Raw genomic sequence first — 57,366 nt, 5'->3', positions numbered from 1 at the left:
CTTACCCATGGCCGGACGGGCGGCGATGACGATCATCTGCCCCGGGTGCAGGCCGTTGGTCAGGGAGTCCAGGTCGGTGAAGCCGGTGGGGACACCCGACATCTGCCCGCTGCGCGAGCCGATGGCCTCGATCTCGTCGAGGGCGCCCTCCATGATGTCGCCCAGCGGCAGGTAGTCCTCGGAGGTCCGCTGCTCCGTGACGGCGTAGATCTCGGCCTGGGCGCTGTTGACGATCTCGTCGACGTCGCCGTCGGCCGCGTATCCCATCTGCGTGATCTTCGTACCTGCGGCGACCAGGCGGCGCAGGACGGCCCTCTCGTGGACGATCTCCGCGTAGTACTCCGCGTTCGCCGCCGTCGGCACGGACTGGACCAGCGTGTGCAGGTACGAGGCCCCGCCGACCTTGCTGATCTCGCCGCGTCGCGTCAGCTCGGCGCCGACGGTGATCGGGTCGGCCGGCTCGCCCTTGGCGTACAGATCGAGGATGGCCTGGTAGATCGTCTCGTGCGACGGCCGGTAGAAGTCGTGGCCCTTGATGACCTCGACGACATCGGCGATGGCGTCCTTGGAGAGCAGCATGCCGCCGAGCACCGACTGCTCGGCATCGAGGTCCTGCGGAGGAACGCGCTCGAAGCCGCCGCCCCCGTCCCAGGAGCCGCCCTCGCGACCCCGGTCGTGCTGCTCGTCGCCGCGGCCCCGGCCCTCGCCGTTACGGCGCGGACGGGCGGGCAGACGGTCACTCGGACCGCTGTCGGCCCAGGGGTCGTCCATGGGCTCGGGCATGCTCACCGGGCCGCCTCCTCCCGTCCGCAACGCGGACCTCGCCGTGCGGCTCTTTCTACGACACGGCTCTGACATTTGGGGCACCCGAATCGGCTCTCGGCGAGTCGGGCAACGCCCCACGGTAGGGCCGGGAGCGGCGTCAGCCAATCTTGTTATCCACAGGCCCTGTGGATGAGATGTGGATGACGGCGCCAATGCTGTGGGTAACTCCCCGGAAGCTGTGCACGGACCGGGGGACGACGCTGTGGACAAAATCACCCGAGACCCCCCACCACCCCATCTGACCTGCGGTTTCCTCGTCCACCGACGGTGGGCGCGAAAATTGTTCGGCGCGCTCTCGAGAACGCCTCCAACGAGGCGTGGAGAACCCGCAAGTCAGCGCGTCGGTAAGGCGCCAGGTATGGTTGCATCCATTACCTGTGGAAGATTGGACGGGGCGCATGACACAGGCCCTCACAGCACCCGCGGCGGGGCCGAGACGGCACGACCGAGAGATCTTCACTCTCGCTGTTCCCGCCTTCGGCGCCCTCGTCGCCGAGCCCCTCTTCGTGATGGCCGACAGCGCCATCGTGGGACACCTCGGGACCCCGCAGCTGGCCGGCCTCGGCATCGCCGCCGCCCTGCTCACCACTGCCGTAAGCGTCTTCGTCTTCCTCGCCTACGCCACCACCGCGGCTGTCGCCCGCCGGGTCGGCGCAGGAGACCTGCCGGCCGCCATCCGGCAGGGCATGGACGGAATCTGGCTGGCCCTGCTGCTCGGCGTGGCCGTCATCGCCGTGGTGCTGCCCGCCGCACCCTCGCTGATCTCCCTCTTCGGCGCCTCCGACAGCGTCGCCCCGCACGCGATCACCTATCTGCGCATCTCCGCCCTCGGCATCCCAGCGATGCTCGTGGTCTTGGCGGCCACCGGCGTAATCCGGGGCCTCCAGGACACCCGTACACCGCTCTACGTCGCGATCGGCGGCTTCGCCCTCAACGCGGGCCTGAACGTCGCGCTCGTCTACGGTGCGGGCCTCGGCATCGCCGGCTCCGCCTGGGGCACGGTCCTCGCGCAGTGCGCCATGGCCGCCGCCTACCTCTCCGTGGTCGTGCGCGGGGCCCGACGGCACGGCGCCTCCCTGCGTCCCGATACCGCCGGGATACGCGCCTGTGCCCGGGCCGGGGGTCCGTTGCTGGTCCGCACCCTGTCCCTGCGCGCCATTCTGATGATCGCGACCGCCGTGGCCGCCCGGCTCGGCGACGCCGACATCGCGGCCCACCAGATCCTGCTCTCCCTGTGGAGCCTGCTCGCCTTCGCTCTGGACGCCATCGCGATCGCCGGGCAGGCGATCATCGGCCGCTACCTGGGCTCGGGCGACACGGACGGCGCGAAGGCCGTCTGCCGCAGGATGGTGCGGTGGGGCATCACGACGGGCATCGCGCTCGGCCTGTTGGTGGTCCTGGCCCGCCCGGTCTTCATCCCGCTGTTCACGAGCGACCCGGCTGTCGAGAACGCCCTGCTGCCCGCCCTGCTCGTGGTGGCTCTCTCCCAGCCCGTGTCCGGCATCGTCTTCGTACTGGACGGGGTCCTCATGGGCGCGGGCGACGGCCGCTACCTCGCCAGGGCCATGCTCGTGACGCTTGCCGCCTTCAGCCCGGTCGCCCTGCTCGTCCCGGCCCTGGGCGGCGGGCTGACGATGCTCTGGTGGGCCATGACCCTGATGATGCTGGTCCGGATGGTCACCCTTCAGCTGCGTGCCCGTTCCGGCCGATGGGCGATCGCGGGAGCCACCCGGTAGGTGTTTCACGTGAAACATGCCTCGGTGCCGGGGTGTTTCACGTGAAACACCCCGGCGCCCCTGCCCGGAAAGCCCGGGAAACGGCGAAGGGCCGCACCCCATCGGGTGCGGCCCTTCACGTGCAGCCCTTAGGCGGCGACGACCTCGACGCCCACGTTCGCGGCCACGTCGGCGTGCAGACGCACGGAGACCTGGTACGAACCGAGGGTCTTGATCGGGGAGCCCAGCTCAACGCGGCGCTTGTCGACCTTCGGGCCACCGGAAGCCTCGATCGCCGTGGCGATGTCGGCCGGGGTCACGGAGCCGAAGAGACGACCGGCGTCACCCGCGCGGGTGGCCAGACGGACCTTCACACCCTCGAGCTTGGCCTTGACCTCGTTGGCCTGCTCGATGGTCGCAATCTCGTGGATCTTGCGGGCGCGGCGGATCTGCGCCACGTCCTTCTCGCCACCCTTGGTCCAGCGGATCGCGAAACCACGCGGGACCAGGTAGTTGCGAGCGTAACCGTCCTTGACGTCGACGACATCGCCGGCGGCACCGAGGCCAGAGACCTCGTGGGTCAGGATGATCTTCATTAGTCGGTCACCCTTTCCTTATCGCGCGGTGGACGTGTAGGGCAGCAGCGCCATCTCACGGCTGTTCTTCACGGCCGTGGCGACGTCACGCTGGTGCTGCGTGCAGTTGCCGGTTACGCGGCGGGCACGGATCTTGCCACGGTCGGAAATGAACTTCCGCAGCATGTTCGTGTCCTTGTAGTCCACGTACGCGGTCTTGTCCTTGCAGAACGCGCAGACCTTCTTCTTAGGCTTGCGCACAGGCGGCTTCGCCATTGTGTCTCTCCTGTGTGATCAAGAAGTTTGGATGGAGCTGCCCTAGAAGGGCGGCTCGTCCGAGTAGCCACCGCCGGAGCCGCTGGAGCTTCCGCCCCAACCGCCCCCGCCGCCGCCCTGCTGCTGGCCACCGGCCGGCGCGCTGGACGCCCACGGGTCGTCGGAGGGAGCTCCGCCGCCCTGCTGGCCGCCGCCGCTGGGGGCTCCGCCCCAGCCACCGCCGCCACCCTGCTGCTGACCGCCGCCGCCGTATCCGCCCTGGCCACCGCGACCGGTGGTCTTGGTGACCTTGGCCGTGGCGTTCTTCAGGCTGGGGCCGACTTCCTCGACGTCCAGCTCGTAGACCGTGCGCTTGACACCCTCACGGTCCTCGTACGACCGCTGCCTCAGTCGGCCCTGCACGATGACGCGCATGCCTCGCTGGAGGGACTCGGCGACGTTCTCCGCCGCCTGCCGCCACACCGAGCAGGTCAGGAACAGGCTTTCGCCGTCCTTCCACTCATTGGTCTGACGGTCGAAGGTGCGGGGGGTGGACGCGACACGGAACTTCGCGACCGCCGCACCCGAGGGGGTGAAGCGCAGCTCGGGGTCGTCGACGAGATTGCCGACGACCGTGATGACGGTCTCGCCTGCCATGGATGAACCTCTCGGCGGGGATTGCTGCTGGGCTGCTGTGCTACTCGATCCCGATTACCGCTGAACCGAAGTTCAGTGGGTCTCGGGGCGAAGGACCTTGGTCCGGAGAACCGACTCGTTCAGGTTCATCTGTCGGTCAAGCTCCTTGACGACCGCAGGCTCGGCCTGGAGGTCGATGACCGAGTAGATGCCCTCGGGCTTCTTCTTGATCTCGTAAGCGAGACGACGACGGCCCCAGGTGTCGACCTTCTCGACCTTTCCGTTGCCCTCACGGACGACGGAGAGGAAGTTCTCGATCAGCGGGGAGACAGCGCGCTCCTCGAGATCGGGGTCGAGGATGACCATCACTTCGTAGTGACGCATGTGGAACCCACCTCCTTTGGACTCAGCGGCCACGGTCGTTCCGTGGCAGGAGGGTCGTGATGCGTGAGCACGGCGTCCCAAGAGCAGACACCGCGCAGCTGTACAGACTACCTGCTCGCGTCCTTCCGGTTGAAATCCGGCAGGAGAGGGCCACAATCTGTATCCATCGGGTGTGCTCGGTGCTATGCCCCGGCCCCCTGCCGGAGGCAGCCCGCAGCACCGCCAGCTTCAGCCAGGAGGTGCCTTCCGATGGCACAGGCAATGCGGCCCCCTCAGATCTCCCTGCTCTCCACCGACGGAAAGCCCCACCCGCTGCAGGACGCCCTGATGGCGGTCACTCTGACCCTCGGCGCCGTGGCGTTCATCACGGCCTTCTTCCACAGCCTCCACCTGATCAGCTCGTGGGCCGGGCTGATCGGAATCCTGACGGGCGCGTACGGACAGTTCGTCTCCGTCACGACACGCGAGCGCTTCGCGCTGATCATCGGCCTTGGCGCGTCTGCCATCGGCTTCTACCTCGGCATGTTCCACGGCGGCCTCTTCGGGGGCTGACGGGGCTGCCCGGGACACCTCCTCGGCAGGGCGCCGGCCACACTCCGGCCCGGACCCACGGCCCGTCCCCCAGAAGGGTGGCGCCCCTGTCGCAGTAGGCTTCGCGCCATAGCCAGCGAAGCCGCCGAGGAGACGCCCCGCATGAGCCTGTCCCTGAGGACCATCAGCCGAGAGCAGCATCTGGGTTACCTCCAGAGCCTGCCCTCGGCGAGCCACTGCCAGGTCCCGGCGTGGGCCGACGTGAAGAACGAGTGGCGTTCCGAGAACCTCGGTTGGTTCAACGAGTCCGAGGAACTCGTCGGAGCGGCACTCGTGTTGTACCGGCAGCTGCCCAAGGTGAAGCGCTACCTCGCGTACCTCCCCGAGGGGCCGGTCATCAACTGGTACGCCCCGAACCTGGAGGAGTGGCTCCAGCCGATGCTGGCCCACCTCAAGCAGCAGGGCGCCTTCACCGTGAAGATGGGCCCGCCCGTCGTCATCCGCCGCTGGAACTCGGCCGCCATCAAGGCCGGCATCCAGGACCCGAACGTGAAGCGTCTGCGCGACGTGGAGGCCTCGGTCATCGAGCCGCGCGCCTTCGAGGTCTCCGACAAGCTGCGCCGCATGGGCTGGCAGCAGGCGGAGGACGGCGGCGCCGGCTTCGGCGACGTCCAGCCCCGCTACGTCTTCCAGGTCCCGCTCGCCAACCGCTCGCTGGACGATGTCCTCAAGGGCTTCAACCAGCTGTGGCGCCGCAACATCAAGAAGGCGGAGAAGGCCGGCGTCGAGGTCGTCCAGGGCGGCTACGACGACCTGCCGACCTGGCAGCACCTCTACGAGATCACCGCCGAGCGCGACAAGTTCCGCCCGCGCCCCCTCAGCTACTTCCAGCGCCAGTGGACGGCCCTCAACTCCGAGGACCCCAACCGGATGCGCCTCTACATCGCCACGCACGAGGGCGAGCCGCTGGCCGCCGCGACGATGCTCACCGTCGGCCAGCACGTCTGGTACTCCTACGGCGCCTCCGCCAACCACAAGCGCGAGGTCCGGCCTTCGAACGCGATGCAGTGGCGCATGCTGCGCGACGCGTACGCACTCGGTGCGAGCGTCTACGACCTGCGCGGAATTTCTGACACGCTGGACGAGAACGACCACCTGTTCGGTTTGATCCAGTTCAAGGTCGGTACGGGCGGCGAAGCCGTCGAGTACGTCGGCGAATGGGACTTCCCGCTGAACAAGGTGCTGCACAAGGCGCTCGACATCTACATGTCGCGGCGCTGACCCGGATCCACCCGCTTTCCCCCACACAGTCCCGCTGCACCGCGCAGCTTCCCAGGAGAGGTCCCGGACGGGCATGGCGCTCACGCTCTACGTCGACACCGCGCGCTGGCGTGCGCACCAGAAGCAGGTCCAGGACCAGTTCCCCGGGATGGTCCCGGTCTGCAAGGGCAACGGTTACGGCTTCGGCCACGAGCGGCTGTGCGAGGAGGCGACCCGGATGGGCGCCGATGTACTCGCCGTCGGAACGACGTACGAGGCCGCCGGCATCAAGGACCTGTTCGGCGGCGACCTTCTCGTCCTCACCCCGTTCCGCCGGGGCGAGGAGCCTGTACCGCTGCCGGACCGGGTCATCCGCTCGGTGTCCTCGCTGGACGGGGTCCGCAGCCTGGTCGGCGCCCGTGTGGTCATCGAGTGCATGAGCTCGATGCGCCGCCACGGAATCTCCGAGCAGGACCTGGGCCAGCTGCACGGCGCGATCGAGGACGTACGGCTGGAGGGCTTCGCCCTGCACCTGCCCCTGGACCGCCCCGACGGCTCGGACGCCGTGGAGGAGGTCATCGGCTGGATGGACCGGCTGCGCGCTGCCCGGCTGCCGCTGCACACCATGTTCGTCAGCCACCTGCGGGCCGAGGAGCTGGCACGGCTCCAGCAGCAGTTCCCGCAGACCCGCTTCCGGGCCCGGATCGGCACCCGGCTGTGGCTGGGCGACCACGAGGCGACCCAGTACCGCGGCTCGGTGCTCGACGTGACCCGCGTGGCCAAGGGAGACCGCTTCGGGTACCGCCAGCAGAAGGCCGCGTCCGACGGCTGGCTGGTCGTGGTCGCCGGCGGTACCTCGCACGGTGTGGGTCTGGAGGCCCCGAAGGCGCTGCACGGTGTGATGCCGCGCGCCAAGGGGGTCGCCCGGGCGGGTCTGGCCACGGTCAACAGGAACCTGTCGCCATTCGTGTGGGCGGGCAAGCAGCGCTGGTTCGCCGAACCGCCGCACATGCAGGTGTCGATCCTGTTCGTGCCCGCCGACGCGACCGAGCCGAAGGTCGGCGACGAGCTGGTGGCGCACCTGCGCCACACCACCACGCAGTTCGACCGGGTGCTCGACGCCTGAGCCGTCCCGCTCAGTCCCTGGGGCCGGTGCCCCAGTCGACCCGCTGTCCCTCCGAGGGCGTCGCGTACCGCGGCGCCCTCGCTGCGTCCGACAGCACGAACACGTCCTCGGCCCCGTCCAGTACGCCCCCGGAGGGGTCGTCCGAGCCGCCCTGGCGGACGGCGTCGCGCTCCGGGAGGAGGATGTCGCGGACGATGACGGCGCACAGGTAGAGCGTGGTCAGCAGGTGGGCGGCGATCGCCAGCTGGTAGCCCTCCACGGGCAGGCCCTGGTGCTTGTCCCCGCTGTTGATGTACGCGAGGTAGGACCAGATCCCGAGGAAGTAGGCGACCTCGCCGGCCTGCCAGATCAGGAAGTCCCTCCAGCGCGGCCGGGCCAGCGCGGCGAGCGGGATGAGCCACAGCACGTACTGCGGTGAGTAGACCTTGTTGCAGAGGATGAAGGCGGCGACGACGAGGAAGGCCAGCTGGGCGAAGCGGGGGCGGCGGGGGGCGGTCAGGGTGAGCAGTCCGATGGCCCCGCAGAGCAGGAGCGTCAGCCCGGTCGCGTAGGTGTTGGCGTCATGCAGGGGGTTGCCCGAGCGCTGGGAGATCAGCAGCCATACGGAGCCGAAGTCGATGGGCCGCTCCTGGCTGAAGGTGTAGAACTTCGTCCAGCCCTCCCAGGCGAGGAGCATGACGGGGAGGTTCACCGTGATCCAGGCCAGGGCCGCTCCCAGGGCGGCCAGGCCGAACTCGCGCCACTTGCCGGCCCGCCAGCACAGCACGAACAGGACGCCGAGCAGCAGTACGGGATACAGCTTGGCGGCGGTGGCCAGGCCGATGAGGACGCCGAAGAGGACCGTTCGCCCCCGGGACCACATCAGCATCCCGGCCGCGGTCAGGGCGATGGCCAGCAGGTCCCAGTTGATCGTCGCCGTCAGCGCGAAGGCGGGCGCGAGGGCGAAGAGCAGGGCGTCCCAGGGCCGGCGGCGGTGTGTCCGGGCGACGCAGACGGCGATGACCGCCGCGCAGGCCATCAGCATGCCCGCGTTGACCATCCAGTACATCTGCTCGCGGTGCTGCATGGAGCCGCTGCCGGGGGTCAGCCAGGAGGCGATCTCCATGAAGAGCCCGGTGAGCACCGGGTACTCCAGGTACTCCATGTCGCCGGGCAGCCGGTCGAAGTAGGGCGTCAGGTTGTCGGCGAAGCCGCGGACCGCGTACAGGTGCGGGATGTCGGAGTAGCAGGCGTGGGTGTACTGCGAGGTGGCCCCGCGGAACCACGCCCAGTCGTAGCAGGGCAGCTTCTGCACCATGCCGAGGGCGAACATTCCGATGGCGATGAGGGCCACGACGCGCACCGGTCCCAGCCAGTGTCCGCCGAGCCGGGCGTAGCGGCCGAGCGGGCCGCCGATGAGCTCACTGCCGGCTGCGGCGACCTCGTCCTGCTGCGTGGGCAGTACGGGGCGGTCCTCGTGCACCTTCGTCATGGGGCTCATCCTGCCGTACGGGGCCGGGCACCGGGGAAGGCCGCCGCACGGTGTGTGCGACGGCCTTCCCGGGCTCACGGGGGCGGTGGGCGGATCAGTCAGGCACGGTGGTGCCGGTGGTCGATCCGGTCAGGCCTCCCGGGCGGCCCGGCCTGCCGCTGGGCGACGGGGACGGCGATGTGCTGGGCCCGCCGATGACGCCGGAGTCGGTGCCGGTGGACGTGCCCTCGTTGGTGCCGCCCCGCGTGGTGTCCGGGTCGCAGTAAAGCTCCCACGGCTTGCACGGCCGGGCGCTGCCCTTGGAAGGCTTCGGGGACGGCGGCGGGGAGCTCGGCGGGATCGACGACGGCGGCGCGGACGGCGTCGCGGGTGCCACGGGGGTGGGGGAGGGGGCGCCGGCGGAGTCAGCCGTGACGCCGATGTCCTCGGCCTCGGGGAACTTTGTGACGGGCTTGCCCTTGAGGGCCTCGCTCATGTACTCGGTCCAGATCTCGGCCGGGATGTCACCGCCGTGGAGGGAGGGGATGTCGCCCACGCCCTTCATGGAGATGAGCTCCTTCTCCGCCGAGTTGGGATCGGTGCGGAAGAGGACCACGGAGGTGGACAGCTCCGGGGTATAGCCGACGAACCACGCCGACTTGTTCTCGTCCGTGGTACCGGTCTTGCCCGCGGCGGGCCGGCCCAGCTTCTTGGCCTTCTTGCCGGTGCCGTTCTCGACGACGTTCTCCAGCACCTTGGTGACGTTGTCCGCGACCGCGTTGTCCATGGCCCGCTGGTCCTTGGGGGCCTCGAAGCCGGTCAGCTTCTCGCCGTTCTTCTCGACCGCGATCACGGAGTACGGCTCGCGGTGCATGCCGGAGGCGGCGAAGGTCGCGTACGAGTCGGCCATGCGGATGGCGCTGGGGGTCGAGGTGCCCAGGGCGAAGGAGGCGTCGGTGTTCGGGTTGATCGACTCCTCGAGGATGCCCGTGGCCTTCGCCACGTTCTTGACCTTGTCGTGGCCGACGTCGAAGACGAGCTGGGCGAACGGGACGTTGATGGACTTCTCCATCGCCTCGTTGAGGGTCACGTACCCGAAGGCGGTGGGGCTCTCGTTCTTCTGCCGGAACGGGTTGCCCGACGCGTCGCGCAGGGGCCTGCCCTCACGGTTGTTGATCACGGTGAGGTCGTTGGCCTGGTACTTGCTGTTGACCGAGATGCCCTTGCCGTTGGAGTTCTGGGTGCCGTACTCCATGGCCGCCGCCAGCACGTACGGCTTCCAGGTCGAACCGACGGGGACGCCGCTGGTGTTGGCGTTGTTGCTGAAGTACTTCTGGTCCCAGCCCGGGCCGCCGTACAGGGCGACGAGCGCGCCGGTCTTGACGTCGACGGAGGCGGCGCCGAACTGTACGAAGGTGTCGGTCTCGGGGCGCTTCTTCTCGTCGATCAGGCCGGCGCGGATGTCCTCGACCGCCTTGACCATGGCGTCCACCTTGGGCTTCTCGAAGGTGGTCTTGATCCGGTAGCCGCCCAGGGCCATCTGCTCGGCGGTGATGCCCTTGGTCTTCATCACGTACGCCTTGGCCGTGTCGACCAGATAGCCGATCTGGCCGGTCATGCCGCGGGCCTGCTCGGACTCGACGCGCGCGGGGAATTCCGTGTACTTCGCCCGCTCCGCCGCCTCCATGCGGCCCACCTCGACCTCGCGGTCCAGCACCCAGGCCCAGCGCTTCCTCGCGCGGTCCTCGTTGAGGGCGGGGGTGGCGGCGGCGCCGATGCCGCCGTCCGGGTTGTAGAGGTTGGGGCCCTTCAGCACGGCGGCCAGGAACGCGCACTCGGAGGGGTTCAGGTCCTGGCTGTCCTTGCCGAAGTAGGCGCGGGCCGCGGCCTGGATGCCGTAGGCGTCCCGGCCGTAGTAGGCGGTGTTCAGGTACCCGGCGAGGACGGTGTCCTTCTCCTCGGAGACACCGAGCCTTATCGCGATGAAGAGCTCGGTGACCTTTCGCTTGAGCGTCTGGTCGGAGTCCAGGTAGGTGTTCTTCACGTACTGCTGGGTGATGGTCGAGCCGCCCTGGGTGGAGCCGCCCGTGCCCATGTTCCAGACGGCGCGGGCGATACCCATCGGGTCCACGCCCTTGTCCGTCTCGAATGACTCGTTCTCCGCCGCGATCACGGCGTCCCTCATGGACCGGGGGATGCTCGAGATGGGGACGATCTGCCGGTTCATCGAACCGCCCGTCGCCACCATCTGGGATCCGTCGGCCCAATAGAAGACGTTGTTCTGCGCCTTGGCCGCCTTGTTCGGGTCCGGGGTGCTCACCATGGCGATGCCGATGCCGGCACCGGCGATGATGACCGCGAAGAAGCCGAGGGCGGTACCGGAGACCAGCTTCCATGAAGGCAGGAAGCGCTTCCAGCCGTCCCGGTCGGACCGCGGGTAGTTGATGAGCCGCTTGTCCGGGCGGCCGGCGCCGCGTCCGCTCCCCGCAGCGCCTCTGCCACGGCCCGAGGACCCTCTCTGCGCCGCTCGGCGGGCGTCGGCGCGACTGCCCTGGGCGGGCTGCTGTGCGTACGGGCCGCTGTGTGACGCCGTGGGGACGTCACGTCCGGCCGGGGCACCCCTGCCGGGGCGCTGCTGGGCGGCGCGGCGGGCAGAGGCCCGCCCCCCGCCCTGGGGCTGCGGCGGTTTGCGGCGGTGCTCGCTCATCGAACGACTACTCCTCGGGCAGGCGAGTGGCCTGGAAGCGGCAGGTGAATTCCGGTTCCCCCCGGTGTCATGGCGCACAGACTACGCACGGTCAAAACCCGACCAGTGCCGAAGTTCACCCCAAATCAGGCAACCTGCCTGGTGCGAAACGGTGATGTGATGCCGGTCACCACGCCTCCCCTTGTCGATGAAGGCGGGCCGTTCTATCGTCTGGATGTATCGAGTCGATACATCAGCTCGACATAATGACTCAGGGGTGGAGGAGAGGGCAGGCGGATGAGCAGACGCTCCGGCATCCTCGAGTTCGCCGTCCTCGGCCTGCTCCGCGAATCCCCCATGCACGGCTATGAGCTGCGCAAGCGGCTCAACACCTCGCTGGGAGTGTTCAGAGCCTTCAGCTACGGGACGCTCTACCCCTGCCTCAAGACACTCGTCGCCAACGGCTGGTTGATCGAAGAACCGGGCAACGCCCCGGAAGACGCTCTCGCCGCTTCACTCGCAGGGCGCCGCGCCAAGATCGTCTACCGGTTGACGGCCGCGGGTAAGGAGCACTTCGAGGAGCTCCTCTCCCACACGGGCCCCGAGACCTGGGAGGACGAGTCCTTCGCCGCCCGCTTCGCCTTCTTCGGCCAGACCGAACGAGACGTGCGGATGCGGGTACTGGAGGGCCGTCGCAGTCGGCTGGAGGAGCGCCTGGAGAAGATGCGCGCCTCACTCGCCCGGACGCGGGAGCGCCTCGACGACTACACGCTTGAGCTGCAGCGGCACGGCATGGAGTCCGTGGAGCGCGAAGTGCGCTGGCTGAACGAGCTCATCGAGAGTGAGCGGGCGGGACGGGATCGGAGACGATCAGGTCCGTCCGACGAAACCGAAAAATGAGGTCTGCATCTTGCAGGCCTTGTCCGAGAACAAACAGGGAGCAACCGGAATGGGTTCGGTTCGCGTAGCCATCGTCGGCGTGGGCAACTGCGCCGCCTCGCTGGTGCAGGGCGTCGAGTACTACAAGGACGCCGACCCGGCGTCCAAGGTCCCCGGGCTGATGCACGTCCAGTTCGGCGACTACCACGTGCGTGACATCGAGTTCGTCGCCGCGTTCGACGTCGACGCGAAGAAGGTCGGCCTCGACCTTTCGGACGCCATCGGCGCCAGCGAGAACAACACCATCAAGATCTGCGACGTCCCGAACACCGGTGTCACCGTTCAGCGCGGTCACACCCTGGACGGCCTGGGCAAGTACTACCGCCTGACGATCGAGGAGTCCGCCGAGGCTCCGGTCGACGTGGTCCAGATCCTCAAGGACCGCCAGGTCGACGTCCTGATCTGCTACCTGCCCGTCGGCTCCGAGGACGCGGCGAAGTTCTACGCGCAGTGCGCCATCGACGCCAAGGTCGCCTTCGTCAACGCCCTCCCGGTCTTCATCGCCGGCACCAAGGAGTGGGCCGACAAGTTCACCGAGGCCGGTGTCCCGATCGTCGGCGACGACATCAAGTCGCAGGTCGGCGCCACCATCACGCACCGCGTGATGGCGAAGCTGTTCGAGGACCGCGGTGTCCGTCTTGAGCGCACCATGCAGCTCAACGTCGGCGGCAACATGGACTTCAAGAACATGCTCGAGCGCGACCGCCTCGAGTCGAAGAAGATCTCCAAGACGCAGGCCGTCACCTCGCAGATCCCGGACCGTGAGATGGGCGAGAAGAACGTCCACATCGGCCCGTCCGACTACGTCGCGTGGCTCGACGACCGCAAGTGGGCCTACGTCCGTCTTGAGGGCCGCGCCTTCGGCGACGTCCCGCTGAACCTCGAGTACAAGCTCGAGGTGTGGGACTCCCCGAACTCCGCCGGTGTCATCATCGACGCCCTGCGCGCTGCGAAGATCGCCAAGGACCGCGGTATCGGCGGCCCGATCCTGTCGGCGTCCAGCTACTTCATGAAGTCCCCGCCGGTCCAGTACTTCGACGACGAGGCCCTGGCCAACGTCGAGAAGTTCATCAAGGGCGAGGTCGAGCGCTAGTCGAAGCCTGCCGGTCCGGTCGACACCTGGGCTTCGGCTGTTCTTCCGCGGAGGGTCCCCGGGCAAAGTGCCCGGGGACCCTCCGCGTATGTGACCCTTTCCCTCATGCCTGTCGTACGTGATCTGCGCGTACTCCTGCGCCTGAGGGACTTCCGCAACCTGCTCGCCGTACGGCTGCTCTCCCAGGCGGCGGACGGCGTGTACCAGGTCGCGCTCGCCACCTACGTCGTCTTCTCCCCCGAGAAACAGACCTCCCCGGCGGCCATCGCCTCGGCCATGGCGGTACTGCTGCTGCCCTACTCGGTGATCGGCCCCTTCGCCGGGGTACTGCTCGACCGCTGGCGCCGCCGCCAGGTCTTCCTCTACGGCAACCTGTTGCGGGCCTTCCTCGCCTGCATCACCGCCGTGCTGATCGTCGCGCACGTGCCCGACTGGCTGTTCTACGCCTCGGCGCTGTCCGTGACCGCGGTCAACCGCTTCGTACTGGCCGGTCTGGCCGCCGCACTGCCCCGCGTCGTCGGAGCCGACCAGTTGGTCACGGCGAACGCGCTCTCCCCCACCGCGGGAACCCTCGCGGCCGTGGCCGGCGGAGGGCTGGCCTTCCTCGTCCGGCTGCTCGCCTCCGGCTCCAATGCGCTCGTCGTGCTGCTCGGAGCCTGTCTCTATCTCTGTGCTGCCCTGGTTGCCCTGCGCCTCGCCATCGGACTCCTCGGCCCCGACCATTCCGCCGGGCAGGCCCATCCCTCGCTGGCCGAAGGCATCGCCCTCACGGTGCGGGGCATGGCCGAAGGCCTCCGGCACCTCGCCGCCCGGCGCCGGGCGGCCCGGGCGCTCACCGCGATGACCATGATGAGGTTCTGCTACGGGGCCCTGTTCGTCATGCTGCTGATGCTCTGCCGCTACGCCTGGTCCGGCAGCGAAGCCGAGGGACTCGCGCTCCTGGGCATCGCGGTCGGCGCCTCGGGGGCCGGATTCTTCGCGGCCGCCGTCGTGACCCCGTGGATGGTGGGCCGGCTGGGCACCCTCGGCTGGATCACCGCCTGCGCCGCGGGCTCCGCCGTCCTGGTGCCGGCCCTGGGCCTGTTCTTCACCCCGGGGCCGATGCTGGCCGCCGCGTTCGTCCTCGGCCTGGCCACCCAGGGCGCCAAGATCTCCACCGATACCGAAGTGCAGTCCCAGGTGGACGACGACTACCGCGGCCGGGTGTTCTCCGTCTACGACGTGCTGTTCAACGTCGCTTTCGTCGGGGCGGCAGCGGTGGCCGCCCTCATGCTCCCCGCCGACGGGCAGTCCGTGGTCCTGCTCGTCTGCGTGTCCGTCCTCTACGCCCTGACCGCAGTGCTGCTCGGCCGACGCAGCCGATGTTTCACGTGAAACATCCCCCATCCCCGTCCACGGGCGCCGATGTTTCACGTGAAACATCGGCGCCCGCACCCGCAGATCAGGCCTGGGCCGCCCACCACTCCTTGAGGGCCATCACGGCGGCGTCATGCCCCATCGGGCCGTTCTCGAGCCGCATCTCCAGCAGGAAGGCGTAGGCCTTGCCGATCACCGGCCCCGGGCCCACGTCCAGGACGCGCATGATCTCGTTGCCGTCCAGGTCGGGCCGGATCGCGTCCAGCTCCTCCTGCTCCTGCAGCTGCGCGATGCGCTGCTCGAGCCCGTCGTAGGTGCGGGAGAGCGCGTTGGCCTTGCGCTTGTTGCGGGTGGTGCAGTCGGACCGGGTCAGCTTGTGCAGACGGTCCAGCAACGGCCCGGCGTCACGCACGTAGCGCCGCACCGCGGAGTCCGTCCATTCCCCGTCCCCGTAGCCGTGGAAGCGCAGGTGCAGCTCGACCAGCCGGGACACGTCCTTGATCATGTCGTTGGAGTACTTCAGCGCGGTCAGCCGCTTCTTGGTCATCTTCGCGCCGACCACCTCGTGGTGGTGGAAGGAGACCCGGCCGTCGCTCTCGAAACGGCGGGTGCGGGGCTTGCCGATGTCGTGCAGCAGGGCGGCGAGCCGCAGCACGAGGTCCGGGCCGTCCTCCTCCAGCGCGATCGCCTGCTCCAGCACGATCAGCGAGTGGTCGTAGACGTCCTTGTGCCGGTGGTGCTCGTCACTCTCCAGTCGCAGCGCGGGCAGCTCGGGCAGCACCTGGTCGGCCAGGCCGGTGTCCACCAGCAGTCCCAGACCCCGACGCGGGTTGGAGGAAAGGATCAGCTTGTTCAGCTCGCCCTGGACCCGCTCCGCGGAAACGATCTCGATCCGCTCGGACATCGCCTTCATCGCCGCCACGACCTCCGGGGCGACCTCGAAGTCCAGCTGCGCCGAGAAGCGCGCCGCCCGCAGCATCCGCAGGGGATCGTCGGAGAAGGAGTCCTCGGGGGTTCCGGGGGTCCGCAGGACGCCGGCGGCCAGATCTTCCAGGCCACCGTGCGGGTCGATGAACTCCTGCTCGGGCAGGGCCAGCGCCATGGCGTTGACCGTGAAATCACGGCGCACGAGGTCCTCGGCGATCGAGTCGCCGTACGAGACCTCCGGCTTGCGCGACGTGCGGTCGTAGGCCTCCGAGCGGTAGGTCGTCACCTCGATCTGGAAGTTCCGGACAGCGTCTCCGACGCGCGCGTTCTTATGGGCCCCGACGGTGCCGAAGGCGATGCCGACGTCCCAGACCGAGTCGGCCCACGGCCGGACGATCTTCAAAACGTCCTCGGGGCGGGCGTCGGTGGTGAAGTCGAGATCGTTACCGAGACGCCCGAGCAGCGCATCACGGACGGACCCGCCGACCAGGGCGAGGCGGAAGCCCGCCTCCTGGAACCGGCGGCCGAGCTCGTCGGCGACAGGAGCGACCTCCAGCAGTTCACTGACCGCGCGGCGCTGCACCTGACTCAGGGCACTGGGGTTGTCTTCGTTGGCGTTCGGCACAACTGAAAAGGGTACGTGCCCGGCCCCCCGGGCACCGCCCCGTTTATCGGCGACCCCGGTACGCGGCCACCGCGGGGCTGAACCGATCATGTGGAGCAAGGTGCGGCACTCGCACACAGCGCACCTCGTTACCATTCGTGGACGCACAAAAGACGACCACTGACACTTCTAGGGACGGGCTAGCGCGTGGCCGAGGCGGCAGACATCCAAGGGGCGTCCCCCGCCCCTGTCCGGCGCCGATGGCTGCGGCGCGCGATCGTCCTGCTCGCCGGGACCCCCGTGCTGGCCGGTCTCGTCTATGGCCCCGCCCCCCAGGCCGAGGCCGTCCAGGCCTCCTCAGTCGATGTCCAGCTGGTCTCCATGGCGCCCAGCGCCCCGGTGAAGGGTGACACCCTCACCATCCAGGGCACCGTGATCAACACCGGATCCGAGACGATCACCGACGCCCACGTCGGCCTGCGGGTCGGGCCGGCGCTCACGGACCGGTCGTCCATCGACGAGACGGCCGACCGCAACGGCTTCCGCGCCGGCACCGATCCCGGCGAGATCGACCCGGCGTACGCGGTGAAGATCGCCTCGCTGCCGTCGAAGGTCACCCACAACTTCACCCTCACCGTCCCGGTCAACAAGCTCGAACTCGACAAGGACGGCGTCTACCAGCTCGGTGTCTCGCTGTCCGGGGTCACCGACAGCCGGCCCTCCGAGCAGGTGCTGGGCATCAAGCGGACCTTCCTGCCCTGGCAGCCGGAGGCCGCCGCCAAGCGCTCCCAGCTCACCTACGCCTGGCCGCTGATCTCCACCACCCGTGTCACGGCGGAGACCGGCTCCGACGAGCTCCAGACGCCGGTCTTCCTCGACGACTCCCTCGCCGAAGAACTCCGGTCGGGCGGCCGCCTGGAACAGATGGTCACCCTCGGCAAGGACCTGCCGATCACCTGGGTCATCGATCCCGACCTGCTTTACACGGTCGACGCGATGACCAAGGGATACCGGGTCCGCGGCGCCAACGGGAAGGCCGTCCAGGGCAAGAACAAGGCCGTCGCCGAGCAGTGGCTGAGCTCCCTGGAAGCGGCCGTACAGGGCAAGAAGGTCGTCGCCCTGCCCTTCGCCGACCCCGACCTCGCCTCCCTCGCCCACCACGGCAAGGACGTCTCGGGCACCCTGGGACAGCTGCGCCCGGCCACCGACAAGGCGAAGCAGGCCGTCGAGACGGTCCTGCACGTCCCCGCGTCCACCGACTTCTCCTGGCCCGTGAACGGTGCCATCGATCCTTCGATCGTGAACGTCGCCACCTCGGCCGGTGCCCACAACGTCCTCACCCGCAGCGACAGCCTCGTCGAGAGCGGCGCCCTCGGTTACACGCCGTCGGCCGCCCGGCCCATCGGCGCCGGCACCACTGCTGTCGTTGCGGACGCCGAGCTGTCCACCGCGTTCGAGGGCGACATGCTGAACGCCGGGAGCTCCACGCTCGCCGTGCAGCGGTTCCTCGCCCACAGCCTCGCCCTGAACCTGCAGAAGAGCGACGAACCGCGCAGCTTCGTCGTGGCTCCGCAGCGGACGCCCACGGTCAGCCAGGCCCAGACGATGGCCGCCGCCATACGCGGCCTCCAGGGGGGCCGCTGGACGCAGCCCGCGGACCTGGAAGCGGCGGCCGTCGCCAAGCCCGACCCGGGCGCCACCACCCAGGTGCCGGGCGCCGGCCAGTACCCGGAGGACCTGCGCAAGCAGGAGCTGCCGGTGTCGGCCTTCGAAAAGATCCGCACGACGCAGAACACGCTGGACCATTTCAAGGTGATCCTCGCCGCGCCCGACCGCGTGGAAATCCCCTTCGGCAACACCGTCAACCGGGAGATGTCGACTTCCTGGCGAGGGCGTCCCGATGAGGCCCGCCTCTACCGGGACCAGGTGCAGGAGTATCTGATCGGTCTCACCGAGAAGGTCAAGGTCATCCCCAAGTCCGACGCCACCCTGTCCGGACACAGCGCCACCATCCCGGTCAGCGTCCAGAACAGCCTCGTGCAGGACGTGCACGACCTGGTCCTACGGGTGAAGTCCGCCAACCCGTCCCGCCTGATGTTCAACGGCAGCGGTCAGGCGGAGCAGCAGGTCACCGTCCAGGGCGACCACACCCAGACGGTGAAGTTCCCCGCCAACGCCACCGCGAGCGGGCCCGTCGAAGTCACCGCTCAGCTCTTCACCAAGGACGGCATCCCCTACGGCAAGGAACGCCGGTTCACCGTCGAGGCCACCGAGATCACTCCCACCGTGATGCTCGTGATCGCCGGCGGTGTGCTCCTCCTGGTCCTGGCAGGCATCAAGATGTACGCCAGCCGCAAGCGTGTCGCGGCCCGTGCTGCCGCCGAGGAGAGCACGCAGCCGAGTGACGAGTCCCCGGACACCGAACCGCAAAGCACCGAGGGGTCCGGCACGAGTGAGACAGTGGACCGTTGAGCGACGCCGTGGCCGGTCGGCCTGGGGACGATGAGGTGGGGTTTCGATGAACGCGCCGTACGACGGTGACCGCGCGCAGGGCACTGGCGGGCCTGCGCCCTCCCAGGGCACTGCCCCCGGCACCCCGGTGCCCGGGCAGGTTCCCGCGCCTGCGCCCGCGCCGGACCACGACCCGTATGTCCAGGATGCCTACGACTACGACCCGTACCGGTCCCAGGACCTGTCCGCCCAGGACCCCGTCGGTGAGGTCCTGTACGACCGTGCCGCGCACCCGCCGCCGCCCCCCGGTACCTTCCAGGAGCCCGGTCCGCTGTACGCGGCGCCGGCCGCGCCCATGTACTCCCCCGACCCGCGCGTCTGGGCCCAGACCCCGCCGCCCGAGCCGGACGGCCCCTCCCGACACCTGCCGTACGGCGACCGCGCCACCACCACCGAATTCGTGGGCGTGGACTCCCTCGTCACGCGCGCCGCGGAGGAACAGCCCGCGCCGGACGCCTTCGCGCACCTCTACCGGGACCAGGAGGCGGCCCCCCGCACGCCCGTCGAGGACACCCCCGTCGCCGTCCCGGCACCGGCCAAGCCCGCCGGACGGGCCGCGAGCCTGCTCAAGTCCAGTGCGCTCATGGCCGCGGGAACGATCGTCTCCCGCATCACCGGCTTCCTGAGAACCCTCGTCATCGCCGCGGCGATCGGCGTCGGCACCTTCAACGACACGTACCAGATCGCCAACACGCTGCCCACGATGATCTACGTGCTGGTCGGCGGTGGCGCCCTCAACGCCGTCTTCATCCCGCAGCTGGTCCGGGCGATGAAGAACGACGACGACGGGGGCGAGGCGTACGCCAACCGGCTGCTGACCCTCGTTGTCGTCCTGCTGGCCGGCATCACCACCATCTGCGTCCTGGCCGCACCGGTGTTCATCACGATGATGTCGCCGAAGATCGCCTCCGACCCTCAGCAGATGGACGTGGCCGTCGCCTTCGCGCGGTACTGCCTGCCCACCATGTTCTTCATGGGCGTCCACGTGGTGCTCGGTCAGATCCTGAACGCCCGGGGCCGCTTCGGCGCGATGATGTGGACCCCGGTCCTCAACAACATCGTGGTCATCGCCACCTTCGGCGCCTTCATCTGGGCGTTCGGCGGCTTCACCACCTCCGGGGTCAACGCCACCACCGTCACCCCGGAAGGCGTCCGCCTGCTGGGTCTGGGCACCCTGCTCGGCCTGACCGTCCAGGCCCTCGCGATGCTGCCGTACCTGCGCGACGCCGGCTTCAAGCCGCGCCTGCGCTTCGACTGGAAGGGCCACGGCCTCGGCAAGGCGGCCCGCCTGGCCAAGTGGACGTTCTTCTTCGTCCTCGCCAACCAGGTCGGCCTCGTCATCGTCACCCAGCTCGCCACCTGGGCCGGTTCGGTCGCCGAGAAGCAGGGCCACCCCGGCACCGGCATCACCGCCTACAACTACGCGCTGCTGCTGTGGCAGATGCCGCAGGCGATCATCACCGTCTCCGTCATGACCGCCGTCCTGCCCCGCATCTCCCGCTCCGCCCACGACGGGGACGCCGCCGCGGTCCGCGACGACATCTCGTACGGCCTGCGCACGTCGGCCGTCGCGATCGTGCCCTGCGCCTTCGCGTTCCTCGCGCTCGGCGTCCCGATGGCCACCCTGCTCTACGCGGGCTCCGGCTCCGGCGCCCAGAACATCGGCTACGTCCTGATGGCCTTCGGCCTCGGGCTGATCCCGTACTCCGTCCAGTACGTCGTCCTGCGCGGCTTCTACGCGTACGAGGACACCCGCACGCCCTTCTACAACACCGTCATCGTCGCCGCCGTCAACGCGGCGGGCTCGGCGATCTCCTTCTTCGTACTCCCCGCCCGCTGGGCGGTCGTCGGCATGGCGGCCTCCTACGGTCTCGGCTACGCCGTGGGCGTCGGCGTGGCCTGGCGCCGCCTGCGCACCCGGCTCGGTGGCGACCTCGACGGCGCCCACGTGATGCGCACCTACGCCCGCCTCACCGGGGCCTGCGTCCCGGCCGCCGCCGTGGCCGGTGCGGCCGCGTTCGGAGTCACTCAGTGGCTTGGCAGCGGAGTCCTCGGTTCCGCCACCGCCCTGATCGCCGGCGGCATCACCCTCGCAGCGGTGTTCCTCATCGCCGCCAAGCGGATGCGGATCGAAGAGCTCAACGCGATGGTCGGGATGGTCCGAGGACGTTTGGGGCGCTGATGCGCACAACCGTCGCCCCCTTTCGTGTGTCGTGCATAGCGTCGGACTGTGGGCACAATTGGCATGGCTTCGCAGACTGGCCTACAGCGCGCAACGGATGGGGAGGCAGGAACGACGGTGGCGGAACGTAGCACGGCTGCCGTCGACGTGGCCGACAACGACGGCGACGAGCCGTCTGCCGCTCAGGCGGCAAGGGCCACGTCCGACGGGGTGGACACCCAGAACGGACGAGCCGCGGACGGACCCATGCCCGAAAAGGACGGCGAACGCAAGCACACGGCCTCCACGGCCGCACCCGAACTCCACAGCGGTCACAAGCTCGCCAGACGCTATCGGCTGGAAGAGTGCGTCACCCGTGTGGACGGATTCAGCAGTTGGCGCGCGATGGACGAGAAGCTGCGCCGTGCCGTGGGCGTGCACCTGATGCCCGCCGACCACTCACGGGCACGCTCCGTCCTGGCCGCCGCCCGCTCGTCCGCCCTCCTCGGCGACCCGCGGTTCGTCCAGGTGCTCGATGCCGTGGAGGAGAACGACCTCGTCTACGTCGTCCATGAGTGGCTGCCCGACGCCACCGAACTCACCGCCTTGCTCGCTGTGGGCCCGCTGGAGGCCCATGAGGCGTACCAGCTCGTCAGCCAGGTCTCCCAGGCGATGGCCGCCGCACACCGCGAGGGGCTCGCTCACCTGCGACTTACGCCCAGCGCGATACTGCGCACGTCCACGGGCCAGTGGCGCATCCGCGGCCTCGCAGTGAACGCCGCCCTGCGCGGCATCACCAGCGAGACCCCGCAGCGCGCCGACACCGAAGCCATCGGCGCCCTGCTGTACGCCGCCCTGACGCAGCGCTGGCCGTACGAGAGCGACGCGTACGGCCTCGCCGGTCTGCCCAAGGGGGTCGGCCTGATCGCCCCCGACCAGGTTCGGGCCGGCGTCCACCGGGGCCTGGGGGAGCTCGCCATGCGTGCGCTCGCCAACGACGGGGCCACCGCCTCCCGTCAGGAACCGGCCTGCACCACCCCGGAGGAGCTGTCCAAGGCCGTGGCCGCGATGCCCCGCATCCGGCCGCCGGAGCCCGCCTTCACGGCGCCGCCGGAGTACCAGCACACCACTTACCAACAGGGCAGTTACGGCCGCACCACGCCTCCGGGCGTGACCGCCGTCCAGAGCCTGCCCGTGGCGCCTCCGCCGCCGCCCCTGCAGAGCCGTACCGGCCGCGCGCTCAAGTGGGGTGTCGCCGCCCTGCTCATCGCCGCCCTCGGCCTGGGCAGCTGGCAGCTGGCCGACACCCTGCTGGAACGCGGCACCCAGAAGGGCAACGGCGGCACCAGCAACACCACCAAGCCCGGCACCGACGACAACCCGAAGCAGGCAGGGCCCGGCGAGTCCCTGAAGATCCAAGGCGTTTCCGTCCTCGGGGGCTCGGTGAAGCCTGCGTTGGCCCCGAAGACCATCGATGGTGATCACGAATCCGCCTGGATCACTCCCGAGTACTACAACTACGCCAACTTCGGCCGCCTGGAACAGGAGAACGACGGCAGCGGGATCATCGTGGACCTGGGCGAGGTCAGGGATGTGTCCGCGCTTGAGGTCGACATGTACGTGGCGGGGCAGACGGTCGAGGTGCTGGCCGCAGCCCCCGAGGCCGGGAGCCCGGGCTCCGTCGCTGCCTTCGCCCAGCGGATCACCAAGCTGGAGCGTACGGACAAAAAGCTCCAGCCCACGCTCGAGACCCCGATCCGCACTCGCTATGTGCTGATCCACGTCACCGAGTTGCCCCCTTCCGGTGGGGGATACCGAGGCGGAATCAGCGAAATCAAGGTGCTCGGCCCCGCGTCATGAGCACACGCGCCTCGGCTGCGCGCAAGCCGGTCCGCGGCCGGATCGCGTGATTCTTTACGCGCCCGGCCGACGCACCTAGTCTCCGTCCGGGGAGGAAGCAGGGTGTGATGCGAGAAGGAACCACGGAGGGGCGCAGCGACCAGGAGCTTCTGGCGCAGCACGTGGCCGGTGATCCCGATGCCTTCGGGGAGCTCGTGCGGCGGCACCGGGACCGGTTGTGGGCCGTGGCGCTGCGGACGCTCGGGGACCGGGAGGAGGCCGCGGACGCTGTGCAGGACGCCCTGGTCTCCGCCTACCGGGCCGCGCACACCTTCCGCGGTGACTCCGCCGTCACCACCTGGCTGCACCGGATCACCGTCAACGCCTGCCTCGACCGCGCCCGCAAGGCCGCCTCGCGCAGGACGGCGCCCCTGGACGACACGGAGCGCCTGGAGCGCCTTCTGGAGCCCCACGAGTCCGCCGAGGCGCCCGCGGAACGCCAGGACCTCCACCGCCAGCTCCTGGCCGCTCTCAGGACCCTCCCGGACGAGCAGCGGGCCGCGCTCGTCCTCGTCGACATGCAGGGATACCCAGTCGCCGAAGCCGCCGACATCCTCGACGTGCCCGCCGGCACGGTGAAGAGCCGGTGCGCCCGCGGCCGGGCGAAACTCCTGCCGCTCCTCACTCATCTGCGCACGAATGCCGGGGATAACACCACCGCCGAGCGGGGAAGGAACCGGACGCCGGGCACGCCCGTCCCACCAGCGGCAGGACCCAGGCAACCAGACCCAGATGCTGTGAAGGGCGGAGGTGGACGACCGTGAGCCCTGCGACTGGCACGCCCGGCACGACCGGCACGATCCGGCACCCGGACGTCTCGGAGATCTCCGACCTGACAGAAGGACTACTCTCCCCGTCCCGAACCGCGGAGATCCGCCGTCACCTCGACGACTGCGCCTTGTGCGCCGACGTCCACTCCTCCCTGGAGGAGATCCGCAGCCTCCTCGGCACCCTCCCCGGGCCTGCCCGTATGCCCGGCGACATCGCCGGGCGGATCGATGCGGCACTCGCCGCCGAGGCCCTCCTCGACGCGACCCAGCCACGGAACCAGGCCGCACCGGCGCCCCACCCCCGCGCGACGGTCCGAGACGTTTCACGTGAAACATCGCCGACCGGTCACCCGAGCGGCCCAACCGGTCCCGGGCGACGCCGCGCACGCCGTCGGATCGCCGTCCTCGGCGGCCTGGCCGGCGCAGCCGTCTGTGCTCTCGGCCTCTTCCTCTTCGTCGACTCCTCGGGAACCCCGCACCCCAACACCGCGGCTTCGGACTCAGCCGCCCACCCGCCCGTCAGCGCGGCCGCCGGCGGCACCTACACCGCGAAGGGCCTCCAGGACAGCGTCCAGCGGCTCGTCTCTCCCGGAGCGGCTGCCAAGACCGCCCCCGGCGAGCAGAACAACACCTTGGGGGTGGACGACACCACCAGCGCTCCCGGTATCGCTCCCGAGGGCAAGCGGGCGGCGCCGGCGGTCCCCTCCTGCGTTCAGGACGCGACCGGCCGATCCGATGCTCCGCTCGCCGCCGAACGGGGCACCTACCAGGGCTCCGCCGTCTACCTCCTCGTCCTGCCGCACCCCGAGGACCCCTCGCGCGTGGACGCCTACCTCGTCGACACCACGTGCGAGAGCACCAGCTCGGCCACCGCGGGAAAGGTCCTGCTGAAGAGCAGCTATCCCCGAAGCTGACACGTTCGAGTCGGCACTGCGACGGGTGGGGAATGCGGGCGCCGTAGGATCCGTTGGGTGGGGTGAGAGTCCGCACCGGCCCCCGGTAGGCAGCACGCAGTCCGCAGAGACGAGGAAGAAACCCGTGAGCGACGTTCGAAACGTGATCATCATCGGCTCCGGGCCGGCCGGTTACACCGCCGCCCTGTACACCGCACGCGCTTCGCTCAAGCCACTGGTCTTCGAAGGCGCCGTCACTGCCGGTGGCGCCCTGATGAACACCACCGACGTGGAGAACTTCCCGGGCTTCCAGGACGGCATCATGGGCCCGGACCTCATGGACAACATGCGTGCCCAGGCCGAGCGTTTCGGCGCCGAGCTGGTTCCGGACGACATCGTGTCCGTGGACCTCACCGGTGAGATCAAGACCGTCACCGACACCGCCGGCACCGTGCACCGCGCCAAGGCCGTCATCGTGACCACGGGCTCGCAGCACCGCAAGCTCGGCCTGCCCAACGAGGACGCACTCTCCGGCCGCGGCGTCTCCTGGTGCGCCACCTGCGACGGGTTCTTCTTCAAGGACCACGACATCGCCGTCGTCGGCGGCGGCGACACCGCGATCGAGGAGGCCACCTTCCTCTCCCGGTTCGCCAAGTCCGTCACGATCGTCCACCGCCGTGACAGCCTGCGTGCTTCGAAGGCCATGCAGGACCGCGCCTTCGCCGACCCGAAGATCAAGTTCGCCTGGGACAGCGAGGTAGCCGAGATCCACGGCGAGCAGAAGCTCTCCGGCCTCACCCTGCGCAACACCAAGACCGGTGAGACCTCCGAGCTGCCCGTGACCGGCCTCTTCATCGCCGTCGGCCACGACCCGCGCACCGAGCTGTTCAAGGACCAGTTGGACCTCGACGAGGAGGGCTACCTCAAGGTCGACGCTCCCTCGACCCGGACCAGCGTCACCGGTGTCTTCGGTGCCGGCGACGTCGTGGACCACACCTACCGTCAGGCCATCACCGCCGCCGGCACCGGCTGCTCGGCCGCCCTCGACGCCGAGCGCTTCCTCGCCGCCCTCGCAGACGCCGAGAAGGCGGCCCACGCGGCGGTCTGAACGGTCTGACATCGCACGCCCCACACCCCACCCCGCAGGAAGAACAAGGAGGCCGCTGTGGCCGGCACCCTCAAGAACGTGACCGACGAAGACTTCGACGCCGAGGTCCTCAGGAGCGACAAGCCCGTACTGGTGGACTTCTGGGCCGCCTGGTGCGGACCGTGCCGCCAGATCGCGCCGTCCCTCGAGGCCATCGCCGCCGAGTACGGCGACCAGATCGAGATCGTCAAGCTGAACATCGACGAGAACCCGGCCACCGCCGCCAAGTACGGCGTCATGTCCATCCCGACGCTGAACGTCTACCAGGGCGGCGAGGTCGCCAAGACGATCGTCGGTGCGAAGCCGAAGGCTGCCATCCTCCGCGACCTCTCTGACTTCGTCGAGGTCAAGACCGCCTGACGGCGGCCGTTGTTTCACGTGAAACGGGCCCGCCCCTTGGAGGGGGCGGGCCCGTTTTCCGTTCGGCGCTCAGAGCGGTCGCAGGGCCGGTTCTTTGCGCGCCGCGCCCAGCAGCCGGTCCAGTGCGAGCTCGACGTCTTCCTTCCAGGACAGCGTGGAGCGCAGTTCCAGTCGCAGCCGGGGATGGGCCGGATGTGGACGTACGGTCTTGAAGCCCACCGCCAGGAGATGGTCCGCGGGCAGCAGGCAGGCAGGCCCCTCCCACCGTGCGTCCCCGAACGCCTCGATCGCCCGGAACCCCCTGCGCAGGAGGTCCTTGGCCACTGTCTGCACCATGACCCGGCCCAGCCCCTGCCCCTGGTATCCGGGCATGATCCACGCGGTGATCAACTGGACGGCGTCGGGCGAGACCGGACTCGTCGGGAAGGCAGTGGATCGAGGTACGTAGGCCGGCGGTGCGTACAGAACGAAACCCACCGGAACGTCGTCCACATAGACCACGCGGCCGCAGGACCCCCACTCCAGCAGGACAGCGGAGATCCACGACTCCTTCTCCGTCGCCGAAGTGCCCGCCTTCACGGCGGCCTCACCGCTGACCGGATCCAGTTCCCAGAAGACGCAGGACCGGCAACGTCGGGGCAGATCCTGGAGGTTGTCCAGCGTGAGCGGTACCAGCCGACGACCCATGACGGCATCGTATCCACTGGTCCATCGTTCTTCGACAGCAAAGCGAAGGGGCGGACCGCCGGTTCACACCGACACGATCCGCCCCTCGGCCAACCCGGAGATCACTCCTCGGCGAGACCCTGATCCAGCACCCGGCCCTCGCCCGGCGCCAACGTCCCCAGAATCCGCTCCAGATCCTCCATCGAGGCGAACTCGACGGTGATCTTCCCCTTCTTCTGGCCCAGATCCACCTTCACCCGGGTATCGAACCGGTCCGACAGCCGCGTCGCCAGCTCGCTGAGCGCCGGCGACACCCGGGCTCCGGCACGCGGACCCTTCGGCTTGACCGCACTCGACGGCTCCGAGGCCATCAGCGTCACGATCTCCTCCACCGCACGCACCGACAGGCCCTCGGCCACGATGCGATGGGCCAGCCGGTCCTGCTCCGCGGAGTCCTCCACAGAGAGCAGCGCCCGCGCGTGCCCCGCGGACAGCACCCCGGCGGCCACCCGGCGCTGCACCGGCGGCGACAGCTTCAGCAGGCGCAGGGTGTTCGACACCTGGGGGCGGGAACGACCGATCCGGTCAGCCAGCTGGTCATGCGTGCAGTTGAAGTCCTGGAGCAGCTGGTCGTAGGCCGCTGCCTCTTCCAGCGGGTTGAGCTGTGCCCGGTGCAGGTTCTCCAGCAGCGCGTCCAGCAGGAGCTTCTCGTCATCCGTCGCACGGATGATCGCCGGAATGGCATCCAGCCCGGCTTCCCGGCAGGCACGCCAGCGCCGCTCACCCATGATCAGCTCATAGCGGCCGGGTGCCGACTGGCGCACCACCACCGGCTGGAGCAGACCCACCTCCTGGATGGAGGTAACCAGCTCGGCGAGAGCGTCCTCGTCGAACACCTCGCGCGGCTGCCGCGGGTTCGGCGTGATCGTGTCCATCGGAAGCTCCGCGAACATCGCTCCCGCCACCACGTTCGCCTCAGGCTCCGGCTTCAGCTCAGCCGCCGCCGTCGGCTCGTCCACCGGGACGACCGCCAGCGATGTTTCACGTGAAACATCGGCCTGCGCCAGCGCCGCGAGCTTCGCCGCCGCAATCCCGCGCTCGGACGTCAGCTCCGGTACCGCCGTCGGCGAGGCGGAACCGGCAGCACTGCTCGTCGGCAGCGTCTTCTCCTGCGGCGCCTGCGGGATCAGTGCAGCGAGCCCCCGTCCCAGCCCTCTACGTCGCTCACTCACTGGATCCCCTCCGACACACTCTGCGTGCTGTTCATTCCCGCGCCCGGATGGGCGTGCTGGGACTCGTACTGCATACCGACCCCGCGATACGCGATCTCTCGCGCCGCCTCCAGATAGGAGAGCGAACCGCTGGAACCCGGGTCATACGTGAGCACCGTCTGCCCATAGCTCGGCGCCTCGGAAATGCGCACCGACCGGGGGATGCTCGTCCGCAGCACCTCCTTGCCGAAGTGGCTGCGCACCTCCTCCGCCACCTGCGATGCCAGCCGGGTCCTGCCGTCGTACATCGTCAGCAGGATCGTCGACACATGCAGGGTCGGATTCAGGTGAGCCCGCACCAGATCAACGTTGCGCAGCAGCTGGCCCAGGCCCTCCAGCGCGTAGTACTCGCACTGGATGGGGATCAGCACCTCGGCACCCGCCACCAGGGCGTTCACCGTCAGCAGTCCGAGGGAGGGCGGGCAGTCGATCAGGATGTAGTCGAGAGGCTGGTCGTACGCCTGGATGGCCCGCTGGAGCCGGCTTTCCCTCGCCACCAACGACACCAGCTCGATCTCGGCGCCTGCCAGATCGATCGTGGCGGGAGCGCAGAAGAGCCCCTCGACGTCCACGACCGGCTGGACGACCTCCAGGAGAGGCCGGCTGTCCACGAGCACGTGGTAGATGGACGGCACGTCGGCGTGGTGGTCGATTCCCAGAGCGGTGGACGCGTTCCCCTGCGGGTCGAGGTCGACCACGAGAACCCGCGCCCCGTTCAGAGCCAGCGAGGCCGCCAGATTAACGGTCGTCGTGGTCTTGCCCACGCCGCCCTTCTGGTTGGCGACCACGATGACGCGGGTCTGATCCGGGCGCGGCATGGCCGCACCGGAGCGCCCCATGGCCTCGACCGCCAGCTGGGCGGCTCGACCGATGGGGGTCTCGTTGTCTACAAGGGGCGGGGGTGATGTTTCACGTGAAACATCCTCACCCACCGGTTCTGAGCGGGGACCGGGGACCGGGTCGGCCATCGGCCCCGCGAGGTTGGCGTCGGACCGCACGGTGTCACTCTCCTCGACATCAGGCTCGCGATGAACAGAGCCTGCCATGTCACCGGGGTCGCGAACCAGCGGGGCCCTTACTCCTGTGGATGAATCCACCGATGTGGACAACTCCGTCCCCCTTGCGTCCTTGCGCTGGAGGGGGGACGCAGCCACACGACCGCGGCTGATGATTCCGTGCAGCAGAGAGCGACGTTTCACGTGAAACACGATGCCCGGACGGAGTCTTCAGGCCTCTACGACACTCCGAAATGCATACCTATAGGGCCCAACACAGACGAAATCTCCGCATGGGCCCCCCATCGGCCAGAAATCAACGACGCCGACGAGACCGGCCGACCCGGGCAGCCTTGGCCCGCTTGGCCGCGAACCTCACCCCGCCCGGGCTTTCTCCGACCTCGACTCGGACCACCGTCGACAGCGGGTCCACCAGGCCCTCGCCCACCTGCAGCACCGAGGTCTTCACCACACCGAGCTTCGTCAGCGCCGTCTTGGCCGACACCAGCTCCTCCTCGGCGGTGTCGCCCTTGAGCGCCAGCATCTCCCCGTACGGGCGCAGCAGGGGAACGCCCCAGCCGGCCAGCCGGTCCAACGGAGCCACTGCGCGCGCCGTCACGACATGCACCGGCTGGAGCTTGCCGAGGACCTCCTCGGCCCGCCCGCGCACCACCGTGACGTGGTCGAGCCCCAGCAGCTCCACGGCCTCCTGGAGGAAGGTCGTCCGCCGCAAGAGCGGTTCGAGCAGTGTGATCTTGAGATCACGACGCACCAGCGCCAGCGGAATGCCGGGCAGGCCTGCACCGGAGCCCACGTCGCACACGGTGACGCCCTGGGGCACCACCTCCGACAGCACTGCGCAGTTCAGCAGGTGCCGCTCCCACAGCCGCGGCACCTCACGCGGGCCGATCAGGCCGCGCTTGACCCCCGCGTCCGCGAGCAGCTCCGCATACCGCACAGCTTCCGGGAAAAACTCACCGAACACCGCGCGCGCCTCTTCGGGCGCCTCGGGAAGCTCAGCTGCCTCCGTCACGGGGACCGTCCTTCCTACCTCGTGGTCCTGAGTACCACGTATTCAAGATGCCGCGTCGTTCACATGCCAGGCTGACAAACATCGGCCCCGCCTGCGACACAGACGGGGCCGAACACTCATGCCGGCGATCAGGCCGGGAGCACAACGACGAAGCGCTGCGGCTCCTCGCCCTCGGACTCGCTCCGCAGGCCGGCGGCCGCCACGGCGTCGTGGACGACCTTCCGCTCGAACGGGGTCATCGGAGCCAGCTTCAGCGGCTCACCCGACGCCTTCACGTCCGCCGCCGCCTTCGCGCCCAGGGCCGCGAGCTCCTCACGCTTCTTCGCCCGGAACCCGGCGATGTCGAGCATCAGTCGGCTGCGGTCCCCGGTCTCCCGGTGAACGGCCAGGCGGGTCAGCTCCTGCAGGGCCTCCAGGACCTCACCGTCGCGGCCCACGAGCTTCTGCAGGTCGCGGCTGGCGGAGTCACTGACGATCGACACCGCGGCACGGTCGGCCTCGACGTCCATGTCGATGTCACCGTCAAGGTCTGCGATGTCCAGCAGACCCTCGAGGTAGTCGGCCGCGATCTCACCCTCCTGCTCGAGGCGGGTCAGGGTGTCGCCACTCTCAGCGGCGGCGGTGGTGGTGCCTTCCGTCACGGGAGGGACTCCTTCTTACTTCTTGGGAGAGGGCTTGCTGGGCGTCTGGCGCTGCGACTTCGTCTGTCGCTTCGGCTGCTGTCGCTTCGCGGCACCGCCGCTGGCCGCATCCGAGTCCGCCGTGGTCTCGGAACTCTTGATCACGGAACCGTCCGCCTGAGCGGCCAGGCCCTGCTTCGACAGAGCCGTGATGAACTTCCGCTCGATGTCGTTGCGGTCCGGACCCTTGGCCACGATGGCAGCGACGATCTTCTTCTTGCCCCGGCCCTTGACCTCACCGTGCGAGGTGGCGTGCTTGAGCAGCCGCGTCAGGTACTGGTCCTGCGCCTTGCTGCCCGGCGTCGGGTTCTGGTTGATCACGTACATCTGCTGACCCATGGTCCAGACGTTGGTGGTCAGCCAGTAGACGAGGACACCGACGGGGAAGTTGATACCCATGACCGCGAAGATCACCGGGAAGATGTACATCAGCATCTTCTGCTGCTGCATGAAGGGCGTCTTGACCGAGAGGTCGACGTTCTTCTGCATCAGCTGACGCTGGGTGTAGAACTGCGACAGCGACATCATGATGATCATGACCGCGGTCACGATCCGGACGTCCGTCAGCGTGGCCCCCAGGGCCGCGACCTTCTCCGGGCTGTCCATGAACTTCGCGGCGATCGGCGCACCGAAGATCTTGGCCGCACGGGCACTGTCGACCAGCTGCTGGTCCATCGCGCCGACCGCCTTGCCATCGGCGATGTTCGACAGCACGTGGTAGAGCGCGAAGAAGAACGGGGACTGCGCCAGGATGGGCAGGCACGAGGAGAGCGGGTTGGTACCCGTCTCCTTGTACAGCTTCATCATCTCTTCGGACTGACGCTGCTTGTCGTTCTTGTAGCGCTCCTGGATCGCCTTCATCTTCGGCTGGAGCGCCTGCATGCCACGCGTGGCCTTGATCTGCTTCACGAAGAGCGGGATCAGGCAGATACGGATCAAGATCACCAGGGACACGATGGACAGGCCCCAGGCCCACCCACTGGACTCACCGAAGATCGCCCCGTACATCGAGTGGAACTGGACGATGATCCACGAGACGGGGTAAGTGATAAAGCTGAACAGACTGGCAATCGTGTCCACTAATCAGGCTCCTTGAGCATTGCGAGATCTACGCAACGCACTGCGCAGCTGCTCGTGCCAACGCGGGCGTTTACGGGGTGGGACATGGTCCACACCACCCGGGGACCACGGATTGCACCGCAGGATCCGCCAGGCGGTCAGCGCTGTCCCCTTCACCGCACCATGCCGGTCGATGGCCGTGTACCCGTAGTGCGAACACGACGGGTAATACCGGCACACCGGCCCGAGCAGCGGACTGATCGTCCACTGGTACAGCTTGATCAAAGCGAGCAGCGGGTACTTCATCGAGCCAGGCCTCCCAGGAGCCGCACCAGAGCGGCATCCAGGTCCCGGGCCAGTTCGTCGGGGCCGGCATCGCCCGCTCCGGGCAACGCTCGTACCACCACCAGGCTACCGGCGGGCAGCTGTGAGAGCCGCTCGCGGACCAGATGGCGAAGGCGGCGCTTGACCCGGTTCCGTACGACGGCGTTGCCGACGGCCTTGCTGACGACGAAACCCGCACGCGACGAGGGATCGATCTCCCCCGACTCGTGCGGGTCCGTTGCACCGCTTGTACGTAGGTGGACGACGAGGAGTGGGCGACCGGCCCGGCGTCCTCGGCGTACCGCGCTCGCGAAGTCCTCGCGCCGCCTCAGCCGATTCTCGGGAGACAGCACGACGTCACGACCTGCGTGTTGTTACGCGGAAAGGGCGGCGCGGCCCTTGGAACGGCGGTTCGCGAGGATCGCGCGACCGGCGCGGGTACGCATCCGCAGGCGGAAGCCGTGGGTCTTGGCACGACGGCGGTTGTTCGGCTGGAAGGTGCGCTTGCTCACTCGGGGGCTCCAGAGAATGAATCGTTGTGGCGGGACATCGCCTGGCTGTCACCGTGCGCCCACGAGGAAACTCGCGTGTTCGCCCGAGTGGCACCGCTAAATGATCACTATCAGTGACCTTCGCCCATCGGTAGGCAGGCGGCAGCAGCCATCGACAACTCGACCTCGTTACGGTACGCGCGGCTACGCCATCCGGTCAAACCGAGCCCGCCCGGCCGCACACTGTGCACAGGCTGTGGACAACGACTTGAACCGCAGCCTCCGGCCTGACTACCGTTGCCTGACCCCGGATTTTTTGTCCCGACCGTCCCAAAGAACCACACATTCGTGGGACCTGTGAGAGAGCGTGCTCTGTGGCTGACGTACCTGCCGATCTTGCCGCAGTGTGGCCAAGGGTGCTCGAAAAGCTCCTCGGGGAGGGACAGCCGGGCATCGAGCCCAAGGACAAGCAGTGGGTCGAGCGGTGCCAGCCCCTGGCACTCGTCGCCGACACCGCCCTCCTGGCCGTCCCCAACGAATGGGGCAAGCGCGTCCTCGAAGGCCGCCTCGCGCCGCTGATCAGCGACGCGCTCAGCCGCGAGTGCGGCCGCCCCATCCGGATCGCCATCACCGTGGACGACTCCGCCGGCGAGCCCGCCGCCCCGCCCGTGCAGCAGCCCGGCGGCTACGAGCCGTACGGCGGCCAGCGCCCGGGCGGCGGCGGCCCCTCGGACGACCAGCTCCCCACGGCCCGCCCGGCCTATCCGGACTACCAGCAGCCGCGCTCCGAGCCCGGTGCGTGGCCCCGCGGCGGCCAGCAGGACGACTACGGCTGGCAGCAGCCGCGCCTGGGCGGCTTCCCCGAGCGCGACCCCTACGCCTCTCCCCAGCCTGGCTACCTCCAGCAGTCCGAGCCCTCGGGCTACGACCAGCAGCAGTACGACCAGGGCTCCTTCGACCAGCAGAAGTACGAGCAGTCGCCGTACGAGCAGCAGCAGTCGCACCAGCCCCATCAGTCCCATCAGTACGAGCAGCAGTCCTACGACCAGCCGGCGCCCCGCCAGGCTCCCGGACGGCCCGCAGCTCCGCCCGCGCCGTCCGGCGGCTCCACCTCGGGCCCGCTGGAGCCGACCGCCCGGCTGAATCCCAAGTACCTCTTCGACACCTTCGTCATCGGCGCGTCCAACCGCTTCGCGCACGCCGCCGCGGTGGCCGTGGCCGAAGCGCCTGCGAAGGCCTACAACCCCCTCTTCATCTACGGGGAGTCGGGCCTCGGCAAGACGCACCTGCTGCACGCCATCGGGCACTACGCGCGCAGCCTCTACCCCGGCACCCGCGTGCGATACGTGAGCTCCGAGGAGTTCACGAACGAGTTCATCAACTCGATCCGCGACGGCAAGGGCGACGCGTTCCGCAAGCGCTACCGCGAGATGGACATCCTGCTCGTCGACGACATCCAGTTCCTCGCGAGCAAGGAGTCGACGCAGGAGGAGTTCTTCCACACCTTCAACACGCTCCACAACGCCAACAAGCAGATCGTCCTGTCCTCCGACCGGCCGCCCAAGCAGCTCGTCACCCTCGAGGACCGGCTCCGCAACCGCTTCGAGTGGGGCCTGATCACGGACGTCCAGCCCCCCGAGCTGGAGACCCGCATCGCGATCCTGCGCAAGAAGGCGGTCCAGGAGCAGCTCAACGCCCCGCCGGAGGTACTGGAGTTCATCGCCTCCCGGATCTCGCGCAACATCCGCGAGCTGGAGGGGGCGCTGATCCGGGTCACGGCCTTCGCGAGCCTCAACCGCCAGCCCGTCGACCTGGGCCTCACCGAGGACGTCCTCAAGAACCTGATCCCCGGCGGCGAGGACAGCGCGCCGGAGATCACGGCCACCGACATCATGGCGGCCACCGCGGACTACTTCGGCCTGACCGTGGACGACCTGTGCGGCTCCTCGCGCAGCCGGGTCCTGGTCACCGCCCGGCAGATCGCCATGTACCTGTGCCGGGAGCTCACCGACCTGTCGCTGCCCAAGATCGGGGCGCAGTTCGGCGGGCGCGACCACACCACGGTCATGCACGCGGACCGCAAGATCCGCGCTCTGATGGCCGAGCGGCGCTCCATCTACAACCAGGTAACCGAGCTCACCAACCGCATCAAGAACGCCTGACAGCCCCCTTCAAACGCATTCAGAGGGCGCTCCCGGTCCACAACGGGGGCGCCCTTCTTCGTGCGTGCGCCCCTGACCTGTTCGAATACGCCCCCCGCGGGGCAACTCATCCACAGATTCGGCGACTTTCTTCCGTCCACAGCCTGGGGACCGCCCGCGTCGCCCACAATCTGTCCACAGGGCGGGCACTTGAGGACCCATCAGCCCTGGTCAGACCCCTGTGGATTTGTGCGCAAGCGTCATCCACAGGCTGTGGACGAAAATCCCGTCCACAGGCCTGTCCACGCCGTTGTCCACCGCCACCCCACAGGTTCCCCCATGCTGTGCACAGGTTCTGCAGGGTTCTCCACACCCTTGTCCACTGTTCGGCAACCCGCCACCCCTTCTCACCGCCCGGAGTGAAAGCCGTCACACGGATGTAGACGTTTGGCTTGTGGAGTACCGGGGGAAAGCTGGGGACACACCTGTGGAGTAACAGGGGGTACCTGGGGACAGCCTGTGCAGAACTTTTCGTTCTCCACAGGGACACCGGGTTTTCCACCGGTGTCGCCCACAGGGCCGGTGGATAAAAAACGCACTCTGACCTGCACAGACGGGCTTATCCACCGTTTCCACAGGCCCTACTACTACCCCCATAGAGAGTTAGCCCGGTTTCGGTTTTCAAGCAGGTCCTGTGCACAACTCGTCGGTCGCCCGTCCCGACGCCTCGCTCCCGACTTGACCGCCGGCCGCACCGAGTGTCGGCGCCGTACGTCAGACTGGTCCCCGGCATCGGTCGAGGCATCGACGAGCCGACGACGAAGGCCGGCAGACGAGCGAGCAACAGCAGGAGGCGGTTCCGGTGAAGATCCGGGTGGAGCGCGACGTACTCGCGGAGGCGGTGGCCTGGGCGGCCCGCAGCCTCCCGGCCCGGCCGCCGGTGCCCGTCCTCGCGGGCCTGCTGCTCAAGGCCGAGGAAGGCACCCTGAGCCTCTCCGGCTTCGACTACGAGGTCTCGGCCCGGGTCTCCGTCGAGGCGGACGTGGAGGAGGACGGCACCGTCCTGGTCTCCGGCCGCCTGCTCGCCGACATCTGCCGCGCCCTCCCCAACCGCCCGGTGGAGATTTCCACAGACGGTGTACGGGCGACCGTGGTCTGCGGCTCCTCGCGGTTCACACTCCACACCCTGCCTGTGGAGGAGTACCCGGCACTGCCGCAGATGCCGACCGCGACCGGCACCGTGCCCGGCGAGGTCTTCGCCGCCGCCGCCAAGCAGGTCGCCACGGCCGCGGGCCGCGACGACACGCTGCCGGTGCTGACCGGTGTCCGCATCGAGATCGAGGGCGACCGCGTCACCCTGGCCTCCACCGACCGCTACCGCTTCGCGGTCCGCGAGTTCCTGTGGAAGCCGGAGAACCCGGACGCGTCGGCCGTGGCCCTGGTGCCCGCCAAGACGCTCCAGGAGATTGCCAACTCGCTGACCAGCGGTGACACCGTCACTCTGGCGCTTTCCGGCTCCGGTGCGGGCGAAGGCCTGATCGGTTTCGAGGGCGCCGGCCGCCGCACCACGACCCGGCTCCTCGAGGGCGACCTGCCCAAGTACCGGACGCTCTTCCCGACCGAGTTCAACTCCGTCGCAGTGATCGAGACCGCGCCCTTCGTCGAGGCCGTCAAGCGCGTGGCCCTGGTGGCCGAGCGCAACACCCCGGTCCGCCTGAGCTTCGAGCAGGGCGTGCTGATCCTGGAGGCCGGGTCCTCCGACGACGCACAGGCTGTGGAAAGGGTCGACGCTCAGCTGGACGGCGACGACATCTCGATCGCCTTCAACCCGACCTTCCTGCTGGACGGCCTCAGCGCGATCGCGTCCCCGGTGGCCCAGCTCAGCTTCACCACCTCCACCAAGCCCGCGCTGCTCAGCGGCCGCCCGGCGGTCGACGCGGAGGCCGACGAGGCCTACAAGTACCTGATCATGCCGGTGCGCCTGTCCGGCTGACGCTCCGCCCGTCGACGCCGGGCCCGGTACCGCACGCTGCTGCGGACCGGGCCCGGCGTCGTCCACAGGCTGGGGACGGCGCCGGGGAAACCGGACGCCCGACCGGCCGCCATGGAGCGCCCGCGGGGCCCGTCGCCACGGCCCGGCGTAGGCTCGGATCCGGTGGGCGGCCCCGCCCGTCCCGCGCGGACACGGCCCGGGCAGCCCCGGCAAAGACGGCCACAACGCTTAAGGAACCACCTGATGGAGCTTGGTCTCGTCGGTCTCGGCAAGATGGGCGGCAACATGCGCGAGCGCATCCGCCGCGCAGGCCACACCGTCATCGGATACGACCGCAACCCGGACCTCGCGGATGTCCACAGCCTCCGGGAACTTGTGGACAGCCTGCAGGCCCCCCGCGTCGTGTGGGTGATGGTCCCCGCCGGTGCGGCGACGCAGTCCACCGTCGACGAGCTGTCCGAGCTGCTCTCGATCGGCGACATCGTCGTCGACGGCGGCAACTCCCGCTGGACGGACGACGAGAAGCACGCCGAGGAGCTGGCGGCCAAGGGCATCGGCTTCGTCGACTGCGGTGTCTCCGGCGGCGTATGGGGCCTGGAGAACGGCTACGCCCTGATGTACGGCGGCGCCAAGGACCACGTCGCACGGGTCCAGCCGATCTTCGACGCCCTCAAGCCGGAGGGTGACTTCGGCGCCGTGCACGCCGGCAAGGTCGGTGCGGGCCACTTCGCGAAGATGGTCCACAACGGCATCGAGTACGCCATGATGCAGGCCTACGCCGAGGGCTGGGAGCTCCTGGAGAAGGTGGACTCGGTCACCGACGTACGCGAGGTCTTCCGCTCCTGGCAGGAAGGCACCGTCATCCGCTCCTGGCTGCTGGACCTGGCCGTGAACGCCCTCGACGAGGACGAGCACCTGGAGCAGCTGCGCGGCTTCGCGCAGGACTCGGGCGAGGGCCGGTGGACGGTGGAGGCGGCGATCGACAACGCCGTACCGCTGCCCGCGATCACGGCGTCGCTGTTCGCGCGGTTCGCCTCGCGGCAGGACGACTCCCCGCAGATGAAGATGATCGCCGCCCTGCGCAACCAGTTCGGCGGCCACGCGGTCGAGAAGAAGTAGCAGCTCAGCAGCACAGCACCAAAGAGCAGTGGAAAGCCGGGGGAGGTCGGCGCCGTATGCATGTCTCGCATCTCTCGTTGGCCGACTTCCGCTCGTACGCCCGGGCCGAGGTTCCCCTCGACCCGGGCGTCACCGCTTTCGTGGGCCCCAACGGCCAGGGCAAGACCAATCTCGTCGAGGCGGTCGGCTACCTGGCGACCCTGGGCAGCCACCGCGTCTCCTCGGACGCCCCGCTCGTACGGATGGGCGCGGAACGGGCCGTGATCCGCGCGGCCGTCACCCAGGGGGAGCGCCGGCAGCTGGTCGAGCTGGAGCTGAACCCGGGCCGCGCCAACCGGGCCCGGATCAACCGGTCCTCGCAGGTCAGGCCGCGGGACGTGCTGGGGATCGTCCGGACGGTGCTGTTCGCTCCGGAGGACCTGGCCCTGGTCAAGGGCGACCCGGGCGAGCGGCGCAAGTTCCTCGACGAGCTGGTCACGGCGCGCTCGCCGCGCATGGCCGGGGTCCGCTCGGACTACGAGCGTGTGCTCAAGCAGCGCAACACCCTGCTGAAGTCGGCGGCGATGGCCCGCCGGCACGGCGGCCGCTCCATGGACCTGTCCACCCTCGACGTGTGGGACCAGCACCTCGCGCGCGCGGGCGCGGAGCTGCTGGCGCAGCGCCTCGACCTGATCGCCACGCTGCTGCCGCTGGCGGACAAGGCGTACGAGCAGCTCGCGCCCGGCGGCGGCCCGCTGGGGCTGGCGTACAAGTGCTCGGCCGGCGAGCCCGTCGACAGCGGTGCCGCCCGCACCCGCGAAGCCCTGTACGAGGTGCTCCTGGCCGCTCTCGGCGAGGTGCGCAAGCAGGAGATCGAGCGCGGCGTGACCCTGGTCGGCCCGCACCGCGACGACATGGCCCTGCGGCTGGGGGAGCTGCCCGCCAAGGGCTACGCCAGCCACGGCGAGTCCTGGTCGTACGCGCTCGCGCTGCGGCTGGCCTCCTACGAGCTGCTGCGCTCGGAGGGGAGCGAGCCGGTGCTGATCCTGGACGACGTCTTCGCGGAACTGGACGCGCGGCGTCGGGAGCGGCTGGCGGAGCTGGTGGCGCCGGGCGAGCAGGTGCTGGTGACGGCGGCCGTGGACGACGACGTCCCGGGGGTGCTGGTGGGAGCCCGGTTCGGGGTGTCCGGCGGTGAGGTGACCCGGTTGTGAACGAGCACGGCAAAGATCCGCAGCAGGGCCGTAAGGCTCCGGAGGCCTCCGGGGTGGACCTGGCCCGTCAGGCCCTCGCGGCGGCGCGCGAGCAGGCGCGGGCCCGGGGCAACGCGGCGGGCGGCAGGAAGCGCCAGCAGCAGCCGGGACTGCGCTCGGGCGCACGCGCGGACGGCCGGGACCCCATGCCGCTGATGGCGGCGCTGGACCGGCTGCGCACCGAACGCGGCTGGGAGATGCCGATGGCGGTGGCGGGGGTCATGGAGCGGTGGCCGGAGATCGTCGGCCCGGACATCGCGGCGCACTGTGAACCGCAGCGGTACGAGAACCGTGAGCTGGTCGTGAGGTGTGACTCCTCGGCGTGGGCGGCGCAGTTGAAGCTGCTGGCCCCGCAGCTGGTGGCACGGCTGAACGCGGATCTGGGCCAGGGCACGGTCCGCCTGATCAAGGTGCAGGGGCCGGGCGGACGCCCGAAGGGGTACGGGCCCTGGAGGGCTCCGGGGAGCACCGGACCCGGCGACACCTACGGGTGAGTAGCCCCTGCGGGACGCTGTCGTGACCGCGTCGGCGGGTGGCGTCCCTCACGGTAGCCGGAGGTTGACAGGCCGAAGCGCTGGGTGCCCGCGTGAGCCTCTTTGAGCCCCTCCCCGGATGTGGGGAGTCGGAGAGAGGAGGTTCAGGGCGGCACATGCGGACTCAGGTACCGGCAAACCCCCATTCATGTCCGTGGTACCGGTAGACTGAACGAAATCCCGCCCATTTGCGGGATCACGCAGACAACGCAGATCGACGCGGCCGCTCCGCTGGCGCACTCGCTGGGTCCGGAGTAGGGGCTGCGCTGTGCCAGAAAGGGCGCTTCGTGGCCGATTCCGGCGACTCCAACGAGAAGAATTACGACGCCAGTGCGATCCAGGTCCTCGAGGGCCTGGACGCGGTCCGCAAGCGGCCGGGTATGTACATCGGCTCGACGGGTGAGCGTGGTCTGCACCACCTCGTCTACGAGGTCGTCGACAACTCGGTCGACGAGGCGCTGGCCGGGCACGCGGACACCATCGACGTGACGATCCTCGCCGACGGCGGGGTGCGCGTGGTGGACAACGGCCGCGGTATCCCGGTCGGCATCGTGCCGTCCGAGGGGAAGCCGGCCCTGGAGGTCGTCCTGACCGTCCTGCACGCGGGTGGCAAGTTCGGCGGCGGCGGCTACGCCGTGTCCGGCGGTCTGCACGGCGTCGGCGTGTCCGTCGTGAACGCCCTGTCGACCAAGGTCGCGGTCGAGGTCAAGACGGACGGCCACCGCTGGACCCAGGACTACAAGCTGGGCGTCCCGACGGCCCCGCTGGCCAAGAACGAGGAGACGGCGGAGACCGGCACCTCGGTCACCTTCTGGGCCGACGGCGACATCTTCGAGACGACCGAGTACTCCTTCGAGACGCTGTCACGGCGCTTCCAGGAGATGGCCTTCCTCAACAAGGGCCTGACCCTGTCGCTGACGGACGAGCGCGAGTCGGCGAAGGCGACCGTCGGCGCGGACGACCCGGACGCGGACGCGACGGAGCCCCCGGCGCGCACGGTGAAGTACTACTACGAGGGCGGCATCGTCGACTTCGTGAAGTACCTCAACTCGCGCAAGGGCGAGCTGATCCACCCCACCGTCATCGACGTCGAGGCCGAGGACAAGGAGCGCATGCTCTCGGTCGAGATCGCGATGCAGTGGAACTCGCAGTACACCGAGGGTGTCTACTCCTTCGCGAACACGATCCACACGCACGAGGGCGGCACCCACGAGGAGGGCTTCCGCGCGGCGCTGACCGGTCTGGTCAACCGCTACGCACGCGACAAGAAGCTGCTCCGGGAGAAGGACGACAACCTCGCCGGTGAGGACATCCGCGAGGGTCTGACGGCGATCATCTCGGTCAAGCTGGGCGAGCCGCAGTTCGAGGGCCAGACGAAGACCAAGCTGGGCAACACGGAGGCCAAGACCTTCGTGCAGAAGGTCGTCCACGAGCACCTGAACGACTGGTTCGACCGCAACCCGGTCGAGGCCGCGGACATCGTCCGCAAGTCGATCCAGGCGGCCACGGCGCGCGTCGCGGCCCGCAAGGCCCGTGACCTGACCCGCCGCAAGGGTCTGCTGGAGAGCGCCTCGCTGCCGGGCAAGCTGTCCGACTGCCAGTCGAACGACCCCACCAAGTGCGAGATCTTCATCGTCGAGGGCGACTCCGCCGGCGGTTCGGCGAAGTCCGGCCGCAACCCGATGTACCAGGCCATCCTGCCGATCCGCGGCAAGATCCTGAACGTCGAGAAGGCGCGCATCGACAAGATCCTGCAGAACACCGAGGTCCAGGCGCTGATCAGCGCTTTCGGCACCGGTGTGCACGAGGACTTCGACATCGAGAAGCTCCGCTATCACAAGATCATCCTGATGGCGGACGCCGACGTCGACGGCCAGCACATCAACACCCTGCTGCTGACCTTCCTCTTCCGCTTCATGCGGCCGCTGGTCGAGGCCGGTCACGTGTACCTGTCCCGTCCGCCGCTCTACAAGATCAAGTGGGGCCGCGACGACTTCGAGTACGCGTACTCGGACCGCGAGCGCGACGCGCTGGTGGAGCTCGGCAAGCAGAACGGCAAGCGGATCAAGGAAGACTCGATCCAGCGCTTCAAGGGTCTGGGCGAGATGAACGCCGAGGAACTGCGCGTCACCACCATGGACGTGGACCACCGAGTCCTCGGCCAGGTCACCCTCGACGACGCGGCGCAGGCCGACGACCTGTTCTCGGTGCTGATGGGTGAGGACGTCGAGGCGCGGCGCTCCTTCATCCAGCGCAACGCCAAGGACGTCCGCTTCCTCGACATCTGAGTCGGCTCCGCTGACCGCCGCCTGAAAGGACTTCTGACCAGCAATGGCCGACGAAACCACCCCCACCGCAGAGAACGCCGAGAACGCCGCGGAGGAGCAGCCCGTGCTGCGCATCGAGCCCGTCGGGCTCGAGACGGAGATGCAGCGCTCCTACCTCGACTACGCGATGTCCGTCATCGTCTCGCGCGCCCTGCCGGACGTGCGCGACGGTCTCAAGCCGGTGCACCGCCGCGTGCTGTACGCGATGTACGACGGCGGCTACCGGCCCGAGAAGGGCTTCTACAAGTGCGCCCGCGTCGTCGGCGACGTCATGGGCACCTACCACCCGCACGGTGACAGCTCGATCTACGACGCCCTGGTCCGCCTGGCCCAGCCGTGGTCGATGCGCATGCCGCTGGTGGACAGCAACGGCAACTTCGGCTCCCCGGGCAACGACCCGGCGGCCGCGATGCGCTACACCGAGTGCAAGCTCATGCCGCAGGCCATGGAGATGCTCCGGGACATCGACGAGGAGACCGTCGACTTCCAGGACAACTACGACGGCCGCAACCAGGAGCCGACGGTCCTGCCGGCGCGCTTCCCGAACCTCCTGGTCAACGGCAGCGCCGGCATCGCGGTCGGCATGGCGACCAACATCCCGCCGCACAACCTCCGCGAGGTCGCGGCCGGTGCGCAGTGGGCGCTGGAGCACCCGGAGGCCACGCACGAGGAGCTCCAGGACGCGCTGATCGAGCGGATCAAGGGCCCGGACTTCCCGTCGGGCGCCCTGGTCGTGGGCCGCAAGGGCATCGAGGAGGCGTACCGGACCGGTCGCGGCTCCATCACGATGCGCGCGGTGGTGGAGGTCGAGGAGATCCAGAACCGCCAGTGCCTGGTGGTCACGGAGCTCCCGTACCAGACCAACCCCGACAACCTCGCGCAGAAGATCGCGGACCTGGTCAAGGACGGCAAGGTCGGCGGCATCGCCGACGTCCGCGACGAGACCTCCTCGCGGACCGGCCAGCGCCTGGTGATCGTCCTCAAGCGCGACGCCGTCGCGAAGGTCGTTCTCAACAACCTCTACAAGCACACCGATCTGCAGACGAACTTCGGCGCGAACATGCTGGCGCTGGTGGACGGCGTGCCGCGCACGCTGTCGATCGACGCCTTCATCCGCCACTGGGTGACGCACCAGATCGAGGTCATCGTCCGGCGCACGAAGTTCCGCCTGCGCAAGGCGGAGGAGCGCGCCCACATCCTGCGCGGTCTGCTCAAGGCGCTGGACGCGATCGACGAGGTCATCGCGCTGATCCGGCGCAGCAACACCGTCGAGATCGCGCGCGAGGGCCTGATGGGCCTGCTGGAGATCGACGAGATCCAGGCGAACGCGATCCTGGAGATGCAGCTCCGCCGCCTCGCGGCCCTGGAGCGCCAGAAGATCGTCGCCGAGCACGACGAACTCCAGGCCAAGATCAACGAGTACAACGCGATCCTGGCCTCGGAGGAGCGCCAGCGCTCCATCGTCAGCGAGGAACTGGCGGCGATCGTCGAGAAGTTCGGCGACGACCGGCGCTCGAAGCTGGTGCCCTTCGACGGTGACATGTCCATCGAGGACCTGATCGCCGAAGAGGACATCGTCGTCACGATCACCCACGGCGGCTACGTCAAGCGCACCAAGACCGAGGACTACCGCTCGCAGAAGCGCGGCGGCAAGGGCGTGCGCGGCACGAAGCTGAAGCAGGACGACCTGGTCGACCACTTCTTCGTCTCCACCACGCACCACTGGCTTCTCTTCTTCACGAACAAGGGCCGCGTCTACCGGTCCAAGGCGTATGAGCTGCCGGACGCCGGCCGCGACGCCCGCGGGCAGCACGTGGCGAACCTGCTGGCCTTCCAGCCGGACGAGAAGATCGCCCAGATCCTTGCGATCCGCGACTACGAGGCGGCGCCCTACCTGATCCTGGCCACCAAGGGCGGCCTGGTGAAGAAGACGGCGCTGAAGGACTACGACTCCCCCCGTTCGGGTGGCGTGATCGCGATCAACCTCCGGGAGACCGCGGACGGCAGCGACGACGAGCTGATCGGCGCCGAGCTGGTGTCCGCCGAGGACGACCTGCTGCTGATCAGCAAGAAGGCGCAGTCGATCCGCTTCACGGCGACCGACGACGCGCTGCGCCCGATGGGCCGTGCGACATCGGGAGTGAAGGGCATGAGTTTCCGAGAAGGAGACGAACTGCTCTCGATGAGCGTGGTCCGGCCCGGTACGTTCGTCTTCACCGCGACCGACGGCGGCTACGCCAAGCGGACGCCGGTCGACGAGTACCGCGTCCAGGGCCGTGGCGGTCTGGGCATCAAGGCCGCGAAGATCGTGGAGGACCGCGGGTCGCTCGTCGGAGCGCTCGTGGTGGACGAAACGGACGAGATTCTCGCCATCACGCTCAGCGGTGGTGTGATTCGTACGCGCGTCAATGAAGTCAGGGAGACCGGCCGTGACACCATGGGCGTCCAGCTGATCAACCTGGGCAAGCGCGATGCCGTGGTGGGCATCGCCCGTAACGCCGAGGCCGGTCAGGAAGCTGACGAGGTCGAGGTCGACGAGAACGAGACCGAGGCGGCCGACGCACCGGCCGCCGAGGCCGCCGAGGGCACGCAGCCTTCGGCCGGGGAGCACGAGGAGTAAGTCGTGAGTGGAGCCACGGGCGCCGGACCGGCCAAGACTGGAGCGAACGGTGCCCGTGGCCCGGCCGCGGACTCCCAGGGGGGAACCGTGACGGACACCCGAGGACCGACGGCGCCGGAGGAGACCGGGGCCGGGGCCGCTGCCGGCGCGGACAAGCCCGCGCAGCCGTACCAGCCGCCGCAGGCCTACACGGCGCCCGCGGGCCCGGGTGCGCCGCGCGGCGGCGGTGCGCCCGCCACCCAGCGCAAGCCGCGTACGCCGGTCCGTACGACCCCCAGGACGCGCAAGGCGCGGCTGCGGGTGGCCAAGGCCGACCCGTGGTCGGTGATGAAGGTCAGCTTCCTGCTGTCGATCGCGCTGGGCATCTGCACGATCGTGGCGGCGGCGGTGCTGTGGATGGTCATGGACGCCATGGGCGTCTTCTCGACCGTCGGCGGCACCATCAGCGAGGCGACCGGATCGAACGAGGGCAACGGCTTCGACCTGCAGGCGTTCATGTCGCTGCCGCGCGTGCTGATCTTCACGTCGGTGATCGCGGTGATCGACGTGGTGCTGGCGACGGCGCTGGCGACGCTGGGCGCGTTCATCTACAACCTGTCGGCGGGCTTCGTCGGCGGTGTCGAGCTCACCCTCGCCGAGGACGAGTAGGCCTCCCGGCGGAGCGCCTGCGAGGGGTCGGATGACCTGCGCAGACGCCCCCCGGGAACGGATTTTGGCCTGACCGGGTCTGTGCGCTAATCTTCAGGAGTCAGCGCGCAGCGCGGATGGGGCTATAGCTCAGTTGGTTAGAGCGCATCCCTGATAAGGATGAGGCCACAGGTTCAAATCCTGTTAGCCCCACAGTGTCGAAGACCCCCAGGCCACGGCCTGGGGGTCTTCGTCTTTGGGCCAGTTGGTGGACCGCCAGGTCACCGATCGGTATCGGTCGGTGTGTATTGTTGGGCGCCAGAAGTCCCCTACGTCAACGAAAGACGAGGTCGCGCGGTGAAGAAGCTGCTCCTGGTCGCACTGGCCGCCATCGGCGGGCTCCTCGTGTACCGCCAGATCCAGGCGGACCGCGCCGAGCAGGACCTGTGGACGGAGGCAACCGACTCCGTGCCCTCTGGTTCCGGTGTGTGAGTCCGAAGGCTGAGTCATGAAGCCCCGGCTGCCGCTGCGGTCGGGGCTTTGTGCTGTTCTGTGACGAAAACTTACGTTTTGCAAAGATTTGGCTTGCGGTAGCAATTCGGGGTGGGCGTGATGGGTCGGGTACGGACGGCGGTGTGGGCGGCGGCCCTCGGCATGGCGGCGGCCGGTGTGCCCGTGACCGCGTACGCCGAGGGGAGCGCACCCCGGCCCCTGCCCGCCTACCGCGCCGCCGACGGCGCCCGGCAGGTCGAGGGCAGGCCCTCCACGGCGGACGCCCCGCTCATCAAGGCGGGGAAGACCTACGAGGACACCATCGGTCCCGGGGATCGCGTCTACCGGCTCGTCCTGGAGAAGGACGGCTCCAACGCCTACGTCTCCGCCGTGGTCCGTCCGCCGGCGGGGGCCAAGGTCTCCGGCAGCGACGGCATAGAGGTGGAGATCATGACCACCGCCGGGCGCTCCTGCCCGGCGAGCACGGGCCGGGCGACCTTCGACTACGACGCGGTGCCCCTGGCCGCCGCCGGGGTCCGCTGGGGGGCCGAGGACGCCGACTGCGCGCCCGGCGGCGTGTACTACGCGAAGGTCACCCGGACCGCGGCCAAGGACTCCGACCAGAGCCCCTGGCCGCTGGAGCTCAAGGTCCAGCGCGAACCCGGGCGCGGAGCGGGCGTTCCCACCACCGCGCCGAGCCCCCTGCCCACCGGAGCCCCGTCGCTGCCCGGCACCGAGGCGGTGGCTCGTACCGGCGGCACCGGCTTCAACGACGCGCGGGCCCTGGGCGCGGGTGTGTGGCGCGACGAGATGCGGCCCGGGCAGACCCGCTGGTACCGCGTCCCGCTGGACTGGGGGCAGCGGCTGGGCCTGGGGGCCGAGCTGTCCGCGGCCCAGGTCACCAAGAAGTTCACCTCCGCATCGGGCGGACTGGCCGTCACCCTCTACAACCCCTACCGGGGCCAGGTCGCGGACAAGAACACCTCCTACGACGGGGTGCAGGCCGGGGTCACCCTGGCGAAGACCCCGCCCGTCGGCTACGCGAACCGCTTCTCCAGTGACCGCGAGGTCCAGCCGGTGAGCGTCGCGGGCTGGTACTACGTCGCCGTGACGATGGGAGGGAAGGTCGCCGACTTCACCGAGGACGCGGTACCCGTCCCGCTGACGCTGCGGCTGGAGGTCACCGGGACGCCGGCCAAGGCGCCCGCGTACCAGGGGGATCCGGCCGCGGGCGGCTTCGCGGTCGGGGCGGACGACCGTGCGGCGGCGCAGGAGGGGCTCACGGCCCCTGAGGCCGCCGAGGCGGCCGGGACCCGGTCGCTGATGCGCGTCGTGGCGAGCGCCGGCTTCGGCACCGGTGCGCTGCTGCTGGCGGTGCTGGGCGGATGGGTCTGGCTCGGCCGGCGGGGGCGCGGCGCTACATCTGCGTGAGGGCCCAGACGCCGACCGCGAAGCACAGCAGCGCCGCGGCGAGCAGCGAGGCCACCGCCCTCGGCGGGGGCGGGGCGATGCCCCCGTGCGTACGGACCGGCGCGGACGCGGGGACGGCCGGGACCGCCGCGGTGGGCACGCCCGGGGTGCCGGGGGCGGTCGGCGGGGGCAGGCGGAAGCTGCCCGTCTCCGAAGGCCCGTACGAAGGCCCGTAAGAGGGCCCGTACGAGTGGACCTCGGTGGCGGCCTGCCGCGGAACGGTGGGCGCCGTGGCGGAAGCACCGCGGGGGTCGGTACCGGTGGGCTCCGGGGCCACCGTCACGGCGGCGGATCCGCCCGGCGCGGAAGCGCCGGCGGTGGGGGCCTGCGGGGGTGGCGCCGCCGCGGACGCGGACCCGGTGGCGGGCGAGGAGGGGCCCGTGCCCGTCGGGCCGTCGGGGCCGAAACCGGGCGGGAGCGGGCCGAGTTGGTCGAACACCTCCACCGGATCATCGTCCGGGGCGGGCGGGGGCAGCAGTTCCACGGCCTCGGCAAGGGCTTTGCGTGCCCCTGTGGCCGTCCTGAAGCGGTTCTGGGGGTCGGGCTGCAGGAGGTTCGCGATGACGCCCCAGAGCGCGGCGGGGACGCCTCGCGGGGCGTCCGGGGTCCCGTGGGCGAGGAAGTGGTCCACCAGGGCCTGGGAGTCGGGTTTGCCCCCCTGGAGGAGGTAGAGGGCGACCAGTCCCACGGCGAAGAGGTCCGCGGCGAAGTCGGGCTCCGCGCCCATCAGTTGCTCGGGTGCGAAATAGCCCGGCGTGCCGACCACGTAGTTCGTCTCGGTCAGGCGGGGCTCGCCCTTGCGCATGGAGATGCCGAAGTCGGACAGCCGCAGGTGCGGCCGCCCGCTTCCGGTGGCCTCCAGCAGGATGTTGGCCGGTTTGATGTCGCGGTGCACCACGCCTTCCGCGTGCACCGCCGCCAAGCCAGACAGGAGCTGGTCGAGCAGCGTGCACACGAAGCGGGGCGGGAGGGCGCCGTAGTCCCCGATCACGTGGCCGAGGGAGCCGCCGCCGACCAGGTCCATGGTGAAGAGGACCTTGTCGTCGTCGGCCGCCCAGCTGGCGGGAGCCAGTACGTGCGGGTGGTCGATCCGCAGCGCCTGCTCCCGGACGAACCGCAGCAGCGTGTGGGCGTCGCTCTGCAGGAGCACCTTCGCGGCGACGTAGCGGCGGCGGCGGTGGTCCCAGGCCCGCCACACGGCACCCGCGCCACCGCGCCCGATCGGATCGATCAGCTCGTACCGGCCGGCGAAGACCTCACCCATCGCTGCGCCCGTCCCCCGTCACCCGTTGTCCGCCGTCGTGCGTGTCAGTTCTGGTGCGCCTCGTAGTGGGCGACCGCGTCGGCGGTGCGGCCCGCTCCGTACACCCGGAGGAACTCTGCCAGTTCCGGGTGGCTGGGGGCGAGGCTGTTCGCCGCGTCGATGATGTCGCCGGCCGCGGAGACCGAGCGCAGCAGCGACTGGATCTCGCGGACCACGCGCTTGACGGTGGGTGCGCCGGAGCCGGTGGCGGTCTGGCCGCTGCTGCTGAGGACGGATCCCCCCTGGGTCTTCTTGATCTCGTCCATCCGGTCGGTCGCCTCCGCCGCGCTGACGCTGCCGTCGGCCACCTGTCCGGCGAGGTCCTGGAGGGCCTGGACACGCTGGACCACGGCAGGGTTGCCGATCTTGGCGCGCTGGCCGCTCATCAGCTGGGACAGCATGGGCGCCGACAGCCCGAGTACGGCAGCGAGACGGGCCTGATTCAGGCCGAGGTCGTCTATGAGGCGGCGGAAGAGCGCTCCCAGCGGCTCTCCGTACCAACTGCGCTGAAGCTCTCTGGCTCTGGCCGTGGCCTCTTGCTGCACTGCGTCCACTCTTACTACTCCCCTTCGCTGGTGCGAACCTCGCGAGCATCTTACGGAGAGTGGTCGCAGGGCGGGAGTCCCTATCATTTTGCGAGATGAGGGGGTAGACCCGGTACTCTGTTCTGCGGAACGACCACATCCCGCACGCGGGACCGGTGCGTCCAGTTCCATGGGGCCTTAGCTCAGTTGGTAGAGCGCTGCCTTTGCAAGGCAGATGTCAGGAGTTCGAATCTCCTAGGCTCCACATTCAAATGCTCTCCGACCTGCGGAAACGTGGGTCGGGGGGCATTTCTTCATGCCGGTCGGCGGCCGCGTTCCCGGCCGTGCGGCGCGCGGTGGCTCCCGGGGCGCGAAGGTCTGCCCGGCCGTCCCTCCCCTGGCTGCCCCGCAGGGCCGGGGCGCGGGCCCGCGGTGCAGGGGGACATATGTCGTTGCCGGGTCGGCGGCCGTCCGAAAGTATGGTGGGTACATCTATCGGCCGGGATCGCGCGCGCGGGCAACTCGACCGCGACCCGGAGGTGTTGGGGCGGCTGAAGTCTCGCTAAAGCGGTGGGCCGCACAGGCGTCGGAGTGGCGTACGCCACGGTGGGCGGGCCGTCGATCGAGGTACGGTCGCACACGTACCTCCGTTTGGAGACGTACCTGCACGCAAGAGGGGGAACTCAGCCATGTCCACGACCCTGGCCACCGAACTCAGCTACGCGAGCACCGTGACGCGGGCCCTTGTGCACCGAGCGGCCGTCTGCGAGGTGTTCCTCACGGACTCGGTCCGGGTGGCCGAGGACGAATACCTCATCGCCGCGCAACTTCCGCGCGTGCACAGCTACTACAGCGACCAGCTCACCTCGCCCGCCGTCTACGACCCGCTGCTCCTCGTCGAGGTCTTCCGCCAGGCGTCGATCTACGCGGCCCACACCTTCCTCGACGCCGCGATCGACGAGAAGTTCATCTTCAACGGCGGCGAGATGGTCGTCACCGACCTCACCGCCCTGCACATCGGCACGCGGCCCGGTCACGCGCGGATCCACGCCCGGCAGGCGGGGCTGAAGCACCGCGACGGCGTCGTCACCGGCAGCACGCTCGACATGGTCCTCACGGTGGACGGGCGTGAGGCCGCGACGATGCGCACCACCTGCCAGTGGATGCCGGGCCGGGCCTGGGACCGGATGCGGGAGAAGGGTCGGGCCTCGCTCCCGCTCACCACCGCCCGGCCGCACCACACCGGACGCCGCGTACCTCCGGCGGCCGTGGGCCGTGTCTCCCCGCACAACGTCGTGCTGTCCGAGACCGAGGTCCGCGAGCACGAGGTGCTCACCCAGGTCATCGTCGACCAGGCCAACCCGGCCCTCTTCGACCACCCGCTCGACCACATCCCGGGTGCGCTGATCTTCGAGGGCTTCCGCCAGTCCGCGGTGCACGCCGCGCACGAGCTGTTCGGCCTCTCGCCGCAGGGGCTGCTGCTCACGCGGGTGGAGACGGACTTCACCCGCTTCGGCGAGTTCGAGCTGCCCACGGACTGCCTGGTGCGGGTGGTGGAATCACCGACCCCGGACACGGTGGCCTTCGAGATCACCATGACCCAGGAGGACCAGATCGCCCGGGCCCGGGTGCACCTCGCCCTGACCAGCCCCATCGGCGGAGCGCTGCTGAACCGGTTCTCCGACGCCACCGCCGGCGCCTGAGAGCCGTATCCCGTATCCGGGCGACACTAGGAGACACAGCAGTGCCCCAGCCCATGATCTGGTTCGACTTCGGCGGTGTGCTCTCGCCACCGCTGGAGGAGCTCTTCGACTCGTACCACGCGCGTACGGGCATCACGCCACGTCAGGTGAAGACCGCGCTGGCCGCGGTCGCGGCCGAGCTGGGCGTCGAGCCCCTGGCCCCCCTCGAACTGGGCCTGCTCACCGAGGCCGAGTGGGGACGGTCGATGGTCCGCGTCCTCCAGGAGGCCGACCCCGGCATCGACCTGTCGCGTGCGCGCTTCGAGGAGTTCGGCCGGCAGTGGTTCGAGGGGGTCCGCGCCAACCCGGTGATGGTGGCCACGGCCCGGCACGCCAAGGAGCACGGCTACCGGGTCGGGATCCTCAGCAACAACGTCGTCGAGTGGGAGCCCTACTGGCGCGCGATCGTCGCACCCGTCGGCGAGGTCGACTGCATCGTCGACTCCTGCGCGGTGGGCGTCCGCAAGCCCGACCCGGAGATCTTCCGGCGGGCCGAGAAGGAGGCGGGCGTGCCGGCCGCGGAGTGCGTGCTGATCGACGACCTCGCCGAGAACTGCGCCGCGGCCCGCTCGGTCGGCTGGCGCGCGGTGCACTTCCGCAACAACGCCCGGACCGTACGCGAGCTGGCGGGCCTCACCGGCCTGCCCGCGCTCGTCTGACGCACCACTCTTCCCCACGGAGCACACATGACCAGTACCGTCACGTCCGCGGCCGTCACCGTCACGGACATACCCCACCTCGACCCCGTCCCGGCGTTCACCGTGCTCGACGAGCGCGGCCCGGGCGGCGTCCCGCTGATCCAGCTGCCGAGCGGCCACAAGGTCGCCCACCTGACCCGTTACGCCGACGTGCACAAGGTGCTCACCGACCCGGCGTCCGGCCGCACCGAGACCAACGTCGAGGACGGGCCGAGCTTCCTGCCGACCGTGATGCCCAAGGAGCTGCTGCTCAACCTGGACGCCCCGCACCACGCCCGGATCCGCGGGTTCGTCGCCGCCGACTACAGCGCCGCGGGCACCGAGCCCCTGCGCCCGGTGATCGGCGAGGTGGTGGACGAGGGCATCCGGCGACTGCGCTCGGCCGCGTCCCCCGACCTCTTCACCGACCTCCTCGACAGGGTCCCGGTCACCGTCAACGCCCACTTCCTCGGTTTCCCGATCGAGGACGTGCCCTACTTCCGGCCGTCGTCGCGGATCGTGCAGATCGCCTCGCACGAGGACGTGCCGGACCTGGTGCAGCACTTCTACCGGGTGTACGGCTACGTCGAGGACCTGGTGACCGGGGTCCGGCCGGTGGTGCCCGGCGGCCTGATCGACCGCTTCCGCGCCGACCGGGACCGGGCCGAGCCGCCGCTGGACGACGCCGAGCTCACCGGCATCTTCTTCGGCTCGCTGCTGGGCGGCGACCAGAACGTGGTGTCCGTGCTGACCAAGTCGCTGTACGCGCTGCTCGCGGCGCCCGCGCTGTGGCGCCGGCTCGCCGACGATCCCGCGATCGCCCCGCGCCTCGCGGAGGAGCTGATCCGTCTGATCCCGCTGGGGGCCATCTCCGCGTTCCCGCGCATCGCCGGTCGCGACCTGGAGACCGGCTCGGGGGTCGTGGCGCAGGGCACCGTGGTCTACCCGGACGCCTTCGCCGCCAACCGGGACCCCGAGGCGTTCCCGGACCCGCTGACGATCGACCCCGATCGCGTGCCGGCCAAGCGGCACCTGCAGTTCGGCTACGGAATGCACCACTGCATGGGCGCCGCGCTCGCCCGCATGGAGATCGTGACCGTACTGACGCGTCTGGCCCAGGAGTTCCCGGACCTGGCCCTGGCCGTCGACCCGGCAGAGGTGCCCTGGGACAACGGAACGGTGCTGCGTCGGCCGACATCGCTGCCGGTGCGGTGGTGAGCCGGGGTAGCGGCTGACGCCGCGGCACCGGGACGGGGGCGGGCACGGGGTTTCGTGCCCGCCCTTCGGCGCGCCCGTCAGCGGGGTTCGCCGAACCACTGGCGCAGGGTGTCGGCCAGCGGGCCGCCGTCCGGGGCCCAGGCGACGTAGCCGTCGGGCCGGACGAGGACGGCGTCCCAGGGCATCGGGACGGCGGTTGTCGCGGGGACCGTGCGCAGTACGTGGGCCCAGCGCCCGGCCTGTTCGAGGTGGACCCGGCCGTCCTCGCCGAGCAGGATCAGCACGGGGCGGCCGGGCAGCATCAGCCGGGTCAGGTCGGTGGGGCCGTCGTCCGCGGTGAGGGGCAGGTTCGGCAGGAAGCGGCCCTCCCAGCGGGAGCCGAGCCCGCCCGACGGGGGGTACGCCGTCTCCTGGGCACTGATCATGTGTCCGAGGCGGTCCTTCACCTCGTCGAGTCCGAGCAGCTCGGTGACGAGGTCGCGCAGCGGGTCGAGGCCGGGGTCGGGCCGCATGAGGGCCAGTTGGGCCCGGGTGTTGTCGATGACGCGCCGTCCGGCGGGCCGCCGTTCGGCGTCGTAGGTGTCGAGCAGGTCCTTGCCCGCGGTGCCCGCAAGGGTGTGGGCGAGCTTCCAGGAGAGGTTGAGTGCGTCCTGCAGACCGAGGTTGAGGCCCTGCCCGCCCACGGGGAAGTGCACGTGGGCGGCGTCGCCGGCGAGGAAGACCCGGCCCTGGCGGTAGTCGCGCACCAGGCGGGCGAAGTCGCTGAAGCGGGAGAAGAAGACCGGGTCGGCCATCGGCACGCCCCGGCCGAGGATGCGCTCGCCCTCGCGGCGCAGCTCGTCGAGGGTGAGCGGGGAGTGCCGGTCGGGGTGCGGACCGCGGAAGTCGATCGTGATGAACCGGCTGTGTCCGTACGGGTTGACGCCCGCCACCGTCCAGCCGCGCGGGGTGCGGTGCCAGCCGTACGGCACGTGGTCCGGGTCGGTCAGCCGCACCAGGCCGAGCAGGGCGGACACGGTCGCGGGGTGCGTGTCCTCGGGGAAGCCCAGCCGTTCGCGCACGGTGCTGCGGGCGCCGTCCGCGCCGATGACGTACTCGGCGGTGAAGCGCCGTACGCCGTCCGGTCCTTCGGCGGTCACCTCGACCGAGTCGGGTCCCTGGTGGATGTCGCTCACGCGGTGTCCGCGCAGCACGGTGACGCCCCTGGCGCGGGCCCGCTGTTCGAAGTCCCGCTCCAGGTCGGCCTGCGAGCGGCCGACGATGGGTCCGGGCTCGGTGGCGGGGGCGGTGATGACGAGCCCCGGCATGCCCGCGAAGTGGAACGCGTCGGCGGAGCTGCGCCGCAGCCGGTCCTCGGTCGCGGCGTGCGCGTGCAGATGACCGCGCCGGGCGAGGCCCTGCACGGTGCGGGCGTGCAGGGTGCCCGCCTTGGGCTGGTCGAGGGTTTGTGGTTCGGCTTCGAGTACGACGGTGGAGACGCCGTAGTGCCCGAGCTCGGCGGCTGCGAGCATCCCGACGGGTCCGCCCCCGATGATCAGGACCTGGGCGTGTGCCGGGGCGGGGCGGATGTCGTGCAGGGCACGGTTCATGGGGGCGCGGGTCCTTTCCTGGTGCCGCCCCGCCGGTCGGACGGGGTGTGCCGCGGGAAGCGCGGCGGCGGCGCGGGTGAACGCGGGAGGCCCGGCGCCTTGACGGGGGAATCGGGGCGCCGGGCCGGTCTCGGGGGTGTCGTGCGGAACGGGAGGGGAGCGCGGTGCGCGCTCCCCCCGCTCACAGGACGGTCACGCGGCGCTCTTGGCGGGGCCGCCGCGCAGCAGGGTGGCGACCACGGCGCAGAGCACGACGCAGACCGCGGCGAGTCCCCACAGGACGGTGTGGAACGCGGAGTCGTAGGACTGGGCGAGGAAGTGGGTGAAGCCCTCGGTGTCCACGGCGCCGGAGACCTCGGTGGCGCGGGCGAAGTCGCCGCCCGCGGCCTGGTCGGCGACCCGGTCCGCGTTCGCGGCGCCGGCGTAGTCGCCGATGCCGTCCTCGATGCGGGTGCCGAGGACGGTCGCGAGCGCCGATCCGTACACCGCCACGGCGATGGCCTCGCTGCCGAGCCGCAGCGTGTTGAGGAAGCCCGCGGCCATGCCGGCCTTCGCCGGGTCGATCAGCTCCAGCGCCTGCCCGTCGACGAGTCCGGCCGAAAGCCCCATGCCGGCGCCGGTGACGAGCATCGGGAGGGCGACGACGAGGATCTTCACGTCCGGCGAGAAGAGCGTGAGCGCCAGGTCGCCGACGACCAGGCAGGCGAGGCTGACGTAGATGAGGGTGAGCGCGGAGATCCCGCGGGTGACGAGCTTCGCGGCGAGCATCGGGCAGACCAGCACGGGCGCCGTGAGCAGCAGCATGATCAGGCCGGCGGCGCCGGTGTCGCGGCCGGTGGCCGCGGTCAGGTAGCTCGGCAGGTAGGTGAGCATGGTGACGAATCCGAAGGACGCCGCCACGGGCACCAGGCACAGGCCGACGAAACGCCGGTTGCGCAGCACGCTCAGGTCCAGCATGGGGTGTTCCCTGCGGTTCTCGACCGCCGTGAAGACCGCGAGGACCACGACGGCACCCGCGAACAGCGCCAGCACGCCGGTGCTGCCCCAGCCCCACTGCGAGCCCTGCACGATGGCGGTGGTCAGCAGCACCATGGCCACGACGAACAGCGCGCTGCCGGGGACGTCGATGCTGGCACCGCTGCCGCCGTCGGCCGGCATGGCCTTGGCGATGGCGGGCACCACGAGCAGGACGAGGAGCAGGGCGACGGCGTGCACCGCGAACACCCAGCGCCAGCCGAGGCCTTGTACGAGCACGCCGGCCAGCGAGGGGCCGATCGCCACGCCGACGCCGGCGACCGTGCCGAACAGCGCGAACGCCTTGGCACGCGCCGGGCCGTCGAACACGGTCGCGATGATCGCCGCGCCGCAGGAGAAGATGGCCGCGCCGCCGATGCCGGCGAGGGCGCGGGCGCCGTCCAGCCAGAGCACGTTGGTGGCGAGCGCGCTGGCGAGCGAGGCCACGGCGTAGACGGCGGCCCCGGCCGCGAAGGCCTTGACCCTGCCGATGATGTCGGCGACGGAACCCCAGACGAGTGTGAAGCAGGCGAAGGCCACGTTGAAGGCGTTCACCACCCACTGCAGGGGTGCGAGGCCGGCGTCGGTGTCGGCGCCGATGTCGGGCAGCGCGACGGCGGTTCCGGAGATCGACATGGGGACGACGAACACCGCGAGGAGCACCGCGGCCAGGGTCAGGGTGCGGCCCGGCTGGCCTTCCGCCTGCACAGGTGGCGCGGCCGACGACGTGGTCTGCGTACTCATGGGGGCACAACTCCAGGCTCGGCCCGGCCGGCGGCGCGACCAGGTACGGTTCGGATCGAACCTTAAGCTGACACAGAAGAGAGGTATGATGCAACCCGTACCTCAGGAAGGAGTACGCGATGCCCGATGAGGACGGCCACCCCTCGCTCGAGGAGATGAGCCTGCCGGCGGTACTGAGCGCGCTCGCCGACCCCCTGCGCTACACGGTCGTCTCCGCCCTGCTGAAGGAGCCGGAAGGCACGGCGCGGACCTGCGCGTCCTTCAACCTCCCGGTCTCGAAGTCGACGATCACCCACCACTTCAAGGTCCTGCGCGAGGCGGGCCTGGTGGGACAGGTGGACCGCGGCAACAGCAGGGCGGCGACCCTGCGCCGGGCGGAACTGGACGAGCGGTTTCCCGGCCTGCTGGACCTGATCCGCGCCAACCACTGACCACTCGGCACGGCCGGCCGCCGTGAGCCGGCGCGCCGCGCCTCCCGCATGCCTGCGAGCCCTCGGAAGCCCTGCCGCTCGCCCAGCGCTGCGTCGAGCGGCTCCCCGGGATGCCCGGGCGGGCTGCTCGTCAGGGCCGCGGCGCGGTACCGGAGCACGGCGTGCGCGCTGCTGGTCGGGAGAACGGCCCCTCGTCCTCGGGGACTGTCTGCCGCCGGCATCGGCCGGACGCCGGGTGCCCGATCTGCGGCTCGCGGGCGGAAGACGGCTACGAGGTGCCGCGCGGCGGCGGTGTGTGCTGGGCCCCAGGGGGAGCCCGGTGCCGGAGACCGAGTGGCTGAAGTGCCTCGCACCCGCCGGCTGGTCGCGCACCGGCGCTGCCGGTCCGCACGGACGGGCACATCGCCCGGTGGCCGCCGACGGCCCGGACACCGGCGGGCTGCACGTGGCGCTGGAGCGCCGGTCGTGCGCTGACGGCCGTATGCGGCTTTTGATTGTCCTGGGCCCGGAACTCTTCCGGGCAATCGGGCGGTGCCGTGGAATGGGGTGGAGTCGGCGAATCGGAGAACCGGATGTTCTCGACGGGTGAAGGCCACGTGGTCCGGGCCGCCGATCTGGTCGTCGCGCCCCGGCCGGCTGCCACCGGGCCGTGCCGGTCGACGTCCGGGCCCGACCTCCCAGGAGCCACTGTGTCCACGACCGCCCCGCCCCCGCCCCGTCGGGCCGCACGGCTGCTCGGCCCGGCCGCCGTCCCGTCGCTGCGCGAGCACGACCGTGCGGCCGCCGTCGGAGCCGGAGCAGAAGCCGAGGCCGAAGCCGGGCAACCGGTCCCGGCCGGGGCCTGAGATGCCTGCGAGGGTGACGGTCGTGGGCGGCGGGGTGATCGCCCTGCTCACCGCGGTCGAGTGCGTGCTCGACGGACACCGGGTCACGGTCGTGGACGAGGGG

At 69.8% G+C, this 57,366-nt stretch carries 51 protein-coding genes and 2 tRNA genes (2 of these 53 running past the window's edge); 32 read left to right on the top strand and 21 right to left on the bottom strand.

All coding sequences use genetic code 11. The annotated features are described in order from the left end of the window. Positions 1-771: the 5' portion of a replicative DNA helicase gene (dnaB, locus tag ACZ3X1_RS09600; protein WP_356811328.1), read on the bottom strand. It extends 690 nt beyond the left edge of the window; 771 of the gene's 1,461 nt are visible here — the first part of the coding sequence; its start codon is at positions 769-771; the stop codon falls past the left edge of the window. Positions 772-1,223: 452 nt separating this feature from the next. On the opposite strand from dnaB, the gene ACZ3X1_RS09595 reads away from it, so the two are divergent. Beyond that, a complete protein-coding gene (locus ACZ3X1_RS09595) occupies positions 1,224-2,561 on the top strand; it encodes an MATE family efflux transporter (protein WP_467278236.1) in 1,338 nt (445 codons plus the stop codon). A 128-nt stretch (positions 2,562-2,689) separates the two neighbouring features. On the opposite strand, the gene rplI is transcribed toward ACZ3X1_RS09595, so the two are convergent. From rplI to rpsF, 4 genes are all read right to left on the bottom strand, one after another. Continuing rightward, complete coding sequence (rplI, locus tag ACZ3X1_RS09590; protein ID WP_356811298.1) at positions 2,690-3,136, bottom strand: 50S ribosomal protein L9; 447 nt, start codon at positions 3,134-3,136, stop codon at positions 2,690-2,692. An 18-nt stretch (positions 3,137-3,154) separates the two neighbouring features. After that, positions 3,155-3,391 carry a 30S ribosomal protein S18 gene (gene rpsR / locus ACZ3X1_RS09585; protein WP_005315025.1) on the bottom strand — a complete coding sequence of 79 codons (237 nt, stop codon included), beginning with the start codon at positions 3,389-3,391 and terminating at the stop codon, positions 3,155-3,157. A 42-nt stretch (positions 3,392-3,433) separates the two neighbouring features. Beyond that, entirely contained in the window at positions 3,434-4,027 is a 594-nt protein-coding gene (locus ACZ3X1_RS09580; RefSeq protein ID WP_356811297.1) for a single-stranded DNA-binding protein, read from the bottom strand. A gap of 72 nt (positions 4,028-4,099) precedes the next feature. Further along, positions 4,100-4,390 carry a 30S ribosomal protein S6 gene (gene rpsF, locus ACZ3X1_RS09575; protein WP_004950685.1) on the bottom strand — a complete coding sequence of 97 codons (291 nt, stop codon included), beginning with the start codon at positions 4,388-4,390 and terminating at the stop codon, positions 4,100-4,102. A 249-nt stretch (positions 4,391-4,639) separates the two neighbouring features. Between rpsF and ACZ3X1_RS09570 the strand changes: the two genes are divergently transcribed. From ACZ3X1_RS09570 to ACZ3X1_RS09560, 3 genes are all read left to right on the top strand, one after another. Continuing rightward, positions 4,640-4,942: a hypothetical protein gene (locus ACZ3X1_RS09570; RefSeq protein ID WP_356811296.1), complete on the top strand. Its 303-nt coding sequence runs from the start codon at positions 4,640-4,642 to the stop codon at positions 4,940-4,942. Positions 4,943-5,083: 141 nt separating this feature from the next. Next, entirely contained in the window at positions 5,084-6,202 is a 1,119-nt protein-coding gene (locus ACZ3X1_RS09565; RefSeq protein ID WP_030025757.1) for a lipid II:glycine glycyltransferase FemX, read from the top strand. Between the two features lie 73 nt (positions 6,203-6,275). Next, a complete protein-coding gene (locus ACZ3X1_RS09560; protein WP_362628731.1) occupies positions 6,276-7,307 on the top strand; it encodes an alanine racemase in 1,032 nt (343 codons plus the stop codon). Positions 7,308-7,317: 10 nt separating this feature from the next. Here ACZ3X1_RS09560 and ACZ3X1_RS09555 read toward each other — a convergent pair whose 3' ends face one another. Together ACZ3X1_RS09555 and ACZ3X1_RS09550 are read right to left on the bottom strand one after the other, a co-directional pair. Next, complete coding sequence (locus tag ACZ3X1_RS09555) at positions 7,318-8,778, bottom strand: glycosyltransferase family 87 protein (protein ID WP_467278229.1); 1,461 nt, start codon at positions 8,776-8,778, stop codon at positions 7,318-7,320. 94 nt (positions 8,779-8,872) lie between these two features. Next, entirely contained in the window at positions 8,873-11,464 is a 2,592-nt protein-coding gene (locus tag ACZ3X1_RS09550) for a transglycosylase domain-containing protein (protein WP_467278227.1), read from the bottom strand. A 276-nt stretch (positions 11,465-11,740) separates the two neighbouring features. Between ACZ3X1_RS09550 and ACZ3X1_RS09545 the strand changes: the two genes are divergently transcribed. The 3 genes from ACZ3X1_RS09545 to ACZ3X1_RS09535 all read left to right on the top strand — a co-directional run bounded on the left by ACZ3X1_RS09545 (position 11,741) and on the right by ACZ3X1_RS09535 (position 14,849). Beyond that, positions 11,741-12,343 carry a PadR family transcriptional regulator gene (locus tag ACZ3X1_RS09545; RefSeq protein WP_030025751.1) on the top strand — a complete coding sequence of 201 codons (603 nt, stop codon included), beginning with the start codon at positions 11,741-11,743 and terminating at the stop codon, positions 12,341-12,343. Positions 12,344-12,392: 49 nt separating this feature from the next. Continuing rightward, entirely contained in the window at positions 12,393-13,475 is a 1,083-nt protein-coding gene (locus ACZ3X1_RS09540; RefSeq protein ID WP_356811292.1) for an inositol-3-phosphate synthase, read from the top strand. A gap of 105 nt (positions 13,476-13,580) precedes the next feature. Next, positions 13,581-14,849: an MFS transporter gene (locus ACZ3X1_RS09535; protein WP_390075343.1), complete on the top strand. Its 1,269-nt coding sequence runs from the start codon at positions 13,581-13,583 to the stop codon at positions 14,847-14,849. Between the two features lie 67 nt (positions 14,850-14,916). Here the strand turns inward: ACZ3X1_RS09535 and ACZ3X1_RS09530 are convergent, their stop codons facing one another. Beyond that, positions 14,917-16,383, bottom strand: coding sequence for a CCA tRNA nucleotidyltransferase (locus tag ACZ3X1_RS09530; protein WP_356811290.1), 1,467 nt, complete (start codon positions 16,381-16,383; stop codon positions 14,917-14,919). 186 nt (positions 16,384-16,569) lie between these two features. Between ACZ3X1_RS09530 and ACZ3X1_RS09525 the strand changes: the two genes are divergently transcribed. The 7 genes from ACZ3X1_RS09525 (at position 16,570) to trxA (ending at position 26,103) form a co-directional block, all read left to right on the top strand. After that, positions 16,570-18,834 carry a DUF6049 family protein gene (locus ACZ3X1_RS09525; protein ID WP_467278220.1) on the top strand — a complete coding sequence of 755 codons (2,265 nt, stop codon included), beginning with the start codon at positions 16,570-16,572 and terminating at the stop codon, positions 18,832-18,834. Positions 18,835-18,880: 46 nt separating this feature from the next. Then, the gene (gene murJ / locus ACZ3X1_RS09520) at positions 18,881-21,055 is read left to right on the top strand and encodes a murein biosynthesis integral membrane protein MurJ (RefSeq protein ID WP_467278218.1); all 2,175 of its coding nucleotides are present in this window, start codon (positions 18,881-18,883) and stop codon (positions 21,053-21,055) included. Positions 21,056-21,172: 117 nt separating this feature from the next. After that, complete coding sequence (locus tag ACZ3X1_RS09515) at positions 21,173-22,894, top strand: protein kinase family protein (RefSeq protein ID WP_467278215.1); 1,722 nt, start codon at positions 21,173-21,175, stop codon at positions 22,892-22,894. Between the two features lie 107 nt (positions 22,895-23,001). Next, complete coding sequence (gene sigM / locus ACZ3X1_RS09510) at positions 23,002-23,697, top strand: RNA polymerase sigma factor SigM (protein WP_467278212.1); 696 nt, start codon at positions 23,002-23,004, stop codon at positions 23,695-23,697. Continuing rightward, complete coding sequence (locus tag ACZ3X1_RS09505; RefSeq protein WP_467278210.1) at positions 23,694-24,617, top strand: anti-sigma factor family protein; 924 nt, start codon at positions 23,694-23,696, stop codon at positions 24,615-24,617. Before sigM ends, ACZ3X1_RS09505 begins: the two co-directional genes overlap by 4 nt. A 124-nt stretch (positions 24,618-24,741) precedes the next feature. After that, the gene (gene trxB, locus ACZ3X1_RS09500; protein WP_356811284.1) at positions 24,742-25,704 is read left to right on the top strand and encodes a thioredoxin-disulfide reductase; all 963 of its coding nucleotides are present in this window, start codon (positions 24,742-24,744) and stop codon (positions 25,702-25,704) included. Between the two features lie 57 nt (positions 25,705-25,761). Continuing rightward, positions 25,762-26,103: a thioredoxin gene (gene trxA, locus ACZ3X1_RS09495; protein WP_356811283.1), complete on the top strand. Its 342-nt coding sequence runs from the start codon at positions 25,762-25,764 to the stop codon at positions 26,101-26,103. A gap of 69 nt (positions 26,104-26,172) precedes the next feature. Here trxA and ACZ3X1_RS09490 read toward each other — a convergent pair whose 3' ends face one another. The 9 genes from ACZ3X1_RS09490 to rpmH all read right to left on the bottom strand — a co-directional run bounded on the left by ACZ3X1_RS09490 (position 26,173) and on the right by rpmH (position 32,643). Beyond that, positions 26,173-26,790 (bottom strand): GNAT family N-acetyltransferase, encoded by a 618-nt coding sequence (locus ACZ3X1_RS09490; protein ID WP_356811282.1) that lies wholly within the window; start codon positions 26,788-26,790, stop codon positions 26,173-26,175. A gap of 101 nt (positions 26,791-26,891) precedes the next feature. Further along, positions 26,892-28,001 carry a ParB/RepB/Spo0J family partition protein gene (locus ACZ3X1_RS09485; protein WP_467278207.1) on the bottom strand — a complete coding sequence of 370 codons (1,110 nt, stop codon included), beginning with the start codon at positions 27,999-28,001 and terminating at the stop codon, positions 26,892-26,894. After that, positions 27,998-29,086, bottom strand: coding sequence for a ParA family protein (locus ACZ3X1_RS09480; protein ID WP_362628764.1), 1,089 nt, complete (start codon positions 29,084-29,086; stop codon positions 27,998-28,000). Before ACZ3X1_RS09480 ends, ACZ3X1_RS09485 begins: the two co-directional genes overlap by 4 nt. Before the next feature lie 265 nt (positions 29,087-29,351). Beyond that, positions 29,352-30,068 (bottom strand): 16S rRNA (guanine(527)-N(7))-methyltransferase RsmG, encoded by a 717-nt coding sequence (gene rsmG, locus ACZ3X1_RS09475; RefSeq protein WP_030817076.1) that lies wholly within the window; start codon positions 30,066-30,068, stop codon positions 29,352-29,354. Positions 30,069-30,196: 128 nt separating this feature from the next. Beyond that, positions 30,197-30,709: a Jag family protein gene (locus ACZ3X1_RS09470; protein WP_030025736.1), complete on the bottom strand. Its 513-nt coding sequence runs from the start codon at positions 30,707-30,709 to the stop codon at positions 30,197-30,199. 15 nt (positions 30,710-30,724) lie between these two features. Beyond that, positions 30,725-31,828: a membrane protein insertase YidC gene (yidC, locus tag ACZ3X1_RS09465; RefSeq protein ID WP_356811279.1), complete on the bottom strand. Its 1,104-nt coding sequence runs from the start codon at positions 31,826-31,828 to the stop codon at positions 30,725-30,727. Between the two features lie 3 nt (positions 31,829-31,831). After that, entirely contained in the window at positions 31,832-32,113 is a 282-nt protein-coding gene (gene yidD, locus ACZ3X1_RS09460; RefSeq protein ID WP_076043740.1) for a membrane protein insertion efficiency factor YidD, read from the bottom strand. Then, positions 32,110-32,484: a ribonuclease P protein component gene (gene rnpA, locus ACZ3X1_RS09455; RefSeq protein ID WP_356811278.1), complete on the bottom strand. Its 375-nt coding sequence runs from the start codon at positions 32,482-32,484 to the stop codon at positions 32,110-32,112. Before rnpA ends, yidD begins: the two co-directional genes overlap by 4 nt. Before the next feature lie 21 nt (positions 32,485-32,505). Continuing rightward, positions 32,506-32,643: a 50S ribosomal protein L34 gene (rpmH, locus tag ACZ3X1_RS09450; protein ID WP_018547628.1), complete on the bottom strand. Its 138-nt coding sequence runs from the start codon at positions 32,641-32,643 to the stop codon at positions 32,506-32,508. A gap of 353 nt (positions 32,644-32,996) precedes the next feature. Here rpmH and dnaA point away from each other — a divergent pair, with 353 nt between their 5' ends. From dnaA to ACZ3X1_RS09395, 11 genes are all read left to right on the top strand, one after another. After that, complete coding sequence (dnaA, locus tag ACZ3X1_RS09445) at positions 32,997-34,784, top strand: chromosomal replication initiator protein DnaA (protein ID WP_467278198.1); 1,788 nt, start codon at positions 32,997-32,999, stop codon at positions 34,782-34,784. A gap of 841 nt (positions 34,785-35,625) precedes the next feature. Further along, the gene (gene dnaN, locus ACZ3X1_RS09440) at positions 35,626-36,756 is read left to right on the top strand and encodes a DNA polymerase III subunit beta (protein WP_053611653.1); all 1,131 of its coding nucleotides are present in this window, start codon (positions 35,626-35,628) and stop codon (positions 36,754-36,756) included. A 243-nt stretch (positions 36,757-36,999) separates the two neighbouring features. Continuing rightward, positions 37,000-37,875 carry a phosphogluconate dehydrogenase (NAD(+)-dependent, decarboxylating) gene (gnd, locus tag ACZ3X1_RS09435; protein WP_030029596.1) on the top strand — a complete coding sequence of 292 codons (876 nt, stop codon included), beginning with the start codon at positions 37,000-37,002 and terminating at the stop codon, positions 37,873-37,875. A gap of 56 nt (positions 37,876-37,931) precedes the next feature. After that, the gene (gene recF / locus ACZ3X1_RS09430; protein WP_356811275.1) at positions 37,932-39,068 is read left to right on the top strand and encodes a DNA replication/repair protein RecF; all 1,137 of its coding nucleotides are present in this window, start codon (positions 37,932-37,934) and stop codon (positions 39,066-39,068) included. Next, positions 39,065-39,601 carry a DciA family protein gene (locus ACZ3X1_RS09425; protein ID WP_356811274.1) on the top strand — a complete coding sequence of 179 codons (537 nt, stop codon included), beginning with the start codon at positions 39,065-39,067 and terminating at the stop codon, positions 39,599-39,601. Before recF ends, ACZ3X1_RS09425 begins: the two co-directional genes overlap by 4 nt. 305 nt (positions 39,602-39,906) lie before the next feature. Next, positions 39,907-41,928 carry a DNA topoisomerase (ATP-hydrolyzing) subunit B gene (gene gyrB, locus ACZ3X1_RS09420; protein ID WP_356811327.1) on the top strand — a complete coding sequence of 674 codons (2,022 nt, stop codon included), beginning with the start codon at positions 39,907-39,909 and terminating at the stop codon, positions 41,926-41,928. Between the two features lie 43 nt (positions 41,929-41,971). Then, positions 41,972-44,587, top strand: coding sequence for a DNA gyrase subunit A (gene gyrA, locus ACZ3X1_RS09415; RefSeq protein ID WP_467278191.1), 2,616 nt, complete (start codon positions 41,972-41,974; stop codon positions 44,585-44,587). Between the two features lie 87 nt (positions 44,588-44,674). Further along, positions 44,675-45,235 carry a DUF3566 domain-containing protein gene (locus tag ACZ3X1_RS09410; protein WP_390075365.1) on the top strand — a complete coding sequence of 187 codons (561 nt, stop codon included), beginning with the start codon at positions 44,675-44,677 and terminating at the stop codon, positions 45,233-45,235. 118 nt (positions 45,236-45,353) lie between these two features. Next, positions 45,354-45,427: transfer RNA gene (locus tag ACZ3X1_RS09405), tRNA-Ile, on the top strand. 144 nt (positions 45,428-45,571) lie between these two features. Continuing rightward, the gene (locus ACZ3X1_RS09400; RefSeq protein ID WP_208809277.1) at positions 45,572-45,706 is read left to right on the top strand and encodes a DLW-39 family protein; all 135 of its coding nucleotides are present in this window, start codon (positions 45,572-45,574) and stop codon (positions 45,704-45,706) included. A 120-nt stretch (positions 45,707-45,826) separates the two neighbouring features. Next, positions 45,827-47,137: a hypothetical protein gene (locus tag ACZ3X1_RS09395; protein WP_467278186.1), complete on the top strand. Its 1,311-nt coding sequence runs from the start codon at positions 45,827-45,829 to the stop codon at positions 47,135-47,137. Here the strand turns inward: ACZ3X1_RS09395 and ACZ3X1_RS09390 are convergent. Next, on the bottom strand, positions 47,124-48,440 hold the full coding sequence (locus ACZ3X1_RS09390; protein ID WP_467278184.1) for a serine/threonine-protein kinase: 1,317 nt from the start codon (positions 48,438-48,440) through the stop codon (positions 47,124-47,126). The two genes, ACZ3X1_RS09395 and ACZ3X1_RS09390, sit on opposite strands and share 14 nt — an antisense overlap. A gap of 44 nt (positions 48,441-48,484) precedes the next feature. After that, a complete protein-coding gene (locus ACZ3X1_RS09385) occupies positions 48,485-49,033 on the bottom strand; it encodes a helix-turn-helix domain-containing protein (RefSeq protein ID WP_030028004.1) in 549 nt (182 codons plus the stop codon). A 162-nt stretch (positions 49,034-49,195) separates the two neighbouring features. Between ACZ3X1_RS09385 and ACZ3X1_RS09380 the strand changes: the two genes are divergently transcribed. The 4 genes from ACZ3X1_RS09380 to ACZ3X1_RS09365 all read left to right on the top strand — a co-directional run bounded on the left by ACZ3X1_RS09380 (position 49,196) and on the right by ACZ3X1_RS09365 (position 52,640). Beyond that, positions 49,196-49,268 (top strand) — tRNA-Ala (locus tag ACZ3X1_RS09380). A gap of 424 nt (positions 49,269-49,692) precedes the next feature. Beyond that, complete coding sequence (locus tag ACZ3X1_RS09375) at positions 49,693-50,706, top strand: ScbA/BarX family gamma-butyrolactone biosynthesis protein (RefSeq protein ID WP_362628791.1); 1,014 nt, start codon at positions 49,693-49,695, stop codon at positions 50,704-50,706. 41 nt (positions 50,707-50,747) lie between these two features. Next, on the top strand, positions 50,748-51,404 hold the full coding sequence (locus tag ACZ3X1_RS09370; protein WP_362628794.1) for an HAD family hydrolase: 657 nt from the start codon (positions 50,748-50,750) through the stop codon (positions 51,402-51,404). A gap of 27 nt (positions 51,405-51,431) precedes the next feature. After that, positions 51,432-52,640 (top strand): cytochrome P450, encoded by a 1,209-nt coding sequence (locus tag ACZ3X1_RS09365; RefSeq protein ID WP_356811267.1) that lies wholly within the window; start codon positions 51,432-51,434, stop codon positions 52,638-52,640. Positions 52,641-52,717: 77 nt separating this feature from the next. Here the strand turns inward: ACZ3X1_RS09365 and ACZ3X1_RS09360 are convergent, their stop codons facing one another. After that, positions 52,718-54,229: an FAD-dependent monooxygenase gene (locus tag ACZ3X1_RS09360; RefSeq protein ID WP_467278177.1), complete on the bottom strand. Its 1,512-nt coding sequence runs from the start codon at positions 54,227-54,229 to the stop codon at positions 52,718-52,720. A 192-nt stretch (positions 54,230-54,421) separates the two neighbouring features. Then, positions 54,422-55,987 carry an MFS transporter gene (locus tag ACZ3X1_RS09355; RefSeq protein WP_390075372.1) on the bottom strand — a complete coding sequence of 522 codons (1,566 nt, stop codon included), beginning with the start codon at positions 55,985-55,987 and terminating at the stop codon, positions 54,422-54,424. Positions 55,988-56,106: 119 nt separating this feature from the next. Here ACZ3X1_RS09355 and ACZ3X1_RS09350 point away from each other — a divergent pair, with 119 nt between their 5' ends. The 3 genes from ACZ3X1_RS09350 to ACZ3X1_RS09340 all read left to right on the top strand — a co-directional run. Next, on the top strand, positions 56,107-56,418 hold the full coding sequence (locus ACZ3X1_RS09350) for an ArsR/SmtB family transcription factor (RefSeq protein WP_356811264.1): 312 nt from the start codon (positions 56,107-56,109) through the stop codon (positions 56,416-56,418). A 689-nt stretch (positions 56,419-57,107) separates the two neighbouring features. Beyond that, entirely contained in the window at positions 57,108-57,263 is a 156-nt protein-coding gene (locus tag ACZ3X1_RS09345; protein WP_467278172.1) for a hypothetical protein, read from the top strand. A 1-nt stretch (position 57,264) separates the two neighbouring features. Next, positions 57,265-57,366, top strand: the beginning of a protein-coding gene (locus ACZ3X1_RS09340) for an NAD(P)/FAD-dependent oxidoreductase (RefSeq protein ID WP_356811262.1). 1,056 nt of this gene lie beyond the right edge of the window; 102 of the gene's 1,158 nt are visible here — the first part of the coding sequence; its start codon is at positions 57,265-57,267; the stop codon falls past the right edge of the window.

The organism is Streptomyces sp. NPDC023541 (genome assembly GCF_055559995.1).
The sequence above is the reverse complement of the archived record's forward strand: the minus strand, read 5'-3'. Positions and strand labels throughout refer to the sequence as shown.

Excerpts from the sequence above, each read along its gene's own strand:
- ACZ3X1_RS09595 (WP_467278236.1), top strand. The coding sequence starts at position 1,224 with ATGACACAGGCCCTCACAGCACCCGCGGCGGGGCCGAGACGGCACGAC.
- rplI (WP_356811298.1), bottom strand. The coding sequence starts at position 3,136 with ATGAAGATCATCCTGACCCACGAGGTCTCTGGCCTCGGTGCCGCCGGC.
- rpsR (WP_005315025.1), bottom strand. The coding sequence starts at position 3,391 with ATGGCGAAGCCGCCTGTGCGCAAGCCTAAGAAGAAGGTCTGCGCGTTC.
- ACZ3X1_RS09580 (WP_356811297.1), bottom strand. The coding sequence starts at position 4,027 with ATGGCAGGCGAGACCGTCATCACGGTCGTCGGCAATCTCGTCGACGAC.
- rpsF (WP_004950685.1), bottom strand. The coding sequence starts at position 4,390 with ATGCGTCACTACGAAGTGATGGTCATCCTCGACCCCGATCTCGAGGAG.
- ACZ3X1_RS09570 (WP_356811296.1), top strand. The coding sequence starts at position 4,640 with ATGGCACAGGCAATGCGGCCCCCTCAGATCTCCCTGCTCTCCACCGAC.
- ACZ3X1_RS09565 (WP_030025757.1), top strand. The coding sequence starts at position 5,084 with ATGAGCCTGTCCCTGAGGACCATCAGCCGAGAGCAGCATCTGGGTTAC.
- ACZ3X1_RS09560 (WP_362628731.1), top strand. The coding sequence starts at position 6,276 with ATGGCGCTCACGCTCTACGTCGACACCGCGCGCTGGCGTGCGCACCAG.
- ACZ3X1_RS09555 (WP_467278229.1), bottom strand. The coding sequence starts at position 8,778 with ATGACGAAGGTGCACGAGGACCGCCCCGTACTGCCCACGCAGCAGGAC.
- ACZ3X1_RS09550 (WP_467278227.1), bottom strand. The coding sequence starts at position 11,464 with ATGAGCGAGCACCGCCGCAAACCGCCGCAGCCCCAGGGCGGGGGGCGG.
- ACZ3X1_RS09545 (WP_030025751.1), top strand. The coding sequence starts at position 11,741 with ATGAGCAGACGCTCCGGCATCCTCGAGTTCGCCGTCCTCGGCCTGCTC.
- ACZ3X1_RS09540 (WP_356811292.1), top strand. The coding sequence starts at position 12,393 with ATGGGTTCGGTTCGCGTAGCCATCGTCGGCGTGGGCAACTGCGCCGCC.
- ACZ3X1_RS09535 (WP_390075343.1), top strand. The coding sequence starts at position 13,581 with ATGCCTGTCGTACGTGATCTGCGCGTACTCCTGCGCCTGAGGGACTTC.
- murJ (WP_467278218.1), top strand. The coding sequence starts at position 18,881 with ATGAACGCGCCGTACGACGGTGACCGCGCGCAGGGCACTGGCGGGCCT.
- sigM (WP_467278212.1), top strand. The coding sequence starts at position 23,002 with ATGCGAGAAGGAACCACGGAGGGGCGCAGCGACCAGGAGCTTCTGGCG.
- ACZ3X1_RS09490 (WP_356811282.1), bottom strand. The coding sequence starts at position 26,790 with ATGGGTCGTCGGCTGGTACCGCTCACGCTGGACAACCTCCAGGATCTG.
- ACZ3X1_RS09480 (WP_362628764.1), bottom strand. The coding sequence starts at position 29,086 with ATGGCAGGCTCTGTTCATCGCGAGCCTGATGTCGAGGAGAGTGACACC.
- yidD (WP_076043740.1), bottom strand. The coding sequence starts at position 32,113 with ATGAAGTACCCGCTGCTCGCTTTGATCAAGCTGTACCAGTGGACGATC.
- gnd (WP_030029596.1), top strand. The coding sequence starts at position 37,000 with ATGGAGCTTGGTCTCGTCGGTCTCGGCAAGATGGGCGGCAACATGCGC.
- recF (WP_356811275.1), top strand. The coding sequence starts at position 37,932 with ATGCATGTCTCGCATCTCTCGTTGGCCGACTTCCGCTCGTACGCCCGG.
- gyrA (WP_467278191.1), top strand. The coding sequence starts at position 41,972 with ATGGCCGACGAAACCACCCCCACCGCAGAGAACGCCGAGAACGCCGCG.
- ACZ3X1_RS09395 (WP_467278186.1), top strand. The coding sequence starts at position 45,827 with ATGGGTCGGGTACGGACGGCGGTGTGGGCGGCGGCCCTCGGCATGGCG.
- ACZ3X1_RS09390 (WP_467278184.1), bottom strand. The coding sequence starts at position 48,440 with ATGGGTGAGGTCTTCGCCGGCCGGTACGAGCTGATCGATCCGATCGGG.
- ACZ3X1_RS09375 (WP_362628791.1), top strand. The coding sequence starts at position 49,693 with ATGTCCACGACCCTGGCCACCGAACTCAGCTACGCGAGCACCGTGACG.
- ACZ3X1_RS09365 (WP_356811267.1), top strand. The coding sequence starts at position 51,432 with ATGACCAGTACCGTCACGTCCGCGGCCGTCACCGTCACGGACATACCC.
- ACZ3X1_RS09360 (WP_467278177.1), bottom strand. The coding sequence starts at position 54,229 with ATGAACCGTGCCCTGCACGACATCCGCCCCGCCCCGGCACACGCCCAG.
- ACZ3X1_RS09355 (WP_390075372.1), bottom strand. The coding sequence starts at position 55,987 with ATGAGTACGCAGACCACGTCGTCGGCCGCGCCACCTGTGCAGGCGGAA.
- ACZ3X1_RS09350 (WP_356811264.1), top strand. The coding sequence starts at position 56,107 with ATGCCCGATGAGGACGGCCACCCCTCGCTCGAGGAGATGAGCCTGCCG.